General features: G+C 35.0%; 46 protein-coding genes, 10 pseudogenes and 1 riboswitch. Of the genes and pseudogenes, 11 read left to right on the top strand and 45 right to left on the bottom strand.

The window, feature by feature from the left end; genetic code table 11:
* Both BAQ49_RS18475 and BAQ49_RS18470 read right to left on the bottom strand, forming a co-directional pair.
* Window positions 1-240, bottom strand: a 240-nt coding sequence (locus tag BAQ49_RS18475; protein WP_131802725.1) for a DinB family protein, incomplete at its 3' end; no start/stop codon positions are given.
* 595 nt (window positions 241-835) lie between these two features.
* Entirely contained in the window at window positions 836-1,165 is a 330-nt protein-coding gene (locus BAQ49_RS18470; protein ID WP_071746577.1) for a 6-aminohexanoate hydrolase, read from the bottom strand.
* Between the two features lie 139 nt (window positions 1,166-1,304).
* On the opposite strand from BAQ49_RS18470, the pseudogene BAQ49_RS34325 reads away from it, so the two are divergent.
* Both BAQ49_RS34325 and BAQ49_RS18460 read left to right on the top strand, forming a co-directional pair.
* Window positions 1,305-1,397: pseudogene (locus BAQ49_RS34325) on the top strand (transposase); the annotation flags it as partial.
* Between the two features lie 145 nt (window positions 1,398-1,542).
* The gene (locus BAQ49_RS18460; RefSeq protein ID WP_071746575.1) at window positions 1,543-2,127 is read left to right on the top strand and encodes a DUF7010 family protein; all 585 of its coding nucleotides are present in this window, start codon (window positions 1,543-1,545) and stop codon (window positions 2,125-2,127) included.
* A 424-nt stretch (window positions 2,128-2,551) separates the two neighbouring features.
* Here the strand turns inward: BAQ49_RS18460 and BAQ49_RS18455 are convergent.
* The 6 genes and pseudogenes from BAQ49_RS18455 to BAQ49_RS18430 all read right to left on the bottom strand — a co-directional run bounded on the left by BAQ49_RS18455 (window position 2,552) and on the right by BAQ49_RS18430 (window position 7,531).
* Window positions 2,552-3,988: pseudogene (locus tag BAQ49_RS18455) on the bottom strand (IS4 family transposase).
* Window positions 3,989-4,109: 121 nt separating this feature from the next.
* Window positions 4,110-4,228, bottom strand: a pseudogene (locus tag BAQ49_RS32410) (IS6 family transposase); the annotation flags it as partial.
* A gap of 123 nt (window positions 4,229-4,351) precedes the next feature.
* Window positions 4,352-5,296: an acetyl-CoA carboxylase carboxyltransferase subunit alpha gene (locus BAQ49_RS18445; RefSeq protein ID WP_064470405.1), complete on the bottom strand. Its 945-nt coding sequence runs from the start codon at window positions 5,294-5,296 to the stop codon at window positions 4,352-4,354.
* 32 nt (window positions 5,297-5,328) lie between these two features.
* The gene (locus tag BAQ49_RS18440) at window positions 5,329-5,775 is read right to left on the bottom strand and encodes a MarR family winged helix-turn-helix transcriptional regulator (protein WP_000817662.1); all 447 of its coding nucleotides are present in this window, start codon (window positions 5,773-5,775) and stop codon (window positions 5,329-5,331) included.
* A gap of 209 nt (window positions 5,776-5,984) precedes the next feature.
* Window positions 5,985-6,620, bottom strand: a pseudogene (locus BAQ49_RS18435) (MFS transporter); the annotation flags it as partial.
* Between the two features lie 146 nt (window positions 6,621-6,766).
* A complete protein-coding gene (locus BAQ49_RS18430; protein WP_071746573.1) occupies window positions 6,767-7,531 on the bottom strand; it encodes an SDR family oxidoreductase in 765 nt (254 codons plus the stop codon).
* Window positions 7,532-7,852: 321 nt separating this feature from the next.
* Between BAQ49_RS18430 and BAQ49_RS18425 the strand changes: the two genes are divergently transcribed.
* On the top strand, window positions 7,853-8,293 hold the full coding sequence (locus BAQ49_RS18425; RefSeq protein WP_071746572.1) for an Lrp/AsnC family transcriptional regulator: 441 nt from the start codon (window positions 7,853-7,855) through the stop codon (window positions 8,291-8,293).
* A gap of 155 nt (window positions 8,294-8,448) precedes the next feature.
* On the opposite strand, the gene BAQ49_RS18420 is transcribed toward BAQ49_RS18425, so the two are convergent.
* On the bottom strand, window positions 8,449-9,654 hold the full coding sequence (locus tag BAQ49_RS18420) for a M20 family metallopeptidase (RefSeq protein ID WP_071746571.1): 1,206 nt from the start codon (window positions 9,652-9,654) through the stop codon (window positions 8,449-8,451).
* Window positions 9,655-9,741: 87 nt separating this feature from the next.
* Window positions 9,742-9,843: riboswitch (SAM riboswitch) on the bottom strand.
* A gap of 75 nt (window positions 9,844-9,918) precedes the next feature.
* Complete coding sequence (locus tag BAQ49_RS18415) at window positions 9,919-12,228, bottom strand: AAA domain-containing protein (protein ID WP_071746570.1); 2,310 nt, start codon at window positions 12,226-12,228, stop codon at window positions 9,919-9,921.
* A 111-nt stretch (window positions 12,229-12,339) separates the two neighbouring features.
* Here BAQ49_RS18415 and BAQ49_RS18410 point away from each other — a divergent pair, with 111 nt between their 5' ends.
* Both BAQ49_RS18410 and BAQ49_RS18405 read left to right on the top strand, forming a co-directional pair.
* Entirely contained in the window at window positions 12,340-12,732 is a 393-nt protein-coding gene (locus BAQ49_RS18410; protein WP_071746569.1) for a VOC family protein, read from the top strand.
* Window positions 12,733-12,851: 119 nt separating this feature from the next.
* Window positions 12,852-13,175, top strand: coding sequence for a hypothetical protein (locus tag BAQ49_RS18405; protein WP_071746568.1), 324 nt, complete (start codon window positions 12,852-12,854; stop codon window positions 13,173-13,175).
* 386 nt (window positions 13,176-13,561) lie between these two features.
* Here BAQ49_RS18405 and BAQ49_RS18400 read toward each other — a convergent pair whose 3' ends face one another.
* The 7 genes and pseudogenes from BAQ49_RS18400 to BAQ49_RS18370 all read right to left on the bottom strand — a co-directional run bounded on the left by BAQ49_RS18400 (window position 13,562) and on the right by BAQ49_RS18370 (window position 21,688).
* Window positions 13,562-13,867, bottom strand: a complete 306-nt coding sequence (locus BAQ49_RS18400) for a monooxygenase (protein ID WP_071746567.1) — start codon at window positions 13,865-13,867, stop codon at window positions 13,562-13,564.
* Window positions 13,868-14,071: 204 nt separating this feature from the next.
* A pseudogene (locus BAQ49_RS33650) lies at window positions 14,072-14,319 on the bottom strand (peroxiredoxin); the annotation flags it as partial.
* A 65-nt stretch (window positions 14,320-14,384) separates the two neighbouring features.
* Entirely contained in the window at window positions 14,385-14,876 is a 492-nt protein-coding gene (locus BAQ49_RS18390; RefSeq protein WP_071746566.1) for an anthrone oxygenase family protein, read from the bottom strand.
* Between the two features lie 83 nt (window positions 14,877-14,959).
* Window positions 14,960-15,310 carry a DoxX family protein gene (locus tag BAQ49_RS18385; RefSeq protein WP_071746578.1) on the bottom strand — a complete coding sequence of 117 codons (351 nt, stop codon included), beginning with the start codon at window positions 15,308-15,310 and terminating at the stop codon, window positions 14,960-14,962.
* Between the two features lie 329 nt (window positions 15,311-15,639).
* The gene (locus BAQ49_RS18380) at window positions 15,640-16,059 is read right to left on the bottom strand and encodes a MarR family winged helix-turn-helix transcriptional regulator (protein WP_071746565.1); all 420 of its coding nucleotides are present in this window, start codon (window positions 16,057-16,059) and stop codon (window positions 15,640-15,642) included.
* Between the two features lie 295 nt (window positions 16,060-16,354).
* On the bottom strand, window positions 16,355-19,552 hold the full coding sequence (cypD, locus tag BAQ49_RS18375; RefSeq protein WP_071746564.1) for a bifunctional P-450/NADPH--P450 reductase: 3,198 nt from the start codon (window positions 19,550-19,552) through the stop codon (window positions 16,355-16,357).
* A 639-nt stretch (window positions 19,553-20,191) separates the two neighbouring features.
* Entirely contained in the window at window positions 20,192-21,688 is a 1,497-nt protein-coding gene (locus tag BAQ49_RS18370; RefSeq protein WP_071746563.1) for a DHA2 family efflux MFS transporter permease subunit, read from the bottom strand.
* Window positions 21,689-21,976: 288 nt separating this feature from the next.
* On the opposite strand from BAQ49_RS18370, the gene BAQ49_RS18365 reads away from it, so the two are divergent.
* On the top strand, window positions 21,977-22,570 hold the full coding sequence (locus BAQ49_RS18365) for a hypothetical protein (RefSeq protein ID WP_071746562.1): 594 nt from the start codon (window positions 21,977-21,979) through the stop codon (window positions 22,568-22,570).
* 494 nt (window positions 22,571-23,064) lie between these two features.
* On the opposite strand, the gene BAQ49_RS33950 is transcribed toward BAQ49_RS18365, so the two are convergent.
* The 8 genes and pseudogenes from BAQ49_RS33950 to BAQ49_RS18335 form a co-directional block, all read right to left on the bottom strand.
* Window positions 23,065-23,196 carry a hypothetical protein gene (locus tag BAQ49_RS33950; protein ID WP_279626815.1) on the bottom strand — a complete coding sequence of 44 codons (132 nt, stop codon included), beginning with the start codon at window positions 23,194-23,196 and terminating at the stop codon, window positions 23,065-23,067.
* Between the two features lie 22 nt (window positions 23,197-23,218).
* A complete protein-coding gene (locus tag BAQ49_RS18360) occupies window positions 23,219-23,617 on the bottom strand; it encodes a DUF1259 domain-containing protein (RefSeq protein WP_071746561.1) in 399 nt (132 codons plus the stop codon).
* A gap of 356 nt (window positions 23,618-23,973) precedes the next feature.
* The gene (locus BAQ49_RS33040) at window positions 23,974-24,135 is read right to left on the bottom strand and encodes a hypothetical protein (protein ID WP_000441003.1); all 162 of its coding nucleotides are present in this window, start codon (window positions 24,133-24,135) and stop codon (window positions 23,974-23,976) included.
* 148 nt (window positions 24,136-24,283) lie between these two features.
* Window positions 24,284-24,474, bottom strand: a pseudogene (locus tag BAQ49_RS33645) (ATP-grasp domain-containing protein); the annotation flags it as partial.
* A 71-nt stretch (window positions 24,475-24,545) separates the two neighbouring features.
* Window positions 24,546-24,761: a hypothetical protein gene (locus tag BAQ49_RS18350; RefSeq protein ID WP_071746560.1), complete on the bottom strand. Its 216-nt coding sequence runs from the start codon at window positions 24,759-24,761 to the stop codon at window positions 24,546-24,548.
* Window positions 24,762-25,142: 381 nt separating this feature from the next.
* Window positions 25,143-25,994 carry a DUF2935 domain-containing protein gene (locus tag BAQ49_RS18345; RefSeq protein ID WP_071746559.1) on the bottom strand — a complete coding sequence of 284 codons (852 nt, stop codon included), beginning with the start codon at window positions 25,992-25,994 and terminating at the stop codon, window positions 25,143-25,145.
* A gap of 332 nt (window positions 25,995-26,326) precedes the next feature.
* Window positions 26,327-27,772 carry a L,D-transpeptidase family protein gene (locus BAQ49_RS18340; protein WP_071746558.1) on the bottom strand — a complete coding sequence of 482 codons (1,446 nt, stop codon included), beginning with the start codon at window positions 27,770-27,772 and terminating at the stop codon, window positions 26,327-26,329.
* Between the two features lie 215 nt (window positions 27,773-27,987).
* Entirely contained in the window at window positions 27,988-28,407 is a 420-nt protein-coding gene (locus tag BAQ49_RS18335) for a YhfM domain-containing protein (protein ID WP_071746557.1), read from the bottom strand.
* A gap of 102 nt (window positions 28,408-28,509) precedes the next feature.
* Between BAQ49_RS18335 and BAQ49_RS18330 the strand changes: the two genes are divergently transcribed.
* Entirely contained in the window at window positions 28,510-28,800 is a 291-nt protein-coding gene (locus BAQ49_RS18330) for a hypothetical protein (RefSeq protein ID WP_071746556.1), read from the top strand.
* Between the two features lie 179 nt (window positions 28,801-28,979).
* Here the strand turns inward: BAQ49_RS18330 and BAQ49_RS18325 are convergent, their stop codons facing one another.
* From BAQ49_RS18325 to BAQ49_RS18255, 15 genes and pseudogenes are all read right to left on the bottom strand, one after another.
* Complete coding sequence (locus BAQ49_RS18325) at window positions 28,980-29,609, bottom strand: class I SAM-dependent methyltransferase (RefSeq protein WP_071746555.1); 630 nt, start codon at window positions 29,607-29,609, stop codon at window positions 28,980-28,982.
* Between the two features lie 132 nt (window positions 29,610-29,741).
* Window positions 29,742-30,737: a D-cysteate sulfo-lyase gene (gene cuyA, locus BAQ49_RS18320; RefSeq protein WP_071746554.1), complete on the bottom strand. Its 996-nt coding sequence runs from the start codon at window positions 30,735-30,737 to the stop codon at window positions 29,742-29,744.
* Between the two features lie 293 nt (window positions 30,738-31,030).
* Window positions 31,031-32,257: a DUF4073 domain-containing protein gene (locus BAQ49_RS18315; RefSeq protein ID WP_071746553.1), complete on the bottom strand. Its 1,227-nt coding sequence runs from the start codon at window positions 32,255-32,257 to the stop codon at window positions 31,031-31,033.
* A gap of 380 nt (window positions 32,258-32,637) precedes the next feature.
* Entirely contained in the window at window positions 32,638-33,096 is a 459-nt protein-coding gene (locus BAQ49_RS18310; protein ID WP_071746552.1) for a VOC family protein, read from the bottom strand.
* Window positions 33,097-33,390: 294 nt separating this feature from the next.
* Window positions 33,391-34,035, bottom strand: a complete 645-nt coding sequence (locus BAQ49_RS18305; RefSeq protein WP_071746551.1) for a hypothetical protein — start codon at window positions 34,033-34,035, stop codon at window positions 33,391-33,393.
* Between the two features lie 90 nt (window positions 34,036-34,125).
* Window positions 34,126-34,539, bottom strand: coding sequence for a DUF6892 domain-containing protein (locus BAQ49_RS18300; RefSeq protein ID WP_071746550.1), 414 nt, complete (start codon window positions 34,537-34,539; stop codon window positions 34,126-34,128).
* 69 nt (window positions 34,540-34,608) lie between these two features.
* A pseudogene (locus BAQ49_RS18295) lies at window positions 34,609-35,719 on the bottom strand (aminopeptidase).
* 52 nt (window positions 35,720-35,771) lie between these two features.
* Window positions 35,772-36,107, bottom strand: a complete 336-nt coding sequence (locus BAQ49_RS18290; RefSeq protein ID WP_071746549.1) for a hypothetical protein — start codon at window positions 36,105-36,107, stop codon at window positions 35,772-35,774.
* A 105-nt stretch (window positions 36,108-36,212) separates the two neighbouring features.
* Window positions 36,213-36,345: pseudogene (locus BAQ49_RS33640) on the bottom strand (IS3-like element ISBt2 family transposase); the annotation flags it as partial.
* Window positions 36,346-36,445: 100 nt separating this feature from the next.
* Window positions 36,446-37,141 (bottom strand): annotated as a pseudogene (locus BAQ49_RS33635) (polysaccharide lyase family 20 protein); the annotation flags it as partial.
* A gap of 340 nt (window positions 37,142-37,481) precedes the next feature.
* The gene (locus tag BAQ49_RS18280) at window positions 37,482-38,441 is read right to left on the bottom strand and encodes an RtcB family protein (protein WP_071746547.1); all 960 of its coding nucleotides are present in this window, start codon (window positions 38,439-38,441) and stop codon (window positions 37,482-37,484) included.
* 432 nt (window positions 38,442-38,873) lie between these two features.
* Window positions 38,874-39,089: pseudogene (locus tag BAQ49_RS18270) on the bottom strand (RtcB family protein); the annotation flags it as partial.
* A 184-nt stretch (window positions 39,090-39,273) separates the two neighbouring features.
* A complete protein-coding gene (locus BAQ49_RS18265) occupies window positions 39,274-39,699 on the bottom strand; it encodes an ester cyclase (RefSeq protein WP_071746545.1) in 426 nt (141 codons plus the stop codon).
* Between the two features lie 161 nt (window positions 39,700-39,860).
* Window positions 39,861-40,775: a class I SAM-dependent methyltransferase gene (locus tag BAQ49_RS18260; RefSeq protein ID WP_071746544.1), complete on the bottom strand. Its 915-nt coding sequence runs from the start codon at window positions 40,773-40,775 to the stop codon at window positions 39,861-39,863.
* A gap of 290 nt (window positions 40,776-41,065) precedes the next feature.
* The gene (locus BAQ49_RS18255; RefSeq protein WP_071746543.1) at window positions 41,066-41,539 is read right to left on the bottom strand and encodes a DUF4188 domain-containing protein; all 474 of its coding nucleotides are present in this window, start codon (window positions 41,537-41,539) and stop codon (window positions 41,066-41,068) included.
* A 569-nt stretch (window positions 41,540-42,108) separates the two neighbouring features.
* Here BAQ49_RS18255 and BAQ49_RS18250 point away from each other — a divergent pair.
* Both BAQ49_RS18250 and BAQ49_RS18245 read left to right on the top strand, forming a co-directional pair.
* Entirely contained in the window at window positions 42,109-42,702 is a 594-nt protein-coding gene (locus BAQ49_RS18250; RefSeq protein ID WP_116733480.1) for an ATP-binding protein, read from the top strand.
* A gap of 145 nt (window positions 42,703-42,847) precedes the next feature.
* Window positions 42,848-43,972 carry an LPXTG cell wall anchor domain-containing protein gene (locus tag BAQ49_RS18245; RefSeq protein WP_071746541.1) on the top strand — a complete coding sequence of 375 codons (1,125 nt, stop codon included), beginning with the start codon at window positions 42,848-42,850 and terminating at the stop codon, window positions 43,970-43,972.
* A gap of 75 nt (window positions 43,973-44,047) precedes the next feature.
* Here the strand turns inward: BAQ49_RS18245 and BAQ49_RS18240 are convergent, their stop codons facing one another.
* On the bottom strand, window positions 44,048-44,725 hold the full coding sequence (locus BAQ49_RS18240; RefSeq protein WP_000202615.1) for an ABC transporter ATP-binding protein: 678 nt from the start codon (window positions 44,723-44,725) through the stop codon (window positions 44,048-44,050).
* A complete protein-coding gene (locus BAQ49_RS18235) occupies window positions 44,725-45,789 on the bottom strand; it encodes an ABC transporter permease (protein ID WP_071746540.1) in 1,065 nt (354 codons plus the stop codon). Before BAQ49_RS18235 ends, BAQ49_RS18240 begins: the two co-directional genes overlap by 1 nt.
* 184 nt (window positions 45,790-45,973) lie before the next feature.
* On the opposite strand from BAQ49_RS18235, the gene BAQ49_RS18230 reads away from it, so the two are divergent.
* A complete protein-coding gene (locus tag BAQ49_RS18230; protein WP_071746539.1) occupies window positions 45,974-46,597 on the top strand; it encodes an ArsR/SmtB family transcription factor in 624 nt (207 codons plus the stop codon).
* 70 nt (window positions 46,598-46,667) lie between these two features.
* Window positions 46,668-47,927, top strand: coding sequence for an MFS transporter (locus BAQ49_RS18225; protein ID WP_071746538.1), 1,260 nt, complete (start codon window positions 46,668-46,670; stop codon window positions 47,925-47,927).
* A 103-nt stretch (window positions 47,928-48,030) separates the two neighbouring features.
* Here BAQ49_RS18225 and BAQ49_RS18220 read toward each other — a convergent pair whose 3' ends face one another.
* The 3 genes from BAQ49_RS18220 to BAQ49_RS18210 all read right to left on the bottom strand — a co-directional run bounded on the left by BAQ49_RS18220 (window position 48,031) and on the right by BAQ49_RS18210 (window position 50,761).
* Window positions 48,031-48,501: a DinB family protein gene (locus BAQ49_RS18220; protein ID WP_071746537.1), complete on the bottom strand. Its 471-nt coding sequence runs from the start codon at window positions 48,499-48,501 to the stop codon at window positions 48,031-48,033.
* A 204-nt stretch (window positions 48,502-48,705) separates the two neighbouring features.
* Window positions 48,706-50,082: a sensor histidine kinase gene (locus BAQ49_RS18215; protein WP_071746536.1), complete on the bottom strand. Its 1,377-nt coding sequence runs from the start codon at window positions 50,080-50,082 to the stop codon at window positions 48,706-48,708.
* A gap of 1 nt (window position 50,083) precedes the next feature.
* Window positions 50,084-50,761 (bottom strand): response regulator transcription factor, encoded by a 678-nt coding sequence (locus BAQ49_RS18210; protein ID WP_083596170.1) that lies wholly within the window; start codon window positions 50,759-50,761, stop codon window positions 50,084-50,086.
* Between the last annotated feature and the right edge of the window lie 354 nt (window positions 50,762-51,115).

Below are 51,115 nucleotides of genomic sequence, written 5' to 3'. Positions count from 1 at the left end.
CCGGAGCAGGCGGTAGGTCATGACGCGTTCCGCGTCTGCGATGTGGCCCGCGACTTCTTTCAGCGTCCATTTTCCTTCCGCATACCGATACGCGGCCTGGCTTTCGTTCAACGATGCCAGGAGCTCGGTCATTTGCTTTTCCTGGGCGAGCAGAATGTCGATGATGTTACCGTCCGGCACCAAACGGATATATTCGCCGGAGCTCCCGGCGTATTCTTCTTCTGACGGTCTTTGATCCATGCGTAGTCACCTCTTTATGGAGATATAGAAGATTATAGCACTCGTCTATGTCTAATAAATTCACGAAATGATAGAACTTTCCTTCTAATAATTGAGGATAAAACAACTATTTAGTTGGTCGGTCGCCACACTATCCTGATTCGTTAGCACAATAAGCAATGCTAATCAATAATGCATAAAAGTTATCTGTTATACAATATTTCGAAGTTATTAATATATAAAGGTAACACCTTCTTTTTTTAATTTAAAGATGAATTTTCAATTATATTTTGAAATGAACCGAAGTAAAACACACTAGTCTAACTACTTTTCTATACAAGATTTTATGCAAAAAAGAATAGCGAAGATCCCTAGAATCCCTGCTATATCGATGATATATAAAATCTTGTATAAGAGATAGATAGACATAGAGACAAAAAATTTAGTAAAAACAAGGATTCTATGAAAAACTTGCTACCGATAATGAGACGTTATGTTAACTTCATATGTATAGAATATACAGTTAACTAAAAATGAAAAGTTCATATTTGAAAATGAACAATAAAAAACAGTAGTGTAAAATCACTACTGTTTTTTATTGTTTCTTATAAGTGAATTATTTGTATTCCTGTCTATATATTTTAAACGAATAAATAGCTCCAATAAAGAATACAAAAGCTTCAAATAATATAAAGATTTGACGGAAATTCTCAATATCTTTACCAACTAAAGAAATAAATATAGCATTCATTAGAATTTGAGTAGTAAACATACGAGAAGTAATTTTTAAATAAATAGCATTTGTTCTTTCATCTGGTTTACCAATTTTTTTGTAAATAATAATAAGTGCAATTACTGAACCAAAAAATAGAAATGTTGTAAGTCCTACAACGATATTAAAATTGGCTGTACTTTCTAACATCCATTTATTTAATAGATCAATCATTATTATCTTCCTTTCCTACATAAGAGAATATTTCGTTCTTCTTTTTCACTATAATAAAAAAAGAAAAAGGAAAACATCGAACTTTCTTACAAACATTCGTGTATTCTTACAGTTTTGTCATTTTGTAAATGTATTCATCGCCTTGCCTTTCGCTATTTCCTTTGGAAAATATAGTGAATTACGAGAAAGAGCGCTACAAGATCAACTTCCAAGAAGTAGTGCACTAAACCTCTAGCCAGCACTCACACCAAAAAACAAGGAAGGAAGTCTTAAATACTTGCTAGAATTTTAAATGAAAAGACATTGCAAAATCACTTGAAATGACGCCGCAAACAGGCCATTTAATGGTGGAGAAATTTAATTGAGGAGGGAAAACTGTGAGAATACCTTTTGTACCTAAAAATGTTGAGATTAGTCAGGATCGCTATGATTTTATCAAAGAATACCGAGGCGGAGGATTTATGTTAATTGCAGGTGCTGTTTTTTGGTTATTAGCATTTATATTAACTTATGCATTACCTAAAGTAGCAGTAGTAGGGTTTTATATATGGGGTGGATTGCTTATTCCTATAATTGGAGTAGCTTTATTTAAAGTGATGAAAATGTCTGCAAAACCTAATCAGTATTCATCATTAGTTGCATTTTCCTCCGGTGTCGTAGTTGTTTGTATTCCAGTATTGTTTCTCGTTAAAGAACTGAATGTGGATATGTTACTTCCTGTAATATGTATTATAAATGCCGCGCATTTTCTTATTCTTTGCTGGGTTCATTTAGATTATTTATATTTCATACTTGTTATATTGGGAGTTTCACTTGGGTGCCTTTTTATTTATACTCTACCAAGTTCCCAAGTACATTACCTTGCATTAATTTGGGGGTTAATTTCTTTAATAACTGGAGTTATTACTCATTATTCTACTCAACAACCTTTAAAGGGATATGACTTTTCCATCAAAGGATAAATTCAGCAACCGATTTTATTAATTAATAACTGTCAAGAAATGAAAATTTTCTTTTTCTATAGTTAGTTATTGTGAGAAGTCAGCCCTTTTTTTACATTTTAGGAGGTATTTTGTTTTATTAGGTTGATAGCGATATAGTGCTACCCCTGTTAGTAGTAATTTTAATATCACTATGGATAAATTACTTTTAAAACTTTACTTCCGAGAACGAGAATTATGTAAATAAGCTGTCCATGTGGACAGCTTATTGTTTTTTTGCTTAGCGTGCAAAATTCGCGTCTTGTTGGCGGTACCCCATGCCCATCAACTTAAAAATGAAAACAAAGTGTACTTTCATTTTGTGGAGGTAAAGCATTCCTAAAATAGAAGCATACTCTTAATAATATGCATACCAAATAAACCCTAACGGGTTTCCTTTTTTAAATTATGCAACTTTCTTTTGTTTTTTCAACCCATTATACTCATAAACAACACCCATAATATCAAAAACAGTCTTCTTCTCATATCGATGAGATTTTCTTCCGTTCTTCTGTAGGAGGTGGAACAGGCTGATTAGGATCTTTGTTATTTCTTAGATGTTTTGTTGTATGGCTTGATACAAACTCGATAAGTGGTCTTGAATCATTCCAATTGCTTTATATTCACTTAATTCTTGTTTCTTCTTTTGTAAAATTAATTGTCGCATCTTAAACATAGTAGAAGAACATAGAAAAATGGCAATGAGTTTTCCATAAACATGGCATTCTAATCGCTCTTGTTTAATATGTTGCCAATGATGAATTTGAAATAAGGATTTCCAAGTTTTAAAAATGATTTCAATTTGCCAGCGGAGAGAGTAAAAATTATGGATTTGTTCCATCGGAGCAATCTCCCAAGGTGTATTGGTAACATATAGGTTCATGCCAGCTAATCGTTTGCTTTTTTCCGAATATGTAATCCCTTTTTTACTTTCTGTGTACACTTGTTTTTTCATACGCTCACGAAGTTGTTTTTCTGTTAATCGATACATAATCACCCGAGTGAATAGTTTTTTATCCTTTCCAATATAAGCTTCTTTTATTTCATAGGACTGTCCTGGTTTTAAGGTATCCATGATGTGCTCTAAATCAACTTTGATGTACCGAGATTGTTTTTTTATTGTTCCGTTTCGAAAGTATTCAGGAAATTCATTTTTGACATATACCCTATTGTTTAATTTGAGTCGCGATATATAGTACACACCACGTTGATCCATTTGATCTAAATCATCCAGTGAATAATAGCCTAAATCCCGAATACATAGGTCACCAGGGCGTAATGTTGATAAACACTCTGTTCCAAAGGTTTTATCATTATTTTTCCCTGGTTCCACTTGGAAATTTAAAAACTGACCACTATGTAAATCATATTCTAACTGGATTTTTATACCCGCTGTTTGTGCACAACCACCTGATCCAGGATATACATTGGCCAAGTGTTTTTGTACGTGAAAAATGGTTGCATCTAAAATACGAATTCGCTGAAAATAGGTAAGTGAAGCACTTGGAATTGCTGACTTTCCACAAACTTTATTTTTTAATAATGTGGAGAAAATATGTTTCAAAAAGAACACTGCCTTTTTATTAAAGCGCTTATTTAGTCCTTCAGGACTCATAAGAGTTCCTGTTGATGCATGTAGCTGACTACACAATCGGACTAATGAATCACTCGCTACTCGTTGACTAATCCAGACACATATAGTAGCTAAATCATACCCTGAAAATTTACGTTTTCGTTTTACAAAACCTAGCTCTCTAGCGAGATTTTCCAAAAATGAAGGGGTAAGATGTTCATATAATTCTTCAGCGAATAATTGTAATTCGTCAGAAATTGATAGATACATACAAAAACGCCATCCTTTCCTATGATTCTACAGAAAGAATAGCGTATTTTTTGGTTCTGGTGCAAAGGTAGTGGAAAAGAAAATATAACATATATATTTCTAGCATAATGGTAGGATAATCCTGGTTCCTCATCATTTCTACTAAATCACGAAAAATTAAGTTGTACCGTACCAACGTACAGTTAACAAAATAATATCTTGCTGATAATGCTTCCATTTGAACAAATTTTCCTTTTCCATACCGATCACACATCTTTTGTAGAGTAATAGTATCAGCATATCCCAGTTTAAGAGGTTACTTACAAAATATTTAGAATTTTTTTGCGAGAATCCTCCGAAATGTAATACGGACTTTAAATACTTTCATTTATAATTCTCTATTTGTCTATACTTTTCATATCGCTGTTGTATAAGCTCTTCCGAGGATAATAGTATCAATTTTTTTAGAGATGATTCGATTACAGATTCAATCATTTTTGCCTGTGATTTTATATCATTTTGTGCTCCACCTTTAATTTCAGGAATGATTTCATCAATAATTCCTAAATGTTTTAAATCTTTTGCTGAAATTTTCATATGTTCAGCAGCTTCTGGAGCATACTTAGCGTCCTTCCATAGGATAGATGCTGCTCCTTCTGGCGAAATTACCGAGTACCATGAATACTCTAACATATGGATATGGTTACCGACACTAATGCCAAGAGCTCCACCACTTGATGCCTCTCCAATTACAATACAAACAATTGGCACTTTAAGTGTAGCCATTTCAAATAGATTTCGAGCTATCGCTTCAGAAATTCCACGTTCTTCAGACCCTTTCCCTGGATAGGCGCCTATTGTATCAATAAATGTAATAATAGGGCGATTAAATTTATCAGCTTGTTTCATAAGTCTTAGCGCTTTTCTATAACCTTCTGGATGTGCCATTCCAAAATTTCTTTCTATACTTTCCTTTGTATTTCTACCTCTTTGATGACCAATAACCGTAACGGGCATCCCTTTAAATTTTGCAATACCACCTATCATTGCTTTATCATCACCATATAATCGATCACCATGAAGTTCGAGAAAGTTTGTAAACAATAAAGGTATATAGTCCAATGTCGTGGGCCGGTTACGTAGCCTTGCAATTTGAACTCGTTGAAAAGATGTAATATTAGAATAAATTTTATCTTGCATTTTATTTAAACGTTTTTCTAATACATGAATTTCTGACGATAAATCTACATTATTTTCTTTCATAATTTTCTTTAATTCATCAAATTTCTCTTTTAATTCAATAATAGGACGTTCAAAATCCAAACTCATTTTATCCTCCAAATGTTATGATTTACCTCACTCTAATCAAAAGGCTTAGAAATAGAATCAATAAATAATTCAAAACCATCCACAACTATTTTTTGTTCTGATTCTGATAAATTATTGAGAATACTTTGATAAAATGTAATGGATTGCTCTCTTAAGCAATTAACAGTTATGTGACCTTTTTCTGTGAGGTGCAGAAAAAGTTCTCTTCTATTTTTTTCATTTACTTCACGATAAATAAGCCCCTTTTTTACTAACTTATCTACCAATCTACTTACAGTTGAAGTCTCTAATCTAAGTTTATTGGATAGTTGCCAAACAGTTAATTTTTCCACCTCTAGTTCTTCTAACGCCATCATTTGAGAAGTTGGTAAAGGTTTTTCAAATGGTCCATTGGGCAAATTTTGAGATTCAAAAACCCCAGTTATTATAATCATTTTCTTAATATCTGTTCTTAGTTTTAAGGCATCTTCTCTTTTCAAAAAGGTCACCCTCCTACAACTATTGTATCATACATCAATTGTATTATACATGAATATGATTTTTTCACAAGCTTAACGTAAGCCAATATTACAACATGGACGAGATATTTCTTCTTGTTAAAATGGTATAAGTGGATTGTTTTCTACAAATGGCAGAACATCAATTATGTATCAGGGGCCTTTATGGGGTACCGCTCATCGAAATCAAGCTAAGAAAATAAAACTACCCCAAGGATAGCTAAACAAGCTCCAATCCATAGCGGAGATACAAAACCATATCCTTTACTGATCCCAAGACCACCTAATGACGAACCAATAACAATACCTAGCGTAATAAAAGAACTATGAACGGTATTTATCATTATTCCATTACTAGCTGATTTCATCACCCTCGCAACCATAGCTGGATTCAATGCTACACCAGTTAAACCAATAAAAATCGTAGAAATAACTGCAATGTATTTATTCTCTGCACTTAAAGCAAATAAAGACAACGCTATGATTAATATAATTAATCCACCCATAAGTATTTTCATTGTAAATTTATCAGCGAACTTGCCAATTATTATATTCCCAATTACCGTCGCGCTACCATAGAGAGCAAGTAAATATGGAATGCTTGTGCTTGAAAATCCTGTAACATTTGTAAAGGTTGGAGTGAAATAACTAAATGCTGCAAACGTACCACCAATAATGAACATACTTGTTACGTTCGCTGCCCAAAGATGAATATTCTTAAATCGCAGAAGTTCGTCTTTCCAATTTAATTGCTCTTTATTTGAAGATGATGGTAACAACCGTTGAACCATAATCCCTGATACTAGCACAAGAACAGAAACAGCCCCCTTATTCAAGTTGCCTAGCGAAAAAATCACGTTTTAATAGACTTCTTTATCATGCCTACCTTTCTATAAATTACCAGATATGAAACAAGGATCGTTTCATAACTAGTAATTTACTTGATTAGCTTGATGGGTATGGAGTAGTACCCCTATAAACAAAACCCACCAGAAACATCTAAAATCTGCCCTGTTACCCAGCGGCTATCAGGAGAAGCAAGGAACGCTACTGCATCTGCAATATCTTCAACTTGCCCTATTCGTCCGAACACAGATGAATTCGTAGCAAAATTTCGTATTTCTGGATTATCTAGCAATTTCGCATTCATATCTGTCTTCGTATATCCAGGCATAATTGTATTTACTGTTATACCTTTTTCTCCAAGATGTTTTGCTAGAGGGAGAGTCATCGTATTCAATGCGCCTTTACTTAAACCGTATGCAATTGAGCCTGTAAAACCAAGTCGTACTTCAGCTGATGAAATGTTGATAATGCGCCCTTCTGCTCGTAGTAATGGTAATGTTTGCTGAATTAAAAAGAACGGCGCCTTCATATTTACGGCCATAATTTCATCAAAAACTTCTTCTGTCGTATCTTCAATCGTTCCTTGTGTACCTATCCCTGCATTGTTTACTAACATATCAACCTCTGATGTACCAACTCTTATTTGTAATTCATATTTTAATTGTTCTACTAGCTTTTTGACACCATCAATTGAATTGAGCTCAGCTTCAATTAAGAACGCTTTTCCTCCATTAGATTCAATCTCACTAATCGTTTCATCTGCAGCTGTTTTATTTCGAGCATAGTGAACCGCTACTAATGCACCGTCGTTTGCCAATCTCATCGCAATCGCCCGACCAATACCGCGACTCGCCCCTGTTACTAACGCTACTTTCCCATCAAGATTCTTCATTTTTTCCATCCTTCCTAAATTTCCGTTTGATAAAGTGAAACTTTAATCAGTGGGGGTTTTCTTCATCCCCCACTGATTATTAGCCCTCACCAAGCGGGCTTTTACGGGCAGTTAATCTCTCACCTAACCACTTTGCTCCAGCTGAATTTTGAGGTGGGAGTTTTACTGCCCGTTAATGCGGGGTAAATCCTATACTTATATTTTCATGCAAACACCAATCATTTTAAATATAGATTTATAGGTAATTCAGTTCCTTCACTTATGATATTATAGTTATAAATTGCAATTTACTTTAGAAAATAAAACAAGGGAGATAACCTCATGCAAAATGCAATAAAACTGGATGACATCGATCACAAAATAATGAACTTGTTATATGAAAATGCGAGGATTTCCGTTTCAGAAATAGGACGAATTATATCCATGACGCAGCCTGCTGTAAAAGAGCGTATTAATAAGCTTGAAGATCAAGGAGTTATAGCGGCTTACCGAACGAAATTTGAGCCTTCCAAAATTAATAAAAACATTCAAGCATTCATTATGTTTAAAACGAGCCAATGCTCTGATTTTATCCAATATTGTAATGCCGCTCCTGAAGTAACAGATTTATATCGAATTAGCGGCGAATTTAATTATATGATGAAGGTCATGAGCGATTCGATGGATTCTCTCGCTACATTTTTAGACTCTTTAATGCAATTTGGATTATCATCTCCTTTAATTGTATTAAAGAGTGAGTTTGAGGAGAAATTGTCGTTCTAATAAAGGGGTACGTAACAGTAAAAGTTTCTCTTTCTTGAGAAAAACCAACAAAATCAATGATTAGTAAATAAAAAAGAACATTGAAATATCAATGTTCTTTTTTATATCTCTACTTATTAATTAGATTGCTCTTCGAAAAGAGCACCTTAATCCCCTTATCCCTGATTCCTCTGCGCCTCTCTAAACTCCTCTTTCACCTTCTCTAACAGCCCTTCTTCCGTAATTAATCGATACGCTGTATTTGCTAGTGCTTTTGCCGATGTAACTAGCGCTTTATCTCCAAGTTCTGAACGTGCTGCTTCTCTAAATTCATTCGTATGCGCAATTAAGTCATCTGGACCGATTTTAATGTACGGGTGAATTGTCGGTACAACTTGGCTTACGTTTCCTGCGTCGGTTGAACCGATGCCAAGTCTTTCTTTACGATTTACTTCTTCACCTAATAGTTCTAGTTCTTCAGCTACGATGTCGTTATATGTTTTTGTTACGAGTAATTCATCGATTTCATTTTGGAATTGATGGATTTTTACTTTCGTACCTGTTGCTAACGCTGCTCCCTCTGCGATGTTTCTTACTTTCTCTGTTACTTCCGCACATCTTTTTCTCGTTGCTGCGCGGATGAAGAACCTCGCTGCAGCGTAGTCAGGAATAATGTTAGGCGCTTTTCCGCCCTCTGTAATGACGCCATGAATTCTCACATCTGATGGAAGTTGTTGGCGAAGTGCGTTAATACTGTTGTACAGCTGAATAACCGCATCTAATGCGTTAATCCCTTCTTCAGGTGAAGCTGCCGCGTGAGCTGTCTTTCCGTAAAAATGAAAATCAAGTGGATCGACTGCTAGTGAAGGACTCGTTGTCGCTGTTTTTCCACTCGGATGAATCATAAGCGCCGCATCAACATCTTTAAATAAACCTGCTTTTACATAACTCGATTTCGCGCTACCGTTTGGCCCGCCTTCTTCTGCTGGTGTTCCGAACACGACAACTTCTCCGCCAATTTCTTCAAGCGTTTCTGATAATGCGATTGCTGCTGCGACGCTAATTGTGCCAATTAAATTGTGACCACACGCATGACCGAGTCCTGGTAAAGCGTCATACTCCGCTAAAAATGCGATAACTGGCCCTTGCTTTCCTGAACTTTTCCGCGCGATAAATCCCGTTTCATGTCCAGCTATATTGTGCTGCAACTGAAATCCTGCACTACCTAGCAATAAACTTAACGTTCTTGATGCGTAAAACTCTTGATTACCAATCTCCGGATTCGCATGAATATCATGACTTGTTTCTATGTACTTTTCCTTATTTCTTTCTATACTCTCTTCAATTGTTTTTCTTTGTGACGCTACTCCTGTCGCTCCCATTTTTCTTCCCCCTTTATTTTTACGTAAAAAAGCCTCTTTCTAAAAGATAGAAAGAGGCTTCTGTATATACAGTCAAAATGAGCTTCTTTCTTATCTTTCAAGTTAACTTGCTGGAATTGGCACAGTATTCATAAAGAATCCGCTGCCGAGGTTTCGTAGGGCCAGTCCCTCCACCTCTCATGATAAGAATTTTCATAAAATTATATTAAATTATTTTCATTCTAAGTTCATTCCGATTAAAAGTCAAGGAATTCCTATCCGAATTTACCGAATATCTAAAAATCCTTTTAATACGCCGATTGTCTCAGGTGCTTGCATCCTTGCACATATGTACGGAAATTCCGTACTACCTTCAAATATCATTTGAGATGTGAGCGGTGCGCCTGCCCAGAAGATTTCATCATCAATTACGATAAACGGGAATGCTTTATTTTGCCTTTGTAACTTTACATTTTTCAATGGAACTGGTCCATCACTATACACCGTTATTTGCGCATTTGTACGCATTAACGCTTGCCATACTCGTTTATCTACTTGCCTTGTACTTGGAAGTGAAATAATGATTTTTCGTTTTGCAGCTAAAATATCTTTTAATAGCCCTTTCGGTTCCTCAAGATTCATTTCCATAAACCAGCGTAAACGTTTCGAAATTTTCCGCTCCCATACTTGTCTTGATGTCGTGCGATCATACACATCTCCATGACGTTCTATATGAGCTGTTAATTGTGATAACGCTTGTTTTCTCGAAAGGTTTTTACGCATATAATGGCAATCTGATAATTGAATGAACTTCCCTCTCGCTCTTGTTACTGCTACATTGACGAGGCGATGATTTTTATGGTCAAAGAATAACACGCCAGGTCGTTCTTGCGGATAACTGTCAACCGTATCAAAGATCATCATATCTCTTTCAGAACCTTGAAACTTATGAACTGTCGCCGCTAAAACTGGTATGTTTTGATATTTCGTTCTCTGCAACATTTCTCTAATACACGTCGATAAAAAACGTGACTGCGCCCTGTAAGGTGTCACAACACCAATCGACTGAACACCGTCTAACAATCCGATTAACATCATTTGCATCGCTACTAAACCAGACATAATGTTAAAACGAGATCCTGAAGCAGCGTCTTTTAACGAAAATGCTCCCATTAAGCTCGTATCAAATAAAACACTCGCTTCATTTTCGAACGGTTGCAATTGCGCAAGTTCTTTACGCTCTGAAACAGATGCATGGTCATATACTCTATTTTTATAAATAAATGAGTTTGTAAACTTCGATATATCCGCATGCATACGTCTTTGTTCCTGCAACATAAAGAGGTTCGGATGTGCTTCTGATTTATTGACAGACTCAACAATCCCAGCATGGTAAAACATATCTTCCCCGAGCCATTTTCGAACGAGTTCATGGTTTGCCATCGCAATCGGAGGTAACTGTAAAAAGTCACCACAAACGACAATACGTTTCCCAAGAGAAGCAGCTAATGCGATTTGCGGAACATATGCCATACTCACTTCATCTACGACAACTAAATCAAATGTGCGCTCATAAATAAGCGCATCAATTGCACATTTCGATAAAGTCGCACCGATTACTTTCGCATTTTCAATGTATTCTTTTTCTACTTCTTTAATTTTCGCTTTTTGCTTTCTAAGATCACTTTCAATCTCTTGTATGCGCTTCTTATCAGCAGAAGTCGCTTTATATGATAAAATCTTTTCACGAAGATCTTGTCGTGTTTCCTCTAAATAGAGCCTTTCTTCTCCCCAAGATCCGTTCGTCGTTTCAACTAATTTCGATGCAAGTAACGTTTCATGATTTCGTATATGTTCATGTTGACTATAACCGTAACGAACAATTTCGCCAGGCGTCCATTTCTTTTTCTTTTCAATTTGCTTCGTTACTTCGCTCATTAATACATCTACTGCCGCATTACTATGAGCTAACACAAGTACCGATTTTCCTTTTTGATAATGCGCCGAAATAATACGTGATAAATTGTAAGACTTCCCTGTGCCAGGTGGTCCCCACACGTACGTTGTCGGGTTGTAAAATGAACGATACGCCAATTCATTTTTCGTATTTTTCATCTTCTCAATATGCCTTGGACTACTCGTCCCCTCAACAAGACGCTTTATACGATTACGTTTCAGCTTATCCTTACGCGCTTCTTTCAATCTTTCTTGCAGTTGCTCTAACAATTGCCACGGTTCACTATATAAAACCGCTTCTCGTATTTCGCCTTGTATATAATCATTTAACTTCAGTTCTATTTCTAATCCATGTACAGATAATACTTCCCCTGTCGCTTCCTCACCATCGAACTCAATTCGAATCGGTGAACCTTCAGGTAAGCTTACTTCCGAAATAAGCTGAAATACATACACTGTATTTTCATAATCTGTATATAAAAAACGACCGTTCATGATAGAAATTTTACTACCACCTATCGTTTTCCAATGTTTAATTTCATATGCTAATGCATAGTGCCACTCTTTCATCGTTTCTGATAATGAAGGAGTTTGAGTAGGTGTATTCATCGTATAATCTCCTTCCTTCTCCCCAAACATACTTTCTCACTATACCATATAACGCCCTAAAAATTGTAACAATTATATCTTGCTTATTTTCTTAATTTTCCATATTATTTTATATATAATTTTCAGAAAGAAGGGTCGCACATGCCAGTTAGAAGAATTGAACACGTAGGACTTATGGTTACAGATTTAGAAACATCTATTTCATTTTATGAAAAAGTCGTTGGCTTACAGCTCATTAAGCGCATGGGACATCCGAACCCAGATTTAAAACTCGCTTTTTTAGGTGTAGAAGAATCAAAGGAAACGATACTTGAACTAATTGAAGGTTATAACTCTTCCCTTCCAGCCGAAGGAAAAGTACATCACATTTGCTTTAAAGTGGATTCATTAGAAGATAAAATCAAAAGACTAGAAAGCCACAAAGTAACATTTTTACTAGGTGAAGAAATCGAAACATTGCCAGATGGAACACGTTACATATTTTTTGCTGGACCTGATGGAGAGTGGATTGAGTTTTTTGAGACGGAGAGATAGAAAAGGAGCCGGTATTCTGACTCCTTTTTTCGCAAGTGCAGAAACGGTTTGAACACCAGTAACTTTCACCCTGAAAATTCACCAAGATTAAGAAACAATCATTTTGTGAGGAGTAAGGAATGATAAATACAGTCTATATTATTGTTTTTTGGATACTTATACTATTCCCATTCCTGTATGTAATCAAGATAAAGCATTGGAATATAAAAGTAGTTGCCGTATTTGTTGGAAGAATCCTATTAAGTATTATCTTTTTTATAAACGGAATGGTTTTAGGACTGCAACGAAATTGGGTAGAACCTCCCTATGAAAAAGAATGGGATTTCTTTCTAAAGTCTTTGCAGCATGGGAAAACGGAAGCACTTTTAGAAGTATTACTTATAATTATCATTGTCACATTTGACTTACTATTTATATCTTATTATATAAATAAAAAGAAATAGGATGTTCTACCTATAGTTACTAAATAACAGTTTTGTTCATATTTTCGTAATATGTATAGACTGGTATATATATTATAATTATCTTAGCAAATTACAAATAAATTTGCATTTCCTGTGACCCTTACCTCCCAGTAAGGGTCTTACCCTTTTATAAATAACTATTTCAATACAACTGTTTTCACAGTACTTTCACGTCAATTTCACAAATTCAAGAACTCTCATATGTTACACTTAGAATATCCTTTTCCAAGGATCTATGTGCCAATACACGAATCCCTATCTATATAGGGATTTTTTTTGTGTGAGATCCCCCTCATCATCAATTTAAGAATTCAAAAAAGAAGGGGATTATCCCCTCCTTTTTAAGCTTGCTCCGACTGTCGGAATTATTTAATATAACCACGATTCAGTTCCGTTAACTTTTCATTGATGTTAAAAATTCTTACTCTAATATCTTTAACACCAGCTTCTTCAAGTCTGTTTTTGTGCATTTCCGCGTATTTTTCAGCATCTTTTGTTTCTTCAAATACATAGATGCCTCCAGCTTCTTTTGTTTCTTGATTCTCTGTCCATATTTTCCAATGGAATCCTTCTTCTTCATTAATACTTTTTGCTAAATCCGAAAACGCCTTTTCCATTTCCTCACCAAAAGGACCTTCAAACGGAAAATCAACTTGTAATAAATATGCCATTTTCACTCACTCCTATTTTCAATATAAAGTTCACGGGGAATTCCTTTGTATAAAAAATTCTTCTCATTCTTTTACTAATTATGATTCGAATGATAGTAATGTCTAAATTCGTATTGCTATTATTCCAGCACTAGTTTGAGACTTTCCCTATTCTTTATTGTATTTAAAAATTAAAGAGTTATTAAAAACTCATTAAAAAGAGCTCTATTTAGACTTGAGATTCTTACCTATATATTGAACAATTTTTCTAAACTCTGTCGAAGTTGGACGACCAAATGGCATCGTTTGTCTCTGTTGATATAGTAGTTGTCCATTTTTCTTCACAAGAAAGTAGGCTGGTTTTCCATGAGTACCGCGGGCTTCATAAGGGGAGCATCGCCATGATAGAAAACATCATAAGCTTTTAAATTCACCAGATATTCATCTGATAAAATCAGGAACGATAAGTTATTTTCCAATGCCGTATTCCTTAAGAATTATCCGGTTAATTACTATTTATCTAAATATATTCATACTACTAATTAATAAGCAACGCTATTAGTAGTGCCGACACACTCAAAATGCACGTTAAGGTACGCGTGTGATTCAGCAACGTCCAACGGGATTCAAATTCGACTCTGAGTTCCTCCCATCCAGAATCTCTTACAGGTAGTTCAGCTGAGATAATCGCTCTATTCATCGGAAGGTTTCCTGTGAAAGTGATCAGTAGAGTCGCAACATAACTAATCAATGCGATTAATCCTAAAATGAATTTATCGAATTGCTGTAGGTAAACCGCTAATACAACAAAACCGATCTGCGCTATAAGAGCACCGTTTGAAATGAAGAGAAAAATCGGATTAGCCACTGATGAGGTAAAGTGTCTAACCGAAAGAACAAAGGTACGATCATCCGCATTACGAAGACCAGGCATGACAGAATTAGAGTATGCAAAAACGATTCCAGCAACAATACTTGTTGTCAATATAGCAAGAAACGCTAAGACTTTGAAAAATAATAACTCATTCATACGTTTTCACACCCCCTATCTATAAAATAATTACAAAGCGATATCAACTTGAACGCATAAAGTTTAACAGTTTTCGGTTCTGTTTAAAAAATATGATACAAACTTATCCCTATACTAAGGACAAACAAAACAAGCGCAGGTATTGCCTTCTTAAAGGGATCTCTCGCTAGTACAATAAGAGTTAATGCAGCTGCAAGCATCGTACCGCCTAACAATAATCCTGCCAATAAAGCTGCTGTTGGGAACCAAATTCCTATCAACATTCCAATTGCTCCTACAATCTCAAAAGCTCCAGTTAAGAAATTAAAAAACGAAGGTAAACCAAATCGCTTGAACTCATCTGCCATTTTCCCAGATATAATTTTCGTACCTGTCATTAAAAAGAACAGAAACAACACTACTTTTACAATATTGATGAAAATTAAAATAGTAATCACACCTTTCTTATTATTTGATGAAAACTCAGTATTGTTCAGATAGTAATCACTACCTTTACCCTATTTCCTGAGATTGGCCATAGGGAAGTCGCTTCAATTTACATTCCCCTTCTTAATATTAAAGGGATGAATTTTACATGCTATAGCATATATAATACAAAAATTTGACTGGTACTAGGCAAAAAGGTGACCCTGAATCAGATATCATACAAAATAAAGCTATCTTCCCATTCCTCCAAACAAACAAAAACTATATGCTATAGCATATAATACATAAAACAAAGTTTGTTCCTTATGAATAGCGTAGCATCAATAAGGAACAAGTATTAATAGCGTGTATCATACAATTTGTTTAATAATGATTGTAATACTTTAATCTCTTCTTCGCTCAAATTACTCGTAACGAAATGGTGAGCGTCTTTCACTACAGGCAAGATTGTTTTCTTTAACTCGTCACCTTTTTCAGTTAAAAAAAGGTTGTGTGAACGCCTATCTTGGTCATTCAAAGCCTTCTTTACAATCCCTTTTCTCTCCATTGACTGTATCATTCTTACGACAGTAGTTTGATCTTTATCAATCGCTTCTGCTAACTCTTTTTGAGTAGTGGCCCTTTGGCTACAAAGAACACTAATAATCCCCCACTGCTCTGGCGTAACTCCAAAAGGCTTTAATTTCTTCGTAAAATAATTGGTCATTTTCACATCAGTACGATGAACAAGATAGCCTATTAAATCATGTAAGTTCATGTATCACCTCTATACATTAAGACATAAAAGGATATAGCATACCAGTCAATTATTCAAAGTGAATGTATTTGTTTTACTAATTACATGCTATGACATATATATTAAATTAGGTCATTTTAATAGTCAAATGAATTACCTATTATTTTTCTACAGTATCAGTCCAGCTTATTTAAAAATAAGAAAATCCCGTATTCAATAAAAATACGGGATTTTTATAAATGAGTTTATTACTTAAATCAACACTTATTCGAAAGAAGTTCATTCGTTACATATTACTTATCTAATTAAGAAAAATTCATATACCAGCCCAAACATCTTTTCCATATCGCCCTTCATCTTGCACACGTTCCAACCAATTTCTTGCTTCTTGTTCACCGACTTCATGAATTTCTTGATATGCTTGACAAAGGGTATCTTCTACGTCAGGAGCCATTTTACTTCCATCACCACATATATAAAGATGAGCCCCATTATCTAATAACGAAATTAAATTCATTCTATCTTGTTTTATTAAATGCTGTACATATGTTTTAGGATGTCCTTCTAAGCGAGAAAAAGCTGTGTGTAAAGAGATTAATCCATCTCTTTCATCATTTTCTAGTTCTGTACGATAGAGATAATCCTTTTCAGGATGACGACAACCAAAGTATAGATGTGCTTGTCCTAAGTTCATACCTTTTTTCTTTTGAACGCGACGCGCTTGTAAGAATCCACGGAATGGTGCAATTCCAGTACCTGGCCCAACCATGATAATTGGTGTTTCTGGATTTTCAGGTAATTGAAAGTTTGATTGTGGCGTTCGAATGAAACAAATAATCTCATCTTTATTATGACGCTGAGCTAAATAATTAGAAGCGACTCCTTCATATGTCCCTTCCCCACTCCATGCAGGCGCATTAACAACACCAACCGTAATGCTCAGACGATCCTGTGCAACGAGTGGAGAGCTTGAAATAGAATAGTAACGCGGTTTGAGCGCCGGAAGAAGTTCTAAAAAGCGTTCAAATCGGATTTCACAAGCCTCATACTTTTCAAGAAGATCCAACATTGAAACACGTTTCTTTAATATTTGTTCATGATAAACTCCGTCTTCCAATAATGATTCCAATTCCTTTTTATGAGGAGGGCATGCTGTGAATGTCACCATTTCTCGTATTTGTGCTCGAGTGGCTGCTTCTTGAACTTCAACACTATAACTAAGAAGGTTATATAAACTAACAGGACTGTCTAAAGGTATGTGATTTACACTTCGTCCACTTGCACTCAGTATGACTTGATCCTTCCCGTTTAATCCAAAGCGTTTTAAAATTCGATTGACATTTTTCTCACTATTAATTGGCAGCACCCCAAGGTGGTCACCTTCTTGATACGTAGCGCCTTCTGGCAAGGATATCTCAATATGTCGCGTGCTTCTTTCACTGCTAGATGATTGAAGTTCACGATTTTCTAATATAGATGCATAAACTGCTTCATATGTTCGCGCAAGAGGAGATCCTCCAAGACGGCTGACAAATTGCAGACTCAAAGTACTGCGCTCTTTCTCAATGTTTTTGTTAAACTCCAATCCAAATGCCTTCATCGCATCAGACCACATACTTTGTTTCCATTGCTCGAGCTGTTCCTCGAAATCACCACTTGCATCCGCTTCTCCACGTGTAGAAAATCTTGTTGCTCCTTTTTGAGCCATTTGCTCATCAATGTATCTTGGAATTCGCTGATAGGTACTAGCCCAATTATGATCTCCACAACCAAAAACTGCGTATTGAACACCTTTTAGCTCATCCGGTTTTAATTCCTCCAACCACTGCACAAACTGTCCTGCATTACTTGGCGGCTTTCCATTATAAGAAGAAGTTACAATAAGAACCGCCCCTTCTTTTGGCAGACTTCCAATTCGATCGTTAAGAGCTACCACTTCCGTTTGAACACCTTCTAAACTAGCTGTATCTGCTAGTTCTCTTGCAATACCTTCTGCTACCCCGGTATCCGAGCCATACAGAACAAGCAGCGAAAGATTATCTGCCCCAATAATAGAAGGAGTCTTCTGAACTTGCTGTTCGATTTCATGGTTTTTCAGTTTCTCCTCTGTAGGCGCAAGAACAGTAGTATGACTGATAGTTTGATTTCGGGGTAGAATCCTAATTTTAAAATCACCAGGCTTTAGCGTTAATGTTTGTTTTACGTCCAGCTGATAGTCTTCATAATCAATGAATTCAAAATGTTGAAGAAGCATTCCCATTACGAGTGTGGCTTCATGAAGTGCAAACTGCATACCGATACATGCTCTCTGACCATTTCCAAATGGCTTATAAGCATGATGAGGAACCTTATCCATCTCTTCAAATCGTTCAGGTTGGAATTCTTCCACATTGTCTCCCCACGCATCTTTATCCCTATGTAGCTGAGGAATAAGAACAGAAATACGATCTTCTCCTTTCTTAATTGGGTATTTCCCACCAATTACTGTATCTTCTTTTGCATAGAGACTAAATGCTGGAGCAGTAGGCCATAGACGTAGCGATTCATTTAAAACCATCCGTATATACTTTAGTTTCATAATTTGTTGGTATGTTGGAGTGGGATCTGTTAAAACCCGATCTACTTCTTCATAGGCTTTTTTCAATTTATCTGGATTCTTTAATAAAAAATAGATTGCAAAAGATAACAATCCACTTGTTGTCTCATGCCCAGCTATTAAAAAGGTAATAATTTGAAAACGAATATTTTCATCATCTAATTTTTCACCAGTTTCCGGATCCTGCACATTTAACATACGGGAAAGTAAATCATTTTCTTCCTGTTTCCCATTACTTTTACGTTCAGCAATAATATTATCTACTAAAGAAAACATAGATTGAATATCATGCTGAAATTGACGTTTCGTTCTCCACATGAGTTTGTCTTCTATATCCAGCCGCTGCAATTGGTGCATCGCCTCATCTAGAGCACGGCTCATGCTAGTAATAAAAGGATGAGGGGTCTCACGATAAAAGCTATTAAATCGGTAATTAAAACCACATAGACCAATTGTATCTAATGTAAGGCGAGTCATATCCTCCGGAACAGCTACGTTTTCATTCGGATTAAGTCTTGCCCATTTTTGAACGAGTTGTACGGCAATATCGACCATCATGGTATGGTAATCTTTCATTGCCCGTTGGCTGAATGTAGGCATCAAAATATTATGAGCTTTTTTCCAGTTAGGCTCGTGAGTCTCGCTTGTAAATAATCCGTCTCCAGCAAAGGCACGAACCTTTGCTAAAGCACCCTCTATACTTTTATCGAACCGTGTTTCGTCACAGACTTCTGCTACCAGTTTATGTCCAGAAACGACAATGATGGTATCACCTAAAGTTTGAATTCGAAAAATGGGACCATACTCTTCCGCTAGTTTGATAAAGGATAAGGTCGGTTTATCTTTATCAATTAATGGGAGATTACCCAGCGGTCCATATGTTTTCGGCTGAGGAATGGCAGATACTTCTTTTTCCATTAAAAACACCCTTTCAAAAAAGCATGAAATAAAGTGAAACTTTAATCAGTGGGGGTTTTGTTCATTCTCCACTGATTATCAGCCCACACCAATCGGGCTTTTACGGGCAGCCCGACCCCCGTCTAACTTCTTTGCTTCCGCTGAATTTTGAGGTGGGGTCTTACTGCCCGGCAAATAGCGGGATAAAATATCCCATTCAATAAAGAGAAGATAGCAATGAATCGCCTGGGATAAAGATATGTAATTGATTACCTTATTTATCTTTTCCCTAACTATTCATGATTATGATATTGCTTATAAGGTTGGTAATCTAAGTTATTTGTCGACATTAGATTTATAACTTGCAGAAAAAATACTAAATTAAAATGAAGCGAATTATTATAATATTTATCAGAAATTGAAAGCTAAAGATTGTAGTATTGGGAAAACCAGTAGTTTCTAATGTCAATTCAAACAAATACGATAAACAAGTATACTGTGTTACGAATGAAAAAGGATCTGATATGAATATCAGATCCTTTTTACTATATATAATTATTTCACTGTTTTTTCCAGATTTAAATACCAGCGCCTTAGCAGCAGAAATTTGCATTTCTTCATAGTCTAACTAATCAGCAAAAAATTTTTAGAAATCATTATCTAAAGTTTTGTTTCACTCGACCGATTTAACCTCTCGACAGCTTCCGCGCTTGTATCTACACGTTTAACGAAAAAAACTAATAGTAGTGCAACAACATTCATGCCAAGCGCTACATAGAATGAATATTGAATTCCGGATAATAAAGCCTTCTGAGTTAATATTGCCTTCGTAGCTTCTGTGAAGGTTGTTGGATCTACATCAACCATTAGACTTTCAGCTTTTGTTTTTGTTACAGAATTCATAATCGTAACAAGAATAGCAGTACCAATCGAACCGGACACTTGTTGAGCTGTATTATTAACAGCCGTACCGTGCGGATTTAAGCGAGTTGGCAATTGATTAAGGCCATTTGTCATAAGTGGCATCATCACCATCGCCATCCCAAACATCCGCAGTGTGTAAATAAGAATAATATGCGTGTGACTAGAGTCGATTTGCAGGTTTGCCAGCATATAAGTTGAAACAGCTGTAATGGAAAGTCCTACTATACCAAGAAGCCGAGGGCCATATTTATCAAATAATTTACCTGTAATTGGTGACATAACCCCCATTATTACCGCACCTGGAAGCATCATCAGCCCAGAGCTCAGCGGTGAAATACCGCGGACATTTTGTACATAAGCTGGTGTTAAAATCATACCCGAAAACATGGCCACTGCGTTGACAATTGCAATTACAGACGCAAGTGCAAACATTGGGTACTTGTAAACACGTAAATCCAATAATGGTTCATTCATTTTTAATTGACGGATAATGAAAGCAATTAGGGCAATAGCGCCTATGGTTAAGGTTGTTAAGACAACTTTATTCGTCCAACCATCGGAGCTTGCAGAACTGAATCCATATAACAAACCGCCAAAACCGACAGAAGATAATAATAATGAGAGATAATCAAGTTTTGCATTTTTGTTTTGTCTCATGACATTCTCCGATTTCCAAATCCCCAGCAGTAAGCTAATGATTGCTAACGGTAAAATCATTTCAAAAAGCAAACGCCAGTCATAATACTCTACAATATAACCTGATAGTGTCGGTCCAATTGCTGGAGCTGTAATCATAACTAATCCAAAAATCCCCATTGCTGTTCCCCTTTTTTCTCTTGGAAAGCTTACTAGCATAATATTCATTAACAAAGGCCCCATGACTGAAGAACCTGCTGCTTGAATCATCCGGCCAGTAAGTAATAAACTAAAGTTCGGTGCTACAGCCGCTAAGGCCGTACCAAGAATAAAAATCACCATAGATGTAATAAATAAGCTCCTATTGGAAAAGCGGGTTATTAAAAATGCTGATGCCGGAATTAATATACCACTTACAAGCATATACCCTGTAGAAAGCCACTGGATCGTTGAATAGTCTTTAATGTCTAAATCCTTCATTATTGATGGCAAGGCTACATTTAAAAGCGAGTTATTTAGAAAAGAAACAAATGCCCCAATAAAAAGGATTACAAGCATTAAATATGGTGGTTTTCTTTTATGTAATGTTTCACTCATATATTTATTTGTCCCTTCATTATCAATTCCATTGATTCGTTTAAATCGTTTGCATATCTGCACAAAAATACATTATCCTTGCAGTATTTTGCCAAACTCTTCGAATGGATATTCTCTTTTTAGCAATTCTATTTGCTCAACATAACATTTTAAAATCTTTTTTATTGATTACACCTTTATAAACATTTAAATACGGGCTTGTAAATCTAGTTATGTAACCATCCATAAAAAGGAATATTACATAGGCTAAGTCTAACATTACATTTTTAAAGTGAGGGGAATAAGCTTATGCACCAATATTGGTATTTGAATTCAGAGGGAAACGGGGAGCAATATAATACCCAAATTTCAATGTCATCATTATATTCACAGCCCCAAATAACTAAAGCGGAGGGAATGAATGGTCTGAAGATTCCTGAGAATTGGAGTTATCGAGTCTATCCATTTGGTTGGGATTCATCAGCCAATTATACGGGTTTCAATCCCCAGTCCTCCCCCTTCTCTTGGGGCCAGCCAAACAATTATGCGGGGATGATGCCCCAAGGACCTCCTGCTAATTGGGCTCCAGTTTCAGGCCATGCAGGTTTCAATTTTCACCCCTCCTCCTTCCCTTGGGCTCAACCATTCAATCATACAGGGATGTTCGCACAAGGGCATCTTGCCGCTTTACTATCACCGCCAGCCAAGGCTTTTAATTTTAATTCCAATAAATGGGGTGTTTTCGGCCCCCCCCCAGCGTGGGGAGGACAGGTAAGTCCCATGGGATGGGGGAATAACGGTCAGCCAGGAATGCTTGGAAACTTACTTGCAGTAGGAAAAAGCAGCATGAATGGAATAGGAATGATTAGTAGTCTAATCGGTATGGGGAAGTTCTTCTTTTAGTTAATTAGAACGGGCGGATAGGTCCTAGCCCAGGCTAAAAAACATTTCCTTTTCCATTGATTTAATCTTCTCAAACATGCCCCCTCAATGTATTGATTGTACGCTTCCAATACTCCCTCCAAGTTCATTTCCTCGTCTTCCAAATTATAAAAACATCTATTACCTTGTATCTGATAACTTGATAGAGGTGTGGTAACACCAACAAAACGCAAATTTCGTACGTAAAAAACCGGTTCCTTTACGAAAGAACCGGTTTTTTACTCTTTATTTATTTGAAAAGTAGTCAAATTTTTTTGGAATCTCTAACAGATCTGGGTAAAACATAATAAAAAGTACAATACCAGCTAAAATAAATGCTGTTGCTGATGAAGCGAAACTTTAATCCGTGTCAGTGGGGTGCTCATCCCCCACTGATTATTAGTTGAGGCAAATCGGGCATTTACGGGATAAAATACGTACTCGGCTTTTGAATAAAATCTAGTAAAGCATAATCATCAGAAACGATTGGTTTTCTTACTCGATTTGTTAACTGTTTCTATTATTTCAGACTCACTTGCTAATACATAAATAATAGAATCTTTTTCTTGTCCATCGAAAGTGGACTGAAAATTCGCATGTGATAGCATCTCATTTAACGAAAGAAATTAGTTAATTGCATAACGCTCTTCTAACTTTCCTTGCGAAAGTTAGTGGATCATCAACGTCTTCAATATTAACGTAAATCAAATTTGGATCATCACATAACCACTCATTGTGTATTGACGAAACAATTATCCCTTGTTTAATAATTGTAGCAACAAATCCAGTGACTTCCTTTTGTAAGAGCGCTACCCGTCCTAGACATAATGCCCGTCCAGTTTTATGATCTCTTGATTCGAATGAGAAGGAAGTTGTTACTCTAAAACGTTTCCCTAAGATTGTTGCTTGTATTTCATCCCGATTTATTGTTGCCACACATTTTCCACCGGCGAATCCTTCTTGGCCACCGATAATTCTTGCAAACTGTTGACAAATTGATTCCTCATTAATCGCCATACCTTTAATCATCCCCCCTTTTACTGTTAGGTTATGAATAAATACATCGGTCTGAAACGGTAATGAATCTATTAGCTCAATTATTCTTGATCGTATGAATTGTTATCAGAGTTTAAATGGTGCAGAATTTTTATTTTATGCTTAATGGGCATCAGAGACTGAAGGCAAAACTCAGCTATTATATGTTCAGACATTTTTAGAGAGCATAAAAAAGACACCCTAAGGTGCCATCCTCCGACTTGAGAATCATATCTATGTATGGAGTAGTTTAGAAAAGAGAAGTTTCTAACTATAATTTATCGAGCTCTTATACCATGAATTACTTACATACATATTTCCTTATTTATCCGAAGAAGAATCCCGTTATATTACTTTCTGATCAGTCTCGTTAAAGCCATCCCAATAAATCCAGCACCCATCCCTATTAGCCATCCAGCATGAGTATCACCTAATATAGATCCCACTCCTCCGCCAAGAAACATGCAGCCAACGAATACTAATCCGCCAATTCCCCAATTCGGTCGTTCCATAATTCAATCACATCCTTTCCATAAAACATATGCGATTAGCTACCTGAACTTTCATGCGTAGGATGGTTAATTATTTTGCTTAGGTTTAGCACTATCAGGGAATTCGAAAATTTCTCTTTTTATATAGACCAGTCATTTGCCACATTTTTTACACATATTTTTTAAAAGAAGGTTTCCATTCTGATAAACAAACGTTATATTGTCACATATTTTCTCTGCAACTTCATACATATGTTTCATATCATTAGCCGCAAATAATATAGATCCTTTGCGTTGAGTGCTATCTACAATAGTTGGTATGGTGTCTCCCTCTTTTACTAATAGATCAATTTGTACCATCCGTATTGCGGACCCAAAACTCACTATTGAATAAGTAAAACCCCAGAAATCCAAAGATCTCTGGGGCTTCATTATACATTTAGCTCTTTTTGCTTTTTATTTTGTTTATGTCTATAGAGTAATTTTCGACTTATGAGAGAAATCAGTAATAAGATCAGTACTAGCACGAAAAGTTGCATATATGATAAATTAAAATATTTAGCACCTGTAACAAGTAAAAGTGTAGAAATCGTACCTTTTACAATGAAAAAAATAATAATCCATAATCCGCCTTTTTTCCAGTTCATTTTTACTTACCCTTTCCTACGTTTAAATTCATAAAAAAAATTAGTGATAGTTCTTGAAAGTGACATTTTAATTGAAATCTATTACATTAATAAAAAAGTAGACTTTTTTTCACAAAAATCATATCCAATTACATGGGACGATTCCATAATAAATGCAAATGATATTCAGTGTCAATTTTATTCAACATTTTTAATTCGAACTGTCTCCATAATGTGCCGATTTGAATAACCATTCTTTTCATCTCAATCTCTTTCCGCTTTGTTTCTTTTGGGTAATTTGTAAGGGGATAATTTGGAAATATTAAAAATCACAAGGAAAAGAAGCTAACAATAAATTGTTAACTTCTCAGCTTAAGGAAAAATAGTATCTTTCTATATTTTTTAATATCTAGGTTGTGATTTAATATTGGTAAGATGAGCATCAAACATATCAATGATTTCAAGAAATCTATCAGCTTCACGAAATACATGGTCTGCTAATAATGGATGAATAATACTCTTTATTTTACATTGCTCAATTAAATCACGTGCCGTTTTCTTAAAATCCCGAAGAGATGTGACTGACACACGATTTTGATCTAAAAATTGATCTAAAAGAGGAACTGTTTGAGATTGTGGTTTCATAGATTCTAAGTCAATTGCTTGATACATTAATTCATCAAAATCATTGCTAAAATTCCGTGCTGTATCTACAAGCTTTCTTTCCGATGGATCAAGAAGATGACCAATAAATTTAGCATGGTCTGCCATAATCCTTAAAAAGAAAACATTTTCTTTAATAATAGCATCAGGAAGGGCATCTAATTTACCTTCATTTAACTCAATTAAGCGTTTTCTAAAATAATCAGCTTCCCTACTTGTATGGTCAACTAACAGTGGAAAATTATTTTGCCCTGGCAATTTACATGTAAGAATTAATCCTAGAATTTTTCGTTTAAATCCCCAAATATTAGTTGCAGCTTGTTGTACTTCTGAATTAAATCTTTTTATTTGCCCAGGATCTGTTTCATTTGTATAGGAATACGCTATTTGTTCGATATGTTCAAACAATCGATAAAATTGATTAGCTTCTTCGATTAGTTGGGTATCCTCACATCTAAACCCCAATCGAAGAAAAAAAGAATGCTCCTTCATGATTCTAGACCAAAAACGAATTTCATTTAATGACCGTTCAACAAACATTACAGACGTAACACCCGTATCAGGATGTAATGAGGTTTCATCCCTATTCATTCTTAATCCCCCCAGTAAATACTATGCTAGTTCCATTCTTATGAGTAAATATAAAAATAAATGCCATCAATAAAAATCCATGATGATATTGAGCAGGTCCTTTTGAAAATAAAGAAAAGATACCATCAGGTGCCTTTCTCTGACTTGATAACCACATTTTATGTTTAAATGTACCTAGCTTATATTTTGTATTTTTTATAACTATCCCCCGTACACGAGAAGTGCATAGTATAAATAATAAAAAAGAAGCAGAAAATCACTCACGATTTCCTGCTTCTTTTTTTAATTTAAGTTCTTAATACATACATCGCTTCACGCAAGATTGCTATTTTTTAGTACACGATAACTGGATCATAAGTGTTCAAACTATCATACACAGATTTTGCAACATTAGGAAGAAGGTTAACACATCCGCCTGATCCCCCTGTTAAATAAGCATTATTCGCCCAGTTTGTTCGCCAGCCTGCGTCATGGAATCCTTGACCGCTATTTGTGAATGGAACCCAGTAATCTACTTTAACTGCATAATCAGCTTTACCTACTGCGCTTCCTTTGAGCGTGTATGGTGTTCGTTTATATAGGACGTACCACACACCTGGTGATGTATCTTCACTCGTGCTATGTTTACCAGTTACTACATTTGTTGTGACTGCTAATTTTCCATCTTTATAAATCCAAATTTGTTGCTCTGCAATTGAAACTTCCGCATACGTGTCTCCGATGCCATTATTCGATGTTGTTTTATAACCGATACCTTCCTTCTCCCAACCATTTCCGTGAATATTAGAAGCAGATAGAGATTTTTCACCCTTTTCAAAAGCTTGCCCAACTTGTTTTGTTTCTTTTTCAACATCTAGTGCCCAGCCGTAGCCTTGCCCTTTTACTGATATGACCGAACCAGAATGAGTTTTAAATGCGAAATCTTTATTTAACGTTGATTTAGCATTATTAATTTCAGCAATCTTATTCTTAATGTCGCTCGCATCGATTGTAACTTTCATATCCTTTGACATAGAGGCATTTTGAATTAAATCTTTTGCTTTTAAAGGATACACTTCATTCTGTACTTTATACTCAACGGACTGCCTAAGAAGATTTTGTAGTGCTTCCTCCTCTTTTTTGACAATCGGGTCGTCTTCTTTAATAGGCTTTATGTATGCAGACTTCAGATGAATTTCACTTTTATACTTCTGCTTGTCGTAATCTTTCAGTAGACTAGTAACGTCATACTGTTTTCCATCAACGCTCTTCGAGATAACAACTTTTCCTTGTTCAAGCTTCGCCATAGCATCTTGAGGCGCTTTTAGTTTTTCATTCATAGAGATGAGCTTTTCTTCTACAAGTTTTTTCATCGTTTCACTACGATACTGATCTGCCTCGTCCGGTAGCAATGAATAATTTTTTTCCTTTGAAGAAGGGAAAAATGTCCACTGGCTTTTTAATAGTTTCTTAACTTGTGGCAAATCTTTTTCCGTAAGTTCCGTTTTTGTATCTTTTTCATCTAAAATTTGTTGTTGATCGACATAGACTTTGTTTGCTAGTCCAGATGTTTTTAGTTTCTGTATTGCCTGATCAGCACTCAAACCACCAACATTGGTGTCATTAATCGTAACATTCGAATTGAAGTGAGTTGCCTGGTAATAACTCATTCCCCCAATGAGAAGTGCAATTATACCAATACCCGCTGCGATAAGCTTCCAGTTTATAAAACGTTTGCTTGATCTTACTCGTTTTCTCTCAACTTCTTCAACTGATTCATTTATTGGATTGTTGTTCATCAATCTTTCCCCCGTATACATTAACGTCCATCGATTTTAAACCAAAACCATTGACTAGTGTACCTTATTTTTCCTGAAATTTCATTACTTTTGACTAGATTTGATTGCATTTAATTGATCAACTTTAGAATTTTTAATAGAACGGCACATTGAATAGTCCCTTACAAGTAGTAACTTATTACAATAAACACCCAAAAGTTAAGTACCATATACTTTTATTCAGCTAACTTCTCTCCCGTAACAATCAAAAACAAAGTGACTGCATTTTTTCCTTCTAATTGAGCATACCGATTATCCCCCGCCATTACTTCTACTTTATCTTTATTAGGACTTATCCAAATTTGATACAATACAGCTTTCGCCTCTATTTTCGGATTTTTAAATTGAAAAACAAAGTGATAATCAGCTGAACGAGACATTTCCACTTTTTTATTTTCAAAATGAATTTCATTTAATATTTTCTTTACTTGCAACACTTGATTCTTGTCTGTAACTACATTCAAATCCTCATAATCATCACCAATGCGTTTTTGCACTTCGATTCTTTGATCTTCATTTCCTAGTATATTTGAACAGCCGGTTACTATGAATATACAAATAGCGATAAAAACTACAATCAAATTTCTGATTCGCATATTAGTACCCCTCTTTTTAATAAAATTATCTGTAATTGTAAAATAAAGGTAAACACCTTACAATTAGACATATAAACACTAATAAAGAAGGAGTGCCCTTCAATGCAACTAAAAACATACACTTGGAAAAGTTATACGTTTCTCATTGTAAGTATATTCGTTACTATTAACCTCTTTCTCTTCTCACCTGTTTTAGACAGAGTTGGAGTAGAATACGTGGTTCCTTTCGCGTACTTCATTTTAACTTCCGCTGTTATAGCAATTATTTTAGCAGTTATCTCTTTTTGTAGTCGTACCGAAAAGAGAATTTTATCTATTATCGGTTTAACCTTTACGTTATTTAATACAGCAATTATTTTATTTTTCCTTTGGTTCGGTTATCATTTCACGTAAAATATAAATATAATCCGTAACAAATGGTTCGTTGAAAGTTTAAAACTTGCTTTAAAATAAATTAAGCGAAGTAAGGGACGCCATTTGACTCCCCTTACTTCGCCTTTAAAGAACAATGAGTGAATCGCTTACTCAAGCAGCTTATTAAGTAATCTTTCACTATTTTTACACAATGGTAATTATAGTATTTTTTTACATTTGATCATTATAAATTTAAATGGAGGTTTACTTGCCGTATTTTTATGTGGCTCCACAATTTCTGTAGTTTCCATCAGTCCATATTTTCCAAAGTCTTGTTTTACCGAGTCAATATCATAGAAATACATTTTTACCCCTTCCATTATCTCGAAGTAGTCTTTCCCCAGTTGTTTCCCCTTCCCAAACATTGGGGCACCTTTAGAAATAGTAGTAAAAATCATATATCCGTTTGGTTTTAACTGACTATAGCAATCTTTAATAAACTTCTCTCTCTCATCCTTATTCAATAAATGAATAAGTGCATAACAAAATATACCATCATACAGTTTGTTATCAAAAGGCATATCAGATACTGAACCATGGAAGAAATCAGCATTAAGCTCATTTTGTTTTGCCAATTCAATCGCCGTTTTTGAAATTTCAATACCTGTTACATGTATTCCGTTATCAATAAAAACCTTTGCATTTCTACCGTACCCAATACCAGGAATCAATATATCCTTCACTTTCTTTTCAAGGAAAAAGTCCTTCGTCAAAATTGCGGAATCTGAAGGTTCAAATCCCCACATCATTTGATTTTCTATAAAACTTGCTTCCCAAAATTCTGTCATACATCAATCTCCTTTATATATATCGTTGTTTACCATTGCATGTTGAAAAATCATCGCATATTCACGGCATTGTATCAAATTTCAACATTTATTCAAAACAAAAAGCATTGGATACCCAATGCTTTTTCACACTTACGCAAATAGAGAAGTATTCGCATATAAAGCTGGTGAACCACCTGAATGTACGAATAAAATGTTGTCCTCTTTATTAAATTTACCTTTTCTAATTAAATCGATTAGTCCCGCTACTGCTTTACCTGTATAAACTGGGTCAAGTAAAATACCTTCAGTTTTCGCAAGTAACTGTACTGCTTCGACCATTTCTGATGTTGGTAAAGCGTAACCTGGTCCTACATATTCATCAAAGCATGTAACTGCTTCGCGTGAAATAGAGTTTGGAATACCAACGTGAGCTGAAGTTTCATCTACAAGTTTTGCTACTTTCTCTTCTTGCTCTGCTTTTCCTCTACTTACATTTATTCCGATTACAGGAATTTTGCTTTGCGTTCCGGAAAAACCAGTAATTAAACCAGCATGCATACCAGCGCTACCACTTACACAAACAACTGTACTGAAATCAATTCCTTGTTCAAATGATTGAGCCATAATTTCTTGCGCACAAGCAATATACCCCATTGCGCCAGTAGGGTTCGATCCACCAACTGGAATGACATATGGCGTATTTCCTTTTTCACTTACTTCTTTCGCTACTTTATGCATTTCTTCCATAAGGTCTGTTCCGTTTGGCACAACAATTACGTTTTCAGCACCTAATAAATGATATAAGAAATAGTTTCCGTTAAAGTCTGGCTTTTCTTCTGGCTCAAGCCCTTCTTCTAACACAAGAATACATTTCATTTTTTCTTTCACCGCAGCTGCAAGTGTTAGACGGCAATGGTTTGACTGAATACCACCAGCTGTAATTAACGTATCTGCACCCTTTTCCTGTGCATCCGCAACTAGAAACTCTAACTTTCTCGTCTTATTACCGCCAGCTGTTAAACCAAGTAAATCATCTCGTTTAAAATAAATAGTCGGCCCACCAAGTGCTTCAGAAAAATTGTTTAATTTTTCAATTGGTGTATATGATTCTGTATATTTTTTTCTAGGGAATTTAGCTAAATTCATTGTAACGCTCCTTTTATACTCTTTCACAATATATGTAACGATACTATTATTACATGTAAAAATGATGAAGTCATCTTTCTGGATTAAAAATGTATTGAATTTCATTTCGGTAAATGCAATTGCATTAATGATTTTAACTTCAGTACGGTACATGAAATTTACATCAACAATTTTTCAAATATATCGTTCATAACTTGAAATATATCAACGATTCGACATAAAATATCGATTTACCGGCAAAAAAACAACAAAATAAAAAGAGCCCACTCATTAAAAAGTAGGCCCTCTTCCAATTACTTATTTACCGAAAAACGAAGCAGCTGTGTTAATCCCGGCTGTAAATTCATTTCTCCTTTATGACGGACGTAAACGATTTTTTCCCCATCAATTTTCGGAGGATTTCCTGGATTATACGTATGCCACTCATTCGTTCCATCTATAGAGTACTCCATATATTCAGTTGCACCGACAATTATATTTTTACTATCATCTGCTGTTACATTTGGTGCCATTTGTGTGATTTTCGAATCGCTAATTAATAGTTTCTTTATGTCTTTATCACGTTTATAATCGTAAGCTGTCACGATTACATCGTTACCATATGCTTTCACTTGTAACCCTTGTTTAAATGAATATCCATCTGGAGCAGTCTTCTCTCCCACATTCGGTCCAGCTGACATCCAGCCTGTTTCAATTCCGCCTGTATTTACAACTGTAAATCCTTTTTCATCTCCGCCTGTAATTTTCTTTTTACCAGCCCAGTCCGGTAAATTTAAATCCCAATGCGTATGACTCGTAAAGAAAACAACTTGCGGATAGTCTTTTAATATATCGTACAATTTATCGACGTTTAAATAGTCTTGTAAATATGGTGATTGTCTTGATCCAGATACCGTATCAGGTAAAACGTGATGAGAGAAAATGAAAATTGGTTTATTTTTATCTTTTTGGCTGTACTCTTCTAAATTTTGCTTTAACCATCCTAATTGCTCATCACTCATATATACTTCGTCCCACATTTTTGAATCGTGATATTTCATATATTTTTCTGTTCCTAAAAATAAAAGCGGATAACCGTATAATTCTTTTTTATGATATACCTTTTCTTGCCCACTAAATTTCAGATAGCGGTTAAATAGCGTTTCCTCCGTTACACCATTTGGCCATGTGCTTTGAGATAATTTCCCATCAGCTGTCCATTTTCCAGCATAAAATTCATGATTCCCAACAGTTGACCATACATTTTCCGGATGCTTATTTTTGTTTAGCACGCGCTTTACATCATCATATTGTGACTGCTGTCCAGTTGGCGTTATATCCCCATTCATAATAAGCGCTCTAGAAAGTGGCGTCACTTTGTTCATATCTTTTAACACATGATCAAAATCCCCTAAATCCCCTTGAATATCACTAATAACATTAAAAGTTGTAGCTGATTTTCGGACTTGATCTTCTGCATGTGCTGAAAACGTCGGTAATAAAGCCGCCATAATAGCTAATGAGGCAACTGTCTTTTTCATACAAATTCTCCCCCTAATAATAGAATGTATAAACTGACATGTTCTGCTTTCTCTTAGATGCTTGTCCAATTCACATTATAAGGAGGGATTGTAAAGATTGATGGAGTAAAAAATTAATTGTTTTTTAAGAGGTTTTGTCTTTTTTTGCAATCCACAATTAGCGATTCGCGCCAATCCAGCTTTCTAGCCTTTAACATTAAATAAATGTAAATTTATATGATAAATCTTTTAGTTTCCGTTACATAACCACAATAAAATACGCTACTTTTTTAAGTTCTCTTCATTTAATCCGAATAACTCTGGTAAAGTAAAACGTCCACCTTTTCTGTATATTTTTCAAAAAAGAATAACATTTTTCCCGTTTATAGATACCATCTTATTTATTTTTCTCGGTGTTCCGCATCCCATTCACTTAAATAAGATGCATACTCTAATTCATCTGGATCATCATGTAACATTGAAATAAACTCTAATTTATTCCCATCACAATCCAGAAAGTATACACTAGCAGCTGGCATCCATCTTTGGACAATTGGCTCTTGATTTCCTTTTCCTTGGCTTCCTACCACTTCTATTCCACGACTCTCTAACCACAATTTAGAAGTCTTTAGAAATTCTAAATCTACCCCAAAAGCAAAGTGTTTCATCTCAAACACATCAATATTATGTACCTCCCATAGCCCAAGCATTTGCTTTTTACTTTCTCCTATCCAAAAGAAAGCCAATTTTCTTTTGGATAGTTTTTTTGCTAATACTAATCCTAGCTTATTTTGATAGAAATCTATCGCCTTTTCTAAATCTCTTACATGTAAATGAGTTTCATATATATTCTGTATCATTCTACTTGTTCCTTTCTTTATTGATAACAACGGGTTAAACTGTAATTTAAAATCTGATATACCTATTTACTATTCTATAGAAATAGAAATATGATAAATCCAACTGAAGTAGTAAATTCAAATAAGATTTCTACTACTTTTGTAGGTGAAATCTCCATTAAATTCAGATGAAATTATATTTAAATAATGAAAAACCGCTATTCTTTTAGTAAGAATAGCGGTTTTCACTCTTGGGGTAGTTAATATTTTTAAGTTAATAGATGTGTAGCGATATCCCTATCAGTAATCTTTATATTAACAGTTATGCGTAACTTCTAACTCATTATTAACATAGATTGTTCCGTAAGTAGCACAAAGTAACATTCCGCCACAAACCTCACTACTCACTTGAAAGTTTATGTTATCTTCAAATGTATCTATACTACTAGCTCTAATTGTATCTACAAGTTTTTTGAAATCAAGAACTGGTAAATATTTCGTTATAATTTCATAGCTTGATAAATTATCTTCATTGTTATATGCATTATATTCCTGAATTTCTCTATAAATCGGGCTCGGACTATACGGATCATGTTGCAATTGTCCATTCTCATCTTCGAATTTTTTTATTTCTTCTTTTACTATATAATCTGGATAATCTTCACTACTTTCATCTTCATCACCAAATTCCCAAAATGGATATTCTATTTCACATAAGTGCGTTATAACCCACATTAGAAATTGCTCATTTATAAATCCCACATTTGTTTCTAACTCTTTGAATCTATTACCATAATATTTTGTAGCCTTTTCTATCTTCTCTTCTTGAAGCATATTATCCGTCGCCCCTGTTATATCGCATCCATCTAAATCTATAAAAATGCTAGTGAATTTACCTAAAATGCCTAAATCAACAGTTTTACTCCAATAGGCTTCACCATCTCTATCGATTGTTATCATAATATCCTCCATTCTATTCTGTTAGTTACATAAGAAAAAGCGACCCTTCAACAAAAAAAACGCTTCCATTAGTACATAACTTGCCTCTCATTAATCCTCAATTTCTATTCCAGCTTGTTTTAATGGTTCTAATACTTTCGGGTAACACATTGAAATATATTCCACTGTTTTTAAATTTTTCAGATTCTGAAATCCTTCAACAGATATAACATCAAATAAACTGTCTTCACCATCCCAATCAGGCTTTAAAATATGATAAATTTCATTCCCTCCATCAAAGCAAAGGGATTCAACCTTTTCCAAATCACTTATTTCCAAAGTTAACTCTTCTAAAAAATCTCTAATTTCAACAATTGGTCCAGCTCCTGAATACCATTCAAAATTATTCGTATACTTATCTATTAAGTCTTTCAATTCTTTTAGAAATAGTGGCTCTTTATCTAATAAAACTTCAATTACCACTAACTTAAAATTAAAATCCTGAAACATTTCACTCTTTCCCATTTTAACTTCCTCCTATATTGCCCCTGTCCTAGGGTTTTAATCTCCTTTACACAATTTCAATAAAGCACTTTACCTTTTCAAATTCTCTTCATTTAATCCTAACAACTCCGGTAAAATAAAACGGCCATCTTTTCTAATTAGTACGTCATCAAACCAAATTTCACCACCGCCATACTCTTGTCTTTGAATGTTTACTAAATCCCAATGTATCGCTGATTTATTACCATTGTCTGCACCTTGCAACGAATCTCCAATTGCTAGATGAAAACTACCATTTATTTTTTCATCAAATAACGTATTATTCATCGGGTGCAATATATAGGGATTAAACGCTAGTGCAAATTCTCCAATATACCTTGCTCCCTCATCCGTATCAAGAATTCGATTCATTCGCTCTGTATCATTTGCATATGCCTCTATTATTTTCCCTTGTCTAACATGTAACTTTATATTTTGAAACGCATAACCTTGTTGAACAGATATTGTGTTAAACGTTATTACTCCATTTACAGAATCTTTAACAGGTGCTGTATATATTTCGCCATCAGGGATATTATCCGTACCGTCTCCCTTTAAAACGCCTATTCCTTCAATTGAAAACTGCAAATCCGTCCCTTCTCCAATAATCTTCACTCGTTTTGCCTTTTCCATTAATTCTTTTAATGGCTCCATTGCTTTCGACATTTTATTGTAATCTAACGTACATACATCATAATAAAATTTTTCATAAGCCTCAGTGCTCATATTCGCTTCTTGAGCAGAAGCCGTATTCGGAATTCTTGTTGTCACCCATCTCGTTTTATACACTGCCTCACTATGTGCCTTTCCAAATATCTTTTGATATAATTTCATTTTTTCTGATGGCACATCTGCTAATTCATATGCATTTCTAGGGCTACGAAGATTAATATATACTTGCATCTTACTTAAGCGATAACATTCCCAATCTGCAAATAACTTAAATTGTTCTTCAGATCCTGACAAAATCAATTGCCTAGTAACAGAAACGTCGCGCATTGATACATGCGCATATCCTCCTGCTTTTTCCACAGCTTTAATAATTTCACGAATTACCATAGGATCTTTCAGTAACACTTTGAATTAACACTTGATCACCAGGTTGCACTTTAGTAGAATGGTTGACTAATACATCTGCTAATTTAGATAATCCTTGTTTCATCACGCTCCTCATCCTTCCATTTCAAAAACTTAATAAAAAAGAGAAATACTCTTCAAGCATTTCTCTTTTTCATCCAAACAATTGATAAAAAATAAATTATTAGAAATATAATATATAAATTCCATAACGTAGGTATTGCAGCTGCACTAAGATAAAGAGTTCCTGGTAACATCCAAATGCAGCAAACAATCATAAAAGTTTTTTTCCTAGTAACTGCCGCAATTACTGCTAGAAAAGAAGGAAGTAAAAACATGAAAAATACAGTGATATATACTTCCTTATCAAGCACTTGCTTGCTGTAAGGATTAAAATAAAGGAAAACTATCGAAAGGGTAAAAATGCTTATAGCTGCTACTACTCCTATATAGACATTTACATTATTTTTCATAAGCCTCCTACTTCCAAGAGTCATATTTTTATCAGTATATTTTCTATCACTACACTACATTTCATTTCCTTGTTCTTCACAAAAAATTCATTGCTACTGTCAGTGTTTTTGATTAAAGATATCCATAATCGTTGATATATACAATAAATAATAGATACGTCACATCCGTAAACCATTTTTTATTTGGCACTGAAGCTTCGAATTAACGTTCCAATCGATGAGGAGCTACCACTTGTTCCGGATATCTGTTTTCCCTTTTCTAAGGAATCACTTTTGGTCACCATACCCTGATAGGTCGCCTTTTCATTTCCAATCTTGACATCTGTGATGAAAATCTTCCGTTCTTTCACCGGACCAGGTTTCACTTCACCATACTTTGGTTTCCACTGTGGGTGGTAAAGCCCTATCTTGAGGTAAGGCGTACGCGCACGTGTAGTATAGGCATTAGGACCTTGCACTTCCCATACAACTTTTCCATCTTTCCATATTCGTAGTAATCCTTCACTTCCTGCTGACCACCTTGCATAGATTACCCAAGAAGACCAAACTCCTTTTTGCACTAGTCCATCCAATGTCTTAAAATCGCGCCCTATATTCGCAGGAGAACCAAATGCTCGTTGTATATTCCATCTATCACCTTCCACTGCAATAGCCAATTCTGGAAAATCCCGATCTACTCGCTCACTGCCGAGTACGGCGTGCCATTGCATGACGATATCGTTGCCACTGCTCTTGTCGAACACCCAATCCTGCGGGATATAAATCCGTGCTGAATACCAACGTTCGTGGAACCCTTCTTCGTATGGCTGTGCAATTTCTGAACGGAATTGGCCTTGAGAATGTGGAACAACGAACTGCACTGCTTTGTAATTCCTCGTCATGTCGGGCGCATCTACTATATGTACACGCTGCGAGATCGTATCAGTATCTAGGTTGATACGGTTTTCCGGCTCGTTGATCGCTATTTTCCATTTTTCTAGTCCAGATTGAAAGTTGTCTTCTAAAATAATAGGATCGTTTACTTCCTTAAACATAGACTTCTTTTCTTTTTTGGAGACATCCGACTGAGTCACTGTCTTTTTTATATCAACCAACACGATACCAGTTGCAAGTAAACTGACAGATAGGACAAATATAGCAAGAATTTTTTTCATCTTTCATGACACTCCATCTAGTTTATTTTTCTCTCGTAACTCCACCTTATAACGCTGAAAACGTCGCATCCCATTTGGTTGAAATTTGATAGTCTCGTATTTAAAAGCCTAACTGGAGTTTCTCTATAAAAGCTCACTGCATCGATTTTAGAGGATTATTAGAAAATATAATGCCTACTTCCCAATATTATATTTTCTAATAATAAACGTTACTCCCCTTTTAATTCGCTTTAAAATTGTAAATCGGCTTAATAATATGTTTGATATCAATTGTCTCTTTTGTATTCTCAACAATTTCATTCATTGGCTTATATACCATTGGTGCTTCATCTAACGTGCTTTCTGCAACAGATGTAGTCCAAACTTCTGTCATTGTATTTTGAAAATCCTCTAAGTTAAGTACTTCTTTCGCCTTCTTACGGCTCATAATGCGTCCTGCCCCGTGCGGTCCAGAAAAGTTCCAATCTGGATTTCCTTTACCAAATGCAATAATTGAACCGTCTCTCATATTAATTGGAATAATTACTCGTTCATCTTTCTGAGCTGAAATAGCACCTTTTCGTAAAATCATATTTTCCATATCGATGTAGTTATGGATTGTAGTGAATTGATCTGTTACTGTCCAATCCATTCTAGTGACAATTTCATCCATCATTGCTTTACGATTTAACTCCGCATATTTTTGAGCAATTTTCATATCATTCATGTAATCTTTAAATCCTTGACCTTCTAAATAAGCTAACTCTTTGCGAATCAATGGCTTCTTAATCCCTCGTATAGCTTCCTGTATTTCTTGTTGTCTACCTTCTCTTGTAAGACGCTCAATGATTTCTTCTTTAATAGATTTAACATTAATAAGTTGCTCGTAAGCAAGGTTTTGATAATACTCTGCTACTTGTTTCCCTAAATTACGCGAACCACTATGAATGACAATATATACATTTGCTTTATCGTCCTCATTCAGTTCGACAAAATGATTTCCACCACCAAGTGTACCAATACTTTTTTGAGCACGCTGTAATGTAAATGGAGCCCTTACACTATTAAAATCAATCATTTTTGAAAATCGATGTTCCTTATCTCGAATACGAAAACCACTTGGGACAAATTTACGAATTGTTTCGTCTAAGTGATCGAAGTTGATTTCTTCTTTTTTCTTGTCAATTACTACTACTTCCATGCCACAACCAATATCGTACTTACCTCCCAGTTTCCTGAAAGAGTGGACTATACCTTCTCTACAGTCATCGAGATATGCAGTCTCTACCGTAGGCTCACCGTATTAATTATTCCTCTTCAGCTCAAAATGGATGAGGAATAATTCTGTATCTCAGTCTGCTAACCTGATACAAGTCTCTGAACCATTCGATTATGTCACCATAACCACTGGCTGCTGATTGCCCTCGCCTTTTATCCCGCTATTTACGGGCAGTAAGACCTCGACCTTAAAATTCAGCAAAAACAAAGAAGTTAGGTGGGGGTCGGGCTGCCCGTACAAGCCCGATTGGTTCAACTAATAATCAGTGGGGAATGCCCCCCACTGATTAAAGTTTCACTTTATCGTTAGGGTTCCCAGTCAATTGAGTGAGTAGTTTAAAGTCTGAGCCGATTAATTAACCCCGACTAAATTAGGAACAATTTTATCTTGAATTGTCATTGTTGTCCCAATAGTGCAACCTGCCCCCGCATGTGTATCTGGCATAATACGAATCTTACTATCCTTTGCGAATTCTTGGTTACAAAGATCAATAATTTGACCTGCTGCTGTCTCTTCAACATTAGTAGTAAACACCTTCGCTTCATTGAATTTCCCTTGTAATTTCAACATCTTCTATTTCCCCTTTCCTTTAGATTCTACAAACCAGCGATTCGTATATAGTATATATTCAAACATTACAAATACATACTATATATTTATAATTATATTTTCCATCACTACAGCTAATTTCCTTTTTTTACAAAAAAAGACACAGAGATTTCTCTCCATGCCTAATCGTAGCTCTAAGAATTAACTACTGAATATTTTTATTACGCTCTAATTGGTTTTGAATTCCTAACCTATCAATTTGAATCCAATACTCTGCAATTTTCCCATCTTCTACTCTATACACTGCACTTGCTATTTGAATGATTGGAAGTCCTGTAGGTTCATATCCATCGATTTCTCCTACATGCATACCTACTTGTTTCCAACGTACATATACTTTACTTCCTTGTACTAAAAATTCTTGAATTTCTAAAGAAAAGTTACCATATACTTCAATCATCTCTCTTACATGTTCAGCATAATCTTCAGGTGTTCTGCAAACTGTTTGTTCTTCTTCAGATACAATTTGATGTGCCAATACTTTTTCTGCCATTAATTGATTTGAAAAGTCAGGATTATTCCCCGAACGTACTTCATCAAAAAATTTTCTAACAATTTGTTCTGGCGTCATTTAAAAACCCCCTTATTAAGAAATCCAATGCTAATCATATCATAGTTTATTTTAATCTACCTATTAAAGTAAACTGATTCATGTGTACAATAACAAGACGAAATCTCTTCTTTCTTAAGAAATCCCAATTGTTTCCCCTGAAAATTCACTATACTAATTATCTACTTCTTCACCGCATGCATATACTGCACCGTCTCAAAAGCTTTCAAATAATCATTTCTTCCTTCAAAATATAATTTATTTATGTCCTCTGGTGATAAGTGCTCATAAATGAGTAAACCCGACTTCTCTAACAATGCTTCCATTTCGCGATAAGAATAACATGACTTCATCGGTTCTCCGCCTACCGCTGCCATTTTCACCATATTTTCAACTCGGTTAGACAACCCTTTTTCCGTAAATAGGTTTTCATCGGGATAATCAAAAACAATAGAACTACCTGCTGGAACCATCTCGAATAAACACTCTATTAAACTAGCAAGTTCCTCTTTCGTTAAATAGTACGAAACGCCTAACAGACTAAAGAACGTTTTTTTATGTTCAAATCCTTCATTCCGTAACTGTTCATAGGAAATCCCTTTCGTAAAATCCATCGAAACAAAATGAAGGTGATTTGGAACTTCAAGTTCTGCTTCTTTTATTCTCTCCTTCTTAAACTGCTGCGTAGAAGGATGATCCACTTCAAATATTTCTATTTTATTCTCTAACTCTCGGTGTCTAAAACTGAACGTATCTAAGCCCGCACCGAGTATAACGTATTGTTTCGCTCCCAGTGTAATTTCGTGTAGTAATACTCTTTCACAATATGCCGCACGTGCTAAAGGTGTTGGTGATAATTGAACTTGTGTAATCCACTTTAATATTTCGTTTGGATCATCTTGAAACTGCTTTGCAATGCCTTTATTGAAAAAATGTATTCCTTGAATCATGTTCGTTTCAATTTCGTTACGTTCTTTTGGCGATATGAATTCTTTAGCTATATAATCATCAAAAATTTTAGAACTATCAAATTCACTATGGTATGCCCTGCTGAAAGCTGATACTAACGACGTTACACTTGCTTCACCTTGTTTCATGCACATACACTCCTTCATCTTCACAACAAAAATAGGGTCCCCCTGGCCAGGAGAACCCTATTATACACATTATTTTTATATTGGTAAATTATAGCATAAATAAGTTTTTTTGTCAAGTTTTTAGCCCTCCTTAACACTTCGAAAAATTGTATGTTTTCAAGAGGAAAATTGAAATTACATACACAATATTCCTATTTTAATGAACAGGTCCTTTTGAAAAAAAGAAAAACACTCTGAGGTGTCTTTCTTATACTTCATTTTTCACTAAAATAAATATTAAAAATTCTAAATTATTCACCCATTCTTTTTTTAGCAGTATTAGTATCTTGAGATACTGGTATGTGTTCGGTAGCTATAGCTAAACCTATTTTTGGCATATTAACATAGATTGCTTCAGAAGCACCTTTTTCTATTTGATAGGTTTCATGAAATACACCGACACTCCCATTATCTTTAATCTTATTGTTGTATGATTTCCAAGCATATGAATGGTTTTTTCCGTGAGCGTAGTTTACTAACTCATCGAATCCTTTCCAGTATTGAATTAAGATTACTTTTCTCCAACTAAATAAAAATTCTGTATGTAAGAAACCCCATTGTGGGTTTTGATACAATTCTTTAATCATAGGTCCCATAGCGTTAAAAACTGGTATCCACTTCCAAAATTTTAATAGGTTATTAATACGCATACCAATAATAAAAACAACAAATTTTTTATCCTTGCTATTGGCTATATGCCTGCCGTTAAAAATTTTAGCTCCCACTTTAATCCCCCTTTTTTACTGAACATAAATAATGTGCAGCTCCCAAATAAACCATAACATTTTCCCATGCATTTTCCAATTAATTTAACATAGATTATGAAAGGCTGCACTTAACAATAAAAGGTATACGTTTCCCATCTTTTTTATTATTAACAGCTATTATTAATAGTTACTCTAAATCTCCTTTTCACCAGGAACATTCCCTTACTTCAGGGATTTTTAAAGCTTCAAGTAATTATTCCTTATGCTTCACTTCAAGAGAAATAAACGAAATTAAATTCCCTTCCATATACATATTTCAATAATGATAGTATTGCTTGCCTCTTTCTAAACAGAATATTTTTAGTTCATTTGAATTAGGACAACATCACAATCCTTCATTTTCACAACAAAAATAAGGTCCTCCTGACTAGGAGAACCTTATTTCACACTTTTTTAATATTGGTAAATTACATAATAAATAAGTTTATTTGTAAAATTTTCAGCCCACTACCACTCCGACACTTTGCATATTCTCTGGCAGGAAAATTGTCGATTCACACCGAACATTCCTGATTATAACAATACTTATGGAGGCCAATATGAAAAGATTAGTCATCATCACAGTAGGAAAAACACACAGCGGAAAAACTACATTTGCAAAAGCATTAGAAAAAGAGTTACCGCACTCTTTCGTTATGGATCAAGATAACCAAGCCGAATTTATTAACACGCATTATGAAAAATTACAGCCGACTAAGGGCCCTAATACATTTAAGCATGGTCTTTCAAAATTCATCGTTGATTATGCAAAAGAATATACAAATTTACACCTTATCATTTGTAATTCCAATCGCAGTAAAAACGGAAGATTATATTTACTAAACGAATTATTTCCACAAAACGAATATGTACGTATATTAGTACATTTTGACATCCCAGATGATGTACTTTATGAAAGAGTGGCTCAAAGCACGCGAAGTACAAATATTTTTAGAGGTAACTATTCCAGCTTCAAAGAAGTTCTCAATCGCCAACAGGCTGAATCCCTTCATGAAGATGTAGTAGATCCTGTAGAAAACGAGGCTGATTATTTGTTTGTTATTCGCAATAATAAAGATGTAAACTCTACTATCGAAGAAATTGTTCATCTTGCTGAAGATTTATCCCCTATCCAAAAATAAGAGACTATAAGAATTACATAATCACAGATTATTATGCAAATACTTCCTCTAAGCGCCGAACATGGTATATAATGATATAATAATCTGCTTTTATATGCTCAATTTTACACAATAGAGTTTATTCATAGGAAAGAGGTACAAAAATATGAAAACAAAACAAACAATCGCTGCGTCTACACTAGCTTTAGCAATGATTGCGGGTTCTACCCCTACTCATGCAGAAGTAAATGATGCTACTCCCCAGCAAAGTACTGGAGATCGATTAGCTGAAATTAAGCAACAGAAACAAGAGTTAGATGCGAAATTGCAGCAACACAAAGAAAATGTGGATCAAACATTAAATGAACTTAACCAAGTTAAGGAAAATGTTGATACAAAGGTTAATGAACTACATGAACGTAAACAAGTTGCAGATGAAAAAATCGGCGAGATTAAGCAACAGAAACAAGAGTTAGATACAAAACTTCAGCAAGATAAACAGATTGCTGCGGATAAAATTGCTGAAATTAAAGAGCATAAAAAACAAGTAGTTGACAAAGTCGCTGAAATTAAAGAGCATAAGCAAAATATCGATACAAAGGTTAATGAGCTTAAGGAACATAAACAAACTGTCGATGAAAAAGTGAATGAAATTAAGCAGCATAAAGAAAACATCGATCAAAAGGTTAATGAACTTAAGGAAGTAAAAAAACAAGTAGATGAAAAATTAACCGAGTTAAAGAAAGCGAAACAAACTGCTGAGGACAAACTTGCTGAAATTAAAGAAAACAAGCCGAATACAGGTAACACGTTAGAAGAACTGAAGAAAATCAAACAAAATTTAGATAGTCTTTCAGCTAACTTAGAACTAGCTAAACAAGATGTGAAAAACAAACTAGCTGAGTTACAAGAGGCTAGACAGGATTTAATAAATAAAATAAATGAAATTAAACAAGCAAAACAAACTGTTTCAGACGATTTAACAAAGAAAAAACAAGACCTAGATATTAAAATAAACGACTTTAAACATACTGAGAAGAAAATTGACGACAAATTAGCTGAGTTACATACAACGAAGCAAAATGTAGATAACAAAATTAATGAAGTATCACAGCCTAAACAAACGACAGCGGATAATAACAATACTACTGTTCCAGCGAAAAACAATACTAGAGAACTTCCTAACGCTGGTAGTGAGCAATCAAATAATATGGCTTTAGGAATGTTATCTATTCTAGGTGGACTTTTATTAGTAACACGCAATAAAATTAAAACGCTATTCTCAAAATAATGCTATTATAACTACCTTAAATTATTAATAAAAAGGACAACAGCGTTTATATGCACTGTTGTCTTTTTTCATTGTTTAATTTTGTATTAACTGTCCATCTCTAAGCGTCAATATACGATCACATACATCAAGCATTCTTTCATCATGTGTAATCATAATTGCTGCTTTTTGACTTTCTTTCACTTCCCGTTTCATCATTTCAACAACTTCACGTGCACGTTTTGAATCTAAGCTTGCAGTCGGTTCATCCGCTAATATTAAATCTGGATTGTTCATGAACGCACGAGCGATTGCTACCCTTTGTTTTTCCCCACCAGATAGTTGATTTGGATAATGATTTTTTCTTTCTCCTAATCCAAATGCTGCTAATAAGTGATCTGCACGCTTTTCAGATTCTTGTTTGTTATCTTTTTTAAGCTTTGCAATATAAAGCAATTGTTCTTTTACATTTAAATATGGAACAAGATTTGCGAATTGGAAAATGAAGCCGATTTTTTTCAAACGAATGTCTGTCATTTCCTTTTCTGATAACTTCGTAATATTTTGTTCACGAATGTAAATATCCCCTTTTGATGGTGATAATAAAGCACCCGCGATTGATAATAACGTACTTTTCCCTGATCCAGAAGGACCGACGATTCCGATAAACTCTCCAGCTTTCACATCAAGCGATATCGGATGAAGGGCCGTTACTTCAGTATTCCCTTCTCCGTACACTTTACTTACATTGTCTAATTTTAATAATGAAGTCATTACATCCCGCCTCCAATTGCTTCTAATGCATCAACTTTTAATACTTGATATAACGAAATAAGTGTTCCTAAAATACTAATTACGATAAAGATTGCTGCATATTGTGCAATCATCGGTGTTGTTAATAAGAACGGCATACCTGCTGGTAAAATTTGTTCTAACCCTTGTACAAGAACAATACTGATTATCATCGCCACAACTGATAAGAATAACGCCTGTACGACTAAGCTATTTGCTAAATAAGTGTTCTTTGTACCGATTGCTTTTAATACACCTAATTGCTGTGTTTTTTGTAATGTAATTACGTAGAAGAATACACCAATTAGTAACGCAGCGATAACAAGTAAGAACGCAATGATCATCGTCAATGTTCCTTGTTCTTCTTTAAATCCTGGAATACTTTGTAATACTTCTTTTTTGTCGATAACATGTGCATTTTTAATGTCTTTATCTGTATTAAGTGCAATTGCACTATAATCTTTTTGGTTTGGTTGTGAAATAGCGCTCCATACATCTTCATTTACATAAACGACTGGTGTATGGCTAAACATTTGATCTTTCGTAAATCCAACGATTGTAAATTCTTTCTTTGAAACAGGATCAATAATTGTATCCCCAATATCGATTCCTTTTTCTTTAATTGATTCATCAGCAACCATTTCATTGTTTGCTGTACCTAATTTCTCACCTTCTACAATTTTTGGTTCTAAAAATGAATCGCGTTCACTTGAGAAAATAGCGACATCAACTTTTTTCGAACTATCTTTCTTTTCATAAGTTGAAATTTTTACACGAAACGGAACAGCCTCTTTCTCGCCTACTTGATTTACTACACTATCTACATCATCTTGCTTAATTTGTGAACGAAGTAATTTATTTTCCGCATCATCTGCTAAAACGAACTTATTTGCCTCCATATTTTGAATCGATGAAGCATTATCATATGATAATCCGTTTGCTAATCCTGAAATCACAAGGACTAAAAATGATAATAACACCATAATAAGTCCGATTAATCCGTATCTTAATTTTGATTGTTTCAATTCACGCAGAGCTAAAAACATTTCGCTCGCTCCTTCCTCTTACTTTCTATGCACTAATAATAAAAAAGAATTATGAACGGAATATGAACAGAAGATTACATTACAAAGATTAAATTTTCTGAAAGTATTGAAAATAAATAATATCCTTGATACAATTCAGGCAAATAATCTTGACCGAGTAATTTAATTTGAGGAGTTGATCATTTTGAAGCCCATGTTAACACTAACTACTTATAGCCAACTAAAAGCAATAAGCGATCCACTACGTGTCGAAATGATGATGCGTCTATGCGAACGTCCTTATACGGGACAACTACTATCTGAGAAATTCGGCATTTCAAGGGCGAAAATTCATTATCATTTAAAAGAATTAGAGAAAAATGGTTTTATAGAAATCGTTTATACAGAAGAAAAGAATGGCATCGTTCAAAAATTTTATCAATCTGTCGCTAAAGGCTTCACCCCTGCCGCAGATCTATTACCTCATTTAGAATTATTAAGCGAATCAGGTCGCCAAATCTTTTTACAAATGACGGAAATGACGAAAGGCCATATTCTCGCTGCACCAGAAGAAGCTTTTACATTACGAAAAGTAAGTGAAAATCCAGCTGAGTGGAATTACGTTTCATCCTGCTGGGAGTTTGATGCCACGCCAGACCAATTTCAAGTGTGGGTGAAAAAGTTTTATGAATTGATGGCTGAATTAAACGAGATCACAAAAGACGCGGAGAAAGATCCAAATAGTAAATCTTATTACATTTCTACTACTGCACTACAAATCGACGAACGAGCAATGCAGCGATTTGTAAAAAAAGAAGAAAAATCGTAATACGATTTTTTTTTACATCAACGGTCAATTTTATTTTACCGATTAAATTTATTTCAAAGGAGTAGATAAAGTGGACATATTAAAAAACCGGAATTTCCTCTTACTATTTTTAGGGAGAATTTTTACAAACATCGGAGATAGCTTATATTATGTAGCAGCGATGTGGCTCGTATATAAACTGAGTGGTAATCCTTTTTATTCTGGATTAGCAGGTTTTCTTACGTTATTACCTTCTGCACTTCAATTTCTTACTGGTCCATTCGTTGATAGATGGTCAATTAAAAACACCCTCGTTATCACACAAGTTTTGCAATGCATTCTTATATTAATCATTCCTATTACACACTACTTCGACCTATTAACAGTCCAACTACTACTCATCATTATGCCAATCGTAGCCTTTATCGAACAATTCGCCTATCCCGCACAATCAAAAGCTTTACCACTTCTACTGAATAAAACACAATTATTAAAAGGAAACTCACTCTTTTCATTTGCGTATCAAGGCATTGATTTAATTTGTACGACTCTTTCTGGAATATTAGTAGCACTATTTGGCGCAATTACTTTATATGTAATCGACTCCTTTACATTCGCGATTACTACCCTTTTGTTCTTTTCATTAAAAATGCCGAAACAAGCAGAAACCAATACATCGCTATCAACTAAACAATATTTCTCTGATTTAAAAGAAGGTTTTTCAATCGTCTTTCGTTCATTAATGGGTGCCTTCTTAATCGGTTCAGTTGTTGCCAATTTTTCTATCGGAATGACGATGGCAATACTTCCTTCTTTCGCTGACTCTTTAGGCGGTGTGAAATTATACGGCTTCTTTTTAGCCGCTATATCAGCAGGTAGTTTATTTGGAGCATTATTCAGTTCATGGGTTGGTAAACGTAATGTTGGCCGTGTTTCCATTATTAGCTTTGCGGCTGGCGCTTTCTTTTGGTTTCTCTCTACGATTGTACCGTTTCAATGGTTATCCATTTTTTTATTTGGCCTAGCTTGGATACCAATTGGTGCCACCAACATATTATTTGCGACAATTAGTCAAATTGTAATTCCAAATCAATATATTGGACGCATCAACTCAGTCATGCGAAGTATGGGCACAATCGCTATGCCATTCGGCTCTTTAATCGGCGGATACACTGCAAATGTATTTAGTAGCCAACTCATTTTCGCGCCCGCTAGCATCGGGATTTTATTCATTTCTCTCGTATGGCTACTTCATCCGAAATTACGGGCATTGCCGAAAGCTGATGAAATTACAGCGGATACTTTTGGGGTTCGGTTTAAGGAAGAGTGTGGGAAAGGTGCGGCTTTATAGCAAAACAAGCATAACCCCGTTCTAAATTTAGAACGGGGTTATGCTTGGATGTAAGTTTTATTCAATAATAACGCTCTTTAATAGAACGAACTAGAATGTTCAATCAACGATTTGCTGGCCAAGACCCCTGCATTTTCCTTAATTGAATAATTTGGCCCGTATGATAAGCATCATGAAACATGATGTCCAGTAATTTCCCCTCAAGTGAATTTTGTTCCAGCTCTTTTTCGGAAATTGCACTCAACACCTGTCTTAAATTACGTTGAGCATTTTCAGAACGGTCAACGACTTCCTTCCATTCCTTATCATCATTAGATTGATTGGTAAGATTGAAGGTTTCATCGCCGTCGAGATTATGCTTCCATTCACGGCCTTCCAAGTTTGCCGCAAGTCTCTCTTTATAATAAATGAGATGATTAACATTCTCCCAAATGGTATTCGTTTCCTCTCCAGATGGTTTCCACATAGCCTGTTCGGCTGTAAGTCCTTCTATAGCATGTTTAAACGGTGCATACCAACTCTCTTTATCGAATGTTGAATCTAATGCGTTTAAAAACAAGTCAACTCGTTTCAAAGTAATCTCCTCCCTAAATAGTTACAGATCTCATCAAACCCTTAGAACTCTGTAGAGATTCTATATTTTCAAATAAACTTCCTGCTAATCTTATTCCACAAACTAGTCCAATTATAAAATAGACTGACTCGCATTTTTTCACTTTACACGTAGACTAACGAATAAAAAAGAAGAGGCCGTTCCAAACAGCCTCTTCCCTTGCATTTATTTAGGGAGCTCAACCCGAACAGTCGTCCCTTCCCCTTTCGTACTAAATACGGAAACTGTCCCTTGATGCAGTTCCACAATCTTCTGCACAATCGATAATCCTAAACCACTACCTTCTACGTTTCTTGCTCTTGCTGTATCTACTTTGTAAAAACGATCAAATATACGGTCCATTTCTTCTCTTTCCATACCAATTCCGTTGTCTGATATAGAGATCATCACGCTTGACTCGAATTCTTCTACAACAAATTCAATCGTTCCACCGTCGTTTGAAAACTTAATGCTATTCGTAAAGATGTTACTCCATACTTGATGAAGTAAGTTTTCATCACCCTGTATTGTAATATCCGGCACATCAAATTCAACGGCGATATCTTTTTCACGCCATTTCCATTCAAGCATAAAAATAACGTCTTTAATTTGCTTTTGTAAGTGAAACTCTTTAATTTGTAGAACTTTCTCTTCTTTATCTAATGAAGCTAGCGTAAGTAACTGTTTACATAAACTAGACATTCGCTTACTTTCGCCCTCAATAATTCGTAAGTAATGATTTCTTTCTTCTTCACTCATCTTTTCTGTTTGCAATGTTTTCGAAAAACCTTGTATAGAAGAAAGCGGTGATTGAAATTCATGCGAGACGTTCGATACGAATTCCTGTCTCATTTCATCCAATTCTTTTATACTTTTCGTCATCTTTTGAAAGTTTGTAGATAACGTACCAATTTCATCTTTTCTTTTTACGTCCAATTCAATTTCATATTCACCACTCGCAATTTTTTGCGTAGCCTTCGTAAATTTACGAATTGGACGAACGATATAACCTGCTGCAATCGCTATAAAAATAATGCTTAATAACACGATAAAACCAAGTAATACCGCTAAGAAAATTCGCATCTCGCCAAATTGGTTTTGAATGTCAGGACGAATAAATAAAGCGTACTGTTTATCACCGTGCTGCACCGGTACACCGACACTATTTATTAATTCATTATCGAAAAAACCAGTAATAAATAGGCGGGTCGGATATGTGGAAACGCCATTAAATGTTTCGCCTTGCAATACTTTATGAACAGTATCATCACTAATTGTCGTCTTACGAAACGCATTACCGATACGTTTTCCATTCTTTTGGTCATCGACAATATAAATTTCATATCCTAATTTCGCAATTGACTGTAAATATGCCTCTTTATTCTCTTCACTTTGCTTTTCATATAATGATTTTACTTCCTCAGCATACATTAAAATCTTTTCACTATTGTACGGTTTTAACTTCACCTGATAATATACATTTGTTAATAAAAAGCCAATTATACTACTAAGTAGCATAATCCCAACCGTCATAAAAACAAATCTAGAATACAATGATTTCATCTTATTTCAACTCCAACTTATAACCTAGCCCGCGCACTGTTTTAATTTGAAAATCATCTGTTCGTTTTGAGAAACGATCTCTCAGTCTCTTCACATGAACGTCGACTGTTCGTTCGTCCCCTTCAAAATCCATCCCCCACACTAATTCAATTAGCTCTTCTCTTGAAAATGTTCTTCCAGGATAACTAGCAAGTTGTGATAATAATTCAAATTCCTTCAGCGGTAGTAAAATCGTTTGACCGTTACACTTTACTTCAACACCTTTACGATCAATTGTCGTTCCGTGAAGTGTAATAATGTCAGCGCTCAGCATTTGATAACGGCGTAATAAAGCTTTCATACGAAAAATCACTTCAGCTGGTTCAAACGGTTTTACAATATAATCATCCGTACCAGAAACGAACCCTTTTTCTTTATCGACTAGCTGATCTTTTGCAGTTAATAAAATCACCGGTATATCATGATACTTCCGGATTTCTTCACATAACGTATAGCCATCCACAAACGGCATCATAATGTCCACTATCGCAAGATGAATATTTTCCTTCTCTAACACGCCTTGCGCTACCTTTCCATCTTCCGCTTCAAAAACTTTAAACCCCTCTTTTTGTAAATGGTAATGTAATAACTCTCTAATATGCTTATCATCATCAGCTAATAAAATATGTATCATCTTCATTAAACCCTCTCTCGTTCATCCTTCTACATCCTTACATTAAGAAACAATTGTACTTTTTGCAAGAAAAAGAAAAACAATTACAGCATTAATTTTTTCATGGCAATGAGCTAAATTTTAAAATCCATTAAGTGAAATTATTGAGGTTATCAAAGATACTACGCATTAGAACCACAATACAGTACAACAGATTGTATGATAATGTAGCTTTGGAATAAAGGTTCATAAATAATACCTACAAGCCAATATTTTACGATAAATAAAAAGAATCCATTTTGAAATAGATTGATATGCTCCCCATTAGGTAGACAGATAAAAAATAAAAATCTGTTTATCTAAGGGGAGTATTTTTTATGG

The sequence above is a fragment of the Bacillus proteolyticus genome, assembly GCF_001884065.1.
In the GTDB taxonomy this organism is placed as follows: Bacteria; Bacillota; Bacilli; order Bacillales; family Bacillaceae_G; genus Bacillus_A; species Bacillus_A proteolyticus.
This window is presented reverse-complemented; position numbering and strand designations above follow the sequence as displayed.

Excerpts from the sequence above, each read along its gene's own strand:
- BAQ49_RS18470 (WP_071746577.1), bottom strand. The coding sequence starts at position 1,165 with ATGATTGATCTATTAAATAAATGGATGTTAGAAAGTACAGCCAATTTT.
- BAQ49_RS18445 (WP_064470405.1), bottom strand. The coding sequence starts at position 5,296 with ATGAGTTTGGATTTTGAACGTCCTATTATTGAATTAAAAGAGAAATTT.
- BAQ49_RS18430 (WP_071746573.1), bottom strand. The coding sequence starts at position 7,531 with ATGAAGAATCTTGATGGGAAAGTAGCGTTAGTAACAGGGGCGAGTCGC.
- BAQ49_RS18425 (WP_071746572.1), top strand. The coding sequence starts at position 7,853 with ATGCAAAATGCAATAAAACTGGATGACATCGATCACAAAATAATGAAC.
- BAQ49_RS18420 (WP_071746571.1), bottom strand. The coding sequence starts at position 9,654 with ATGGGAGCGACAGGAGTAGCGTCACAAAGAAAAACAATTGAAGAGAGT.
- BAQ49_RS18415 (WP_071746570.1), bottom strand. The coding sequence starts at position 12,228 with ATGTTTGGGGAGAAGGAAGGAGATTATACGATGAATACACCTACTCAA.
- BAQ49_RS18410 (WP_071746569.1), top strand. The coding sequence starts at position 12,340 with ATGCCAGTTAGAAGAATTGAACACGTAGGACTTATGGTTACAGATTTA.
- BAQ49_RS18405 (WP_071746568.1), top strand. The coding sequence starts at position 12,852 with ATGATAAATACAGTCTATATTATTGTTTTTTGGATACTTATACTATTC.
- BAQ49_RS18400 (WP_071746567.1), bottom strand. The coding sequence starts at position 13,867 with ATGGCATATTTATTACAAGTTGATTTTCCGTTTGAAGGTCCTTTTGGT.
- BAQ49_RS18390 (WP_071746566.1), bottom strand. The coding sequence starts at position 14,876 with ATGAATGAGTTATTATTTTTCAAAGTCTTAGCGTTTCTTGCTATATTG.
- BAQ49_RS18380 (WP_071746565.1), bottom strand. The coding sequence starts at position 16,059 with ATGAACTTACATGATTTAATAGGCTATCTTGTTCATCGTACTGATGTG.
- cypD (WP_071746564.1), bottom strand. The coding sequence starts at position 19,552 with ATGGAAAAAGAAGTATCTGCCATTCCTCAGCCGAAAACATATGGACCG.
- BAQ49_RS18370 (WP_071746563.1), bottom strand. The coding sequence starts at position 21,688 with ATGAGTGAAACATTACATAAAAGAAAACCACCATATTTAATGCTTGTA.
- BAQ49_RS18365 (WP_071746562.1), top strand. The coding sequence starts at position 21,977 with ATGCACCAATATTGGTATTTGAATTCAGAGGGAAACGGGGAGCAATAT.
- BAQ49_RS33950 (WP_279626815.1), bottom strand. The coding sequence starts at position 23,196 with ATGCTATCACATGCGAATTTTCAGTCCACTTTCGATGGACAAGAAAAA.
- BAQ49_RS18360 (WP_071746561.1), bottom strand. The coding sequence starts at position 23,617 with ATGATTAAAGGTATGGCGATTAATGAGGAATCAATTTGTCAACAGTTT.
- BAQ49_RS33040 (WP_000441003.1), bottom strand. The coding sequence starts at position 24,135 with ATGGAACGACCGAATTGGGGAATTGGCGGATTAGTATTCGTTGGCTGC.
- BAQ49_RS18350 (WP_071746560.1), bottom strand. The coding sequence starts at position 24,761 with ATGAACTGGAAAAAAGGCGGATTATGGATTATTATTTTTTTCATTGTA.
- BAQ49_RS18345 (WP_071746559.1), bottom strand. The coding sequence starts at position 25,994 with ATGAATAGGGATGAAACCTCATTACATCCTGATACGGGTGTTACGTCT.
- BAQ49_RS18340 (WP_071746558.1), bottom strand. The coding sequence starts at position 27,772 with ATGAACAACAATCCAATAAATGAATCAGTTGAAGAAGTTGAGAGAAAA.
- BAQ49_RS18335 (WP_071746557.1), bottom strand. The coding sequence starts at position 28,407 with ATGCGAATCAGAAATTTGATTGTAGTTTTTATCGCTATTTGTATATTC.
- BAQ49_RS18330 (WP_071746556.1), top strand. The coding sequence starts at position 28,510 with ATGCAACTAAAAACATACACTTGGAAAAGTTATACGTTTCTCATTGTA.
- BAQ49_RS18325 (WP_071746555.1), bottom strand. The coding sequence starts at position 29,609 with ATGACAGAATTTTGGGAAGCAAGTTTTATAGAAAATCAAATGATGTGG.
- cuyA (WP_071746554.1), bottom strand. The coding sequence starts at position 30,737 with ATGAATTTAGCTAAATTCCCTAGAAAAAAATATACAGAATCATATACA.
- BAQ49_RS18315 (WP_071746553.1), bottom strand. The coding sequence starts at position 32,257 with ATGAAAAAGACAGTTGCCTCATTAGCTATTATGGCGGCTTTATTACCG.
- BAQ49_RS18310 (WP_071746552.1), bottom strand. The coding sequence starts at position 33,096 with ATGATACAGAATATATATGAAACTCATTTACATGTAAGAGATTTAGAA.
- BAQ49_RS18305 (WP_071746551.1), bottom strand. The coding sequence starts at position 34,035 with ATGATAACAATCGATAGAGATGGTGAAGCCTATTGGAGTAAAACTGTT.
- BAQ49_RS18300 (WP_071746550.1), bottom strand. The coding sequence starts at position 34,539 with ATGGGAAAGAGTGAAATGTTTCAGGATTTTAATTTTAAGTTAGTGGTA.
- BAQ49_RS18290 (WP_071746549.1), bottom strand. The coding sequence starts at position 36,107 with ATGAAAAATAATGTAAATGTCTATATAGGAGTAGTAGCAGCTATAAGC.
- BAQ49_RS18280 (WP_071746547.1), bottom strand. The coding sequence starts at position 38,441 with ATGGAAGTAGTAGTAATTGACAAGAAAAAAGAAGAAATCAACTTCGAT.
- BAQ49_RS18265 (WP_071746545.1), bottom strand. The coding sequence starts at position 39,699 with ATGACGCCAGAACAAATTGTTAGAAAATTTTTTGATGAAGTACGTTCG.
- BAQ49_RS18260 (WP_071746544.1), bottom strand. The coding sequence starts at position 40,775 with ATGAAACAAGGTGAAGCAAGTGTAACGTCGTTAGTATCAGCTTTCAGC.
- BAQ49_RS18250 (WP_116733480.1), top strand. The coding sequence starts at position 42,109 with ATGGAGGCCAATATGAAAAGATTAGTCATCATCACAGTAGGAAAAACA.
- BAQ49_RS18245 (WP_071746541.1), top strand. The coding sequence starts at position 42,848 with ATGAAAACAAAACAAACAATCGCTGCGTCTACACTAGCTTTAGCAATG.
- BAQ49_RS18240 (WP_000202615.1), bottom strand. The coding sequence starts at position 44,725 with ATGACTTCATTATTAAAATTAGACAATGTAAGTAAAGTGTACGGAGAA.
- BAQ49_RS18235 (WP_071746540.1), bottom strand. The coding sequence starts at position 45,789 with ATGTTTTTAGCTCTGCGTGAATTGAAACAATCAAAATTAAGATACGGA.
- BAQ49_RS18215 (WP_071746536.1), bottom strand. The coding sequence starts at position 50,082 with ATGAAATCATTGTATTCTAGATTTGTTTTTATGACGGTTGGGATTATG.
- BAQ49_RS18210 (WP_083596170.1), bottom strand. The coding sequence starts at position 50,761 with ATGAAGATGATACATATTTTATTAGCTGATGATGATAAGCATATTAGA.